The organism is Bacteroides sp. CAG:633 (genome assembly GCF_000435115.1).
GTDB lineage: Bacteria > Bacteroidota > Bacteroidia > Bacteroidales > Bacteroidaceae > Bacteroides > Bacteroides ndongoniae.
Genome location: NZ_FR883019.1, coordinates 1 through 43,263 on the forward strand (window position 1 = coordinate 1; position 43,263 = coordinate 43,263).

Annotated in this window: 18 protein-coding genes and 2 pseudogenes; 1 reads left to right on the plus strand and 19 read right to left on the minus strand. The window is 42.0% G+C overall.

Going from position 1 to position 43,263, the window contains the following annotated elements; genetic code table 11:
- Window positions 1-79: 79 nt before the first annotated feature.
- From QVP67_RS03590 to QVP67_RS03600, 3 genes are all read right to left on the minus strand, one after another.
- Window positions 80-1,225 (minus strand): acyltransferase family protein, encoded by a 1,146-nt coding sequence (locus QVP67_RS03590; RefSeq protein WP_022162185.1) that lies wholly within the window; start codon window positions 1,223-1,225, stop codon window positions 80-82.
- 203 nt (window positions 1,226-1,428) lie between these two features.
- On the minus strand, window positions 1,429-2,880 hold the full coding sequence (locus QVP67_RS03595; protein ID WP_022162186.1) for a glycosyl hydrolase family 28 protein: 1,452 nt from the start codon (window positions 2,878-2,880) through the stop codon (window positions 1,429-1,431).
- A 114-nt stretch (window positions 2,881-2,994) separates the two neighbouring features.
- Window positions 2,995-5,721: a heparinase II/III domain-containing protein gene (locus tag QVP67_RS03600; protein ID WP_441293829.1), complete on the minus strand. Its 2,727-nt coding sequence runs from the start codon at window positions 5,719-5,721 to the stop codon at window positions 2,995-2,997.
- 672 nt (window positions 5,722-6,393) lie between these two features.
- Here QVP67_RS03600 and QVP67_RS03605 point away from each other — a divergent pair.
- A complete protein-coding gene (locus QVP67_RS03605; RefSeq protein WP_022162188.1) occupies window positions 6,394-10,527 on the plus strand; it encodes a hybrid sensor histidine kinase/response regulator transcription factor in 4,134 nt (1,377 codons plus the stop codon).
- Window positions 10,528-10,636: 109 nt separating this feature from the next.
- Here QVP67_RS03605 and QVP67_RS03610 read toward each other — a convergent pair whose 3' ends face one another.
- From QVP67_RS03610 to QVP67_RS03685, 16 genes and pseudogenes are all read right to left on the minus strand, one after another.
- Window positions 10,637-13,873: a glycosyl hydrolase family 95 catalytic domain-containing protein gene (locus QVP67_RS03610; RefSeq protein ID WP_022162189.1), complete on the minus strand. Its 3,237-nt coding sequence runs from the start codon at window positions 13,871-13,873 to the stop codon at window positions 10,637-10,639.
- A 6-nt stretch (window positions 13,874-13,879) separates the two neighbouring features.
- Entirely contained in the window at window positions 13,880-16,495 is a 2,616-nt protein-coding gene (locus QVP67_RS03615; RefSeq protein ID WP_022162190.1) for a glycoside hydrolase family 31 protein, read from the minus strand.
- 28 nt (window positions 16,496-16,523) lie between these two features.
- Complete coding sequence (locus QVP67_RS03620) at window positions 16,524-17,399, minus strand: alpha/beta hydrolase (RefSeq protein ID WP_022162191.1); 876 nt, start codon at window positions 17,397-17,399, stop codon at window positions 16,524-16,526.
- A gap of 238 nt (window positions 17,400-17,637) precedes the next feature.
- A complete protein-coding gene (locus QVP67_RS03625) occupies window positions 17,638-18,750 on the minus strand; it encodes an esterase (protein ID WP_022162192.1) in 1,113 nt (370 codons plus the stop codon).
- 16 nt (window positions 18,751-18,766) lie between these two features.
- Window positions 18,767-20,713: a glycoside hydrolase family 97 protein gene (locus tag QVP67_RS03630; RefSeq protein WP_022162193.1), complete on the minus strand. Its 1,947-nt coding sequence runs from the start codon at window positions 20,711-20,713 to the stop codon at window positions 18,767-18,769.
- 16 nt (window positions 20,714-20,729) lie between these two features.
- Window positions 20,730-21,830, minus strand: a complete 1,101-nt coding sequence (locus QVP67_RS03635) for a glycoside hydrolase family 97 catalytic domain-containing protein (RefSeq protein ID WP_288179875.1) — start codon at window positions 21,828-21,830, stop codon at window positions 20,730-20,732.
- Window positions 21,831-23,513, minus strand: a pseudogene (locus QVP67_RS03640) (glycoside hydrolase family 97 N-terminal domain-containing protein); the annotation flags it as partial.
- A 69-nt stretch (window positions 23,514-23,582) separates the two neighbouring features.
- Window positions 23,583-26,096 carry a glycosyl hydrolase family 8 gene (locus tag QVP67_RS03645; RefSeq protein WP_022162195.1) on the minus strand — a complete coding sequence of 838 codons (2,514 nt, stop codon included), beginning with the start codon at window positions 26,094-26,096 and terminating at the stop codon, window positions 23,583-23,585.
- A 279-nt stretch (window positions 26,097-26,375) separates the two neighbouring features.
- Window positions 26,376-28,856 (minus strand): family 43 glycosylhydrolase, encoded by a 2,481-nt coding sequence (locus tag QVP67_RS03650; protein ID WP_288179869.1) that lies wholly within the window; start codon window positions 28,854-28,856, stop codon window positions 26,376-26,378.
- 300 nt (window positions 28,857-29,156) lie between these two features.
- Complete coding sequence (locus QVP67_RS03655) at window positions 29,157-31,319, minus strand: glycoside hydrolase family 43 protein (RefSeq protein ID WP_288179870.1); 2,163 nt, start codon at window positions 31,317-31,319, stop codon at window positions 29,157-29,159.
- 191 nt (window positions 31,320-31,510) lie between these two features.
- Window positions 31,511-33,931, minus strand: a complete 2,421-nt coding sequence (locus QVP67_RS03660) for a glycoside hydrolase family 127 protein (RefSeq protein ID WP_022162198.1) — start codon at window positions 33,929-33,931, stop codon at window positions 31,511-31,513.
- Window positions 33,932-34,025: 94 nt separating this feature from the next.
- Window positions 34,026-35,159: pseudogene (locus QVP67_RS03665) on the minus strand (endo-1,4-beta-xylanase).
- 18 nt (window positions 35,160-35,177) lie between these two features.
- Complete coding sequence (locus QVP67_RS03670) at window positions 35,178-37,130, minus strand: glycoside hydrolase family 5 protein (RefSeq protein WP_288179871.1); 1,953 nt, start codon at window positions 37,128-37,130, stop codon at window positions 35,178-35,180.
- 181 nt (window positions 37,131-37,311) lie between these two features.
- The gene (locus tag QVP67_RS03675) at window positions 37,312-39,180 is read right to left on the minus strand and encodes a sialate O-acetylesterase (protein ID WP_022162203.1); all 1,869 of its coding nucleotides are present in this window, start codon (window positions 39,178-39,180) and stop codon (window positions 37,312-37,314) included.
- A gap of 74 nt (window positions 39,181-39,254) precedes the next feature.
- Window positions 39,255-41,825 (minus strand): glycosyl hydrolase 115 family protein, encoded by a 2,571-nt coding sequence (locus QVP67_RS03680; RefSeq protein WP_022162204.1) that lies wholly within the window; start codon window positions 41,823-41,825, stop codon window positions 39,255-39,257.
- A gap of 38 nt (window positions 41,826-41,863) precedes the next feature.
- Window positions 41,864-43,263 (minus strand): discoidin domain-containing protein (locus QVP67_RS03685; RefSeq protein ID WP_288179872.1); only part of this gene is annotated, 1,400 nt, incomplete at its 5' end.

The following is a 43,263-nucleotide window of genomic DNA, read 5'->3' on the forward strand; positions in this document are numbered from 1 at the left end:
TGCCTATATAGCAAATAAGAATATGCAAAAATAGAAAAAAAGCCAAATTCCACCACATTTCTCCCCAAGATAAGTACGGTCAAGACTTACGTTCAAGGAACTTTCTGCTAAGCCACCGACGAACCGGTTCATCGTACAGCTTCAGACAAAGATAAGCCAGCAGAATACTGCCTAAAAATACAGCTGTCGCCACCGGCCACGCCTGAGAGAAAGAAAGTTCTTTGCGCCACACCCAAGCATAGAACAAATACATAAAGGGATAATGGATGATATAAAGCGGATAGGAAATATCGCCCAAAAACTTGCAAACACGTGTGGAGGCATGGTCTGTCGTTTGCCCCGAAGCACCAAGCCATACCAACAACGGAAAAGCAAAAAGGACACAAAGGGAATCGTAAAGTCCATTATGCCACCAGGCGCCACCAGTCCCCAAATGAGGCACACATAGCAATATGGCTACTCCCAAACTGCACCACCAGAAAGCCCCCCGAATGTGTACAGGCTTGAATAGACGCGACATCAGTAATCCTACCGAAAAGGAAAACATCATACGCAGCAAACCACCGGGCAAATTGTAGTCCAACAACGACCATCCCACGCCCAAATGCCCGAATCCTGATAAATTGAACAAAGCGAACGAAGCCAGTCCAGCCCCTGTCAGCACCACCCATACAGTCAGCCACCTTGTAGACAAACGGCGGAGGAACAAGGCATAAAGCACATTGCCGATGTACTCGAAAAAGAGTGACCAACTGGGACCATTGAGCGGAAACATCTCACCATTTCCACGTACCTCCGGTGCTGAACCGGGGAGAGCCGGAATCAGAAACAAACCCAGCAATGTGGCCAACATCACATCAGAAAGAGCAACCGGCGTTCCGTCCCATTTCACACTACCTTGCACCATAAAAGACAAAGCCCCCAACAGAACACCCATTACCAGCATGGGATGCAAACGGATAAGGCGTCGCTTGAAAAAGTCACCCAGCCTCATCCGTTTCCAGCGGTCATCGTAAGCATACCCCACCACAAAGCCAGAAAGAACAAAGAAAAAATCGACAGCCAGATAGCCGTGATTGAATCTCTGGTCGACAGGACTGGTTGCAAAACCTTCGAATACATGATACCAGATGACCAGCAATGCTGCTACGCCCCTCAATCCGTCAAGAATCTCATAATGAGGCTTGGAGTCAGCAAACGAAGCGGAAGAAGTGATGTTTCTCATAACAAATATCAGTTTTGTTAGCCGTCAGTTACAGAACTATACGTCCTCGCACCAACGAGCTTAATTAAACAATAATGAGCCGAAAGATAGACAGAAAGTTCGGATTGTGCAACCCCCAAAACATCTCTTTTTCTCTTCCTTTATTCTTCCACCTTTTAATTCACCAAATCAAAAGACTCATAAACTTCAGAACCGATCCATTCTTACTCAAACGTCACTCCCTCGGTATGTTCACCTACAAAGATACGTGCCATGTCACCTGTCTTGTACCAGGTCGGCTTACCGGGCATGTTATCTGCGATACGCACACCGTTAATGACCAGGTTCTCGAAACGGATGTTCTTCACACGACGTTCTTTGTCGTAGCCGATAATCTGCGAGACCTCCGCATTGCTGCCTGTATATACAATATCTTTGAAAAGTACATCTTCGATACCTCGGCCCGGTGCCTGGCAATACTTCTTGTTATAGAAAATACGCAGATTCAACAACTGGCCTTGACGGAAATTCTCAATACGGATATTCTCGAAACGGACATGACGAATCAGGTTGTTGTCGCCAGCATTGATAGCAAGGCAACCTTGATAGTCAAGTTGTTTCTCTTTATGATCCAGAATGTCGATGTTTACGTAATTCAGATTCTCCAACACCTCTGGATTTTCTACATTACCGTGAATACCAATAAAGATGGGATGAGCCACGTCGGCCCACAGCGTAGAGTTCTGCATCGTAATATTACGGCATCCGCCTACGAATCCCATACGTGTGCCATAAACGGTGGTACAGTCGTCCGAATTGCGGCAAAACACTCCGTCGAAAAGGACATTGTTGCTGGCAAATACGTTCAGTCCGTCACCCCAGCCATAGGAACTGATGACCTTCACGTTGCGTATCGTCACGCTGTCCGAACCGCCCGTAGGGCATTGGGTAGAAATCAAACCCTCGACCAGCACATTTTTCGAGTTGACAATGCTTAACCCGGCTCCTCTGCCGTCAGGGTGCACTTTTCCGCGTCCCAGTATCTTGACATCGCGCACATTCACTGCACGGATACATCCCTTGACTACAGCACCACCTGCTACATAGACCGTCTTTCCAGACGGTACATTCAACGTATCGCCCGGCAGACGATGTACACCGGGACCGAAATAAATCAGGTCACGACGCCGCTTCAGTTTCTTCAGCGTCGTTCCTTCCAGCGGATTGTTCACGTCAATCGGATTGGCAAACAAGTGAAGATTGTGAAAAATATCACCGTTGACCTCTACCGAAAGATTGCGTGGACGATCTAACCGGAAAGTCAGCACACTATCCGTTACAGTCGGTACAATGCCGTATGAAAGAGGACGCACACGGGCAGTCTCAATGTTGCCATGACAAAAACGGACTTTAACTTCCACCTCGCCCGAAAAGTCGAAATAGCCCAACGAAGCCTTTTCCACATGATGTTTGGTATCTCTTACTTCATCCACTTTGACAGCGTACGTATCCACTTGCTTCCACTCGCCTCCCGGTTCACGCACATCGACAACAAAGTCGTTTTTCATCTCCTCGCCTTCGGGAGCGGGATAAGTAATCAGTCGGTTCTGTGCCCAGGCATTGTAAATAATGCCTAACAAGGCACCTGCAACCAACAGGGTTCTTTTCAATCTCATTTCTATATTCATATTTTTTAGTTTGTACTGCAGGTTATACGAAGATTCCTCAACATACGCCTAATCATCTTCAGAAAAATAATAGAAAAAAGATAATCAAAGTAGACTTTCCCATTAATGCAACAGAGTTTTTATTTCAGTTGCACGGGTGATGATATATTGTTTTCCATCTAAAGAAATTCGGCAGGGGCCAGATGCTGTATAATACCATTCTCCATCCAGATTTTCCAAAAGAACATTTATATTCTTATCAGCCTTTATTGTCAGACGAGGAGTTTCCGCATAAGTACCGTTACCCATAAAAAATATGTGATCTGTTTCACCTTGTTTCCCCCACAAAGCATACGTAGCAGCCGCTTTCATTTGCCCCATGCTACATACATGTGCAGCAGTGTCCGACGAAAGAATATAATCGGTACGTCCTTTCTTCTGTTTCACACAAATGCCCACATGACTGCCCTCTGCATTAGAAGTCACCTCAGGGAACGTGACAGATTCTATCAGACTGGGCTCCATGGCAGACGAAGGTTCGTAAATTGCCACAAAAGGACGATCCCAAGCTTCTCCCTCCTGGCGTGCTACGAAGGTAAGCGTAGGCTGTTCCTTTATATTATAAGGCATGCCCGGAGTACGGCTCAGTCCTTCGGTCATGGGGCTAAGCGCCTTGAAAACTGTACGCTGTGGCTGACCTTTCATCCACATATTCATATAAATATCGTCTTTATCCGGCATCTGTACGGTAAAGGTAGCCTTGATATCCTTATCGGTAAGGGTACACGACTTATCATACAAATAAGAATAGGCATATAAATGAGCTCCGGCAAAGGCAAGTTTATCGGTAGACTGTAAAAGCAGATCGGTACCGTCCGAAGCGGTCAGACTCATCGTCTGGCCCAGATTATGATAGAAATAATCGTGCATCTTGTCTCCTCCCAATTCCTTACGGCTACGGAAGATATCGACATAATATCCTGATTCGGCCCCCGTAGTTACAATGCCGGTCAGTCGGGTCTGGTCAGCACGGCTTTCCGGCTCACGGAAATATACTTCGCTATAAGTGACAGCCGGAAATTTGTCTTCACCAGCAGGTGAAGCAAGTGCGGGAGCCGGATAACAGGATTGAAGCTTGAAAGCATGATTACTCTTCATGACCGGATAACTTGATATACCGTCCACACACACTGTATTATGGCTGGGAAACTGGGAATAATATTCCAAATAATCCAAACCACTGTATGAGTACTGTCCGATACCGGCATCAGGTCCCAGCACATATCCTTTACCATATAGTTCCATCGAAATACCATTGGCATGCATGTGATTGCCTTCGCTGCTATTTAGAGAAACCATCAGGCTATGGCGACGGTTCATTCCGTTGCGCTGTACCAACCACGACACGTTCGGAGCATAAAATAAAGGAGATACATAATCTTCAATCTTGCCGGAGGCTGTCTTTTCGTCAAGAGTAAGTGGCTTCTCTCCAAAAAAAGAATGAATGGAAACGGGCACTTTACCGGCAGTCTCCGCCTGGGTAGCCGACTCAGGATCGAAGCACTTCAGCATGGCTGTGAAAAAGTTCTCCTGCTCTTTCTTACCGTTGGCACGAGCGTTCCGTATCATACGGACAATAGGAGTCGTGTTCAGATATCCCGGATGCGTATCACCAAAGCCACATATCATACGATTTGGGAACAGATATTGAGGTAAAGCCGAAACAGCTTTCGGAATAACCGGTAATTCGGAAATAAGATCGACATGCAAATTGCGGTCGAAAAGAGTGGTAAAACTGGTATAATCGTTCAGTACCACATTACTATAACCGGGACATTCGGCCCAAATACCGGTTTGAGGGTCATAGCCATAATCGGCCAGACGTTTCAAACTCCATTGACGGATACTGGAACGGTTGAGTACATAGTCTATATAATATCCACGCCCTTTACGGTCCTCATAGGCGTCATCATCCTCCAGCACAAGGCCGATATCCATCACATAACGGGCCTGCATCAGATTCCAATTGTTGTGGGGAACCCCGTTGGCAATGATATTGTCCGCCCATTTTTTGAAAGCGCCGGCATAGATTTCCATACTGGCGGCATAATGTTCCTTCAGATAATTATACAGAAAGTCGTACAACGGAACGAGGTCGTAAAGAATGTCTTCGTGAATCACCTCAAACGAACTCATGCCCACCAACGTTTGCTGATGTCCATGATTCAGATCGACCGGAACATTACGATAATAAATGCCTTGCATATAAGTATCGAATACGCCAGCTGCCAGTCGCGCGTATTTTTCGTCATCGGTCATCCAATAAAGGAAAGCAGCATCGCGCGCAATCCCAACAATCTCACGGTTCAGGCTCTCAATATTACGTCCGGTTTTAGAAGGATGCACTTTCTCTAAAGGGCGTCCGGGCAAGGTATTATTGTGAAAGGTAACATTACCCGCTTCGTCATCATCATACGGTTTCACATCTTCCAACCGGGGGCGTCCATAAGTAGCAACTGTTCCACGGGTTCCCGTATAACGTACAGTAGGGACAGGCGCTTTCGGCCCACCTGCATGGTCAAATACTTCCCCCTTGATATAAACATCGGTTGCATGTGAAGTCCAGTACATAGCCAATCGCGACAGCAACCAATCCGGTTGACTTTCTGTCCGTTCAGTGTATTTATCCGTACGTTGCTTCAGTTTTTCAAATACGTCCTTTGCCCAACTCTCATTTTCTATCAACTTCCATGTTTCATCCTTACCCTGTGGAGTAGTAAGATAACGTGGATGTTCCTGAGGCAATTGTGACAGATTTACACCGTTTTGCGACCATAACACAACCACCATGCATAGAAAAACCAATACCGTTTCAAGTCTTTTCATATCTTTAATTTTGATTTCTGTTTTATAAAGATACGAATTAAATCGTATTTCTACTCAACACGCTTATGCCATTTCGATTGTTTTACTGCATTTTTACATTATCATGACTGCAAGAAAATGGCTCGATTTGGAAAGTGAAATATATTCCAATATGAGAATAATAGTTAAGAAAGACTTTAACATTTACAACTTCCGCCACCTATCCACATATAAATATCTATATTTCAATATATTATCCAACAATATATCGTATATTACCAAAACCTTTGGGGATAGTAGGCAACATTCAAATCGAAGGTAGGCAACATTCGATGCAATAGTAGGCAACATTCGATACGAAGATAGCCTGATTTTATATTGAATACAAATTTATCTTGTCAAGCACATATAAAATTCATCGATCTTAAAATTATCGTTCTAATAGCAAAATACATATCCTCAAATTGTACAAAAAACATTTTCAACAGTCAATTCGCATAAATAGCCTATTTAAAGGAGAAAGCTACTTCACATACAAAGATTGAAAGACAATCGGATAAAAATAAAAAATAGCCTGTAGAAACAACACTGAAAACTTGTTTTTCCTTTGTCTCAACACCCACCTTTTTTTATCTTTGCAAAGTTAATATTGGGAAAATGATAAAGAGAGTACATATTCTATTACTTTATTTTTGTATAGCAATCGTTTGCTACGGACAAGAAGGCAAAATATTTACCGCAGACAAAGAATTGTCGAGCAGCATGATAAATAGTGTCTATCAAGACAAAGAAGGAGTTGTATGGATAGCAACCGAAGACGGACTGAACCGCTACGACGCAGCAAAATTCACAGTCTACAAAAATGATCCTCAAAACGAAAACACACTAAAGAATAACTATGCCCGCATTATGTTCGAAGACAGCAAAGACAATTTTTATGTGGGTACCTTGACAGGACTTCAGCTGTATGACCGTGCACGCGAATCGTTTACAACAATTCCCATGAAATTCACGACAGGCGACTACTATGGAAATGCCAATATTTCTTCTATCATCGAGCGTAAAAATGGTGACATTGTCATAGGAACTTCAGGACACGGCATATTTATTATTAATCCAGCTCAGGAAAAAAAAGAAGCCCTACAGCAATTGGATTTAGTACCTAGCTACTTAGTAGACTATGTATACGAAGACCATGACGAGACATTATGGATAGTCACACCTGATAAAGGTATATTCCACATAAACAAAAATAAAAAAATATCCAACTACAATAGTTCTGATGGAATTATTTGGCCATCAAGCATTTGTGAAGACAATAAAGGGGACTTATATATAGGCTGCCTGAAAAATGGCCTGTTCAGATACGACCGCAAGCAAAAAAGGCTCATACATATTTCATATAACAAAACTCCACTTCCTATCAAAACCCTTTATCCGATAGAGAATAAAATCTATATCGGTACAGACGGAAATGGACTTAGAATCTACAATACCGAAAAACAAACCATTGAAGAAGGCAATATCAATGCAGCCAGCTTCGATTTCAAAAAATCTAAAGTACATTCTATTCTGAAAGATAAACAGGGAAATATCTGGCTGGGATTATTCCAAAAAGGAGTTATGATAGTGCCCACTATCATCAACAATTTCAACTACATTGGTTACAAATCATCGACCCAAAATATCATCGGGTCCAGCTGTGTCATGTCGGTATGCCAGTCGCATGACGGAACGCTATGGGTAGGAACCGATAACGACGGTATTTATGGCATTAGCCCTAATGCTTCGAGCTGCCGGCACTTCACCCCCTCAAGCGATTCTCATTCCGTTTCTCCAACCTTAATGAGCATTTATGAAGATTCCCAGCATGACTTATGGCTAGGATCTTATCGCGATGGACTGGCAAAAATGAATCCACACAACGGACATTGCGACTACGTAAAATTGAAACTGCCCAATGGCGAGAAAGTACAAAGTGTATACAGCATCGTTGAAGACAGCCACCAACAGTTATGGATAGGAACGATGGGCACCGGCCTTTACCGTATCAGCCTCAAAACAGGTGAAATATACACCTGCCCCAGTCCACAAAACGGATTGGAATATCGCTCGGACGGCAATATGCTGCACAACAGATGGATAAACTGTCTGCTCCATACCCGTAATGATAAACTATACATAGGTACTTATGACGGTTTGGGCTGTCTCGACATACCTACCATGAATTTTGCTACAACGTACAAAGTAAACCGACTTCTGACAGGCGAAGTCATTTACGCACTTTACGAAGATGCAGAAGGACTAATTTGGATAGGAACGGCACAAGGATTGCGCTGTCTGACTCCCGAAACTGGAGAAATCAAAGAATATGGTATGAAGGACGGACTACCAAGTAACTCCATTTCAGCGATAAAAGGAGACTCAGAAGATCATCTATGGATCAGTACAAACTTCGGAATATCCCATTTCGATAAAAAAGCAAACAATTTCGTAAATTTCTACGCTAGCGATGGATTACAAGGTAATGAATTTACCAAAGGAACCGCCTTTGCCACAGAAAACAAACTGATATTCGGCGGAACAGGAGGAGTAACCATCTTTGACCCTCTAAAAATCATCAATCACAATAAAAAGCCAGAAATCCGCATTGCAGATTTCTATATCCACGACCGACAAGTAAGATTGGGGATGAAATCAGGCAGATATGATATTGTAAAAGCATCTGTTCCCGATGCAACAACTTTCCATCTGTCTCATAAAGACAATTCTTTCAGTATTGAGTTCTCGGCCATGGAATTCTACAGCCCCGAACGAATCAGTTATGCATATAGCTTCAACAATAGCCATTGGGTCAATCTACAACAAGGAAGTAATCGAGTTTCGTTCAGCGATTTGGCTCCCGGCAAATATAAATTTCAAGTAAAATCGAAAGATTATAATTCATATTCGGATATCAAAGCAATAACTATCATCATTTCCCCACCCTGGTATTCATCCTGGTGGGCACAAATTATTTATGTGATCATAGTCTGTGCAGTTATCGGTACTATTGCATATCAAGTACGACAACGCTACATCGCACGTCAAAAGATGCTTGAACATATCCATAACGAACAGCTACACGAAGCCAAACTGCAATTCTTTATCAACATCTCGCATGAGATACGGACGCCGATGTCACTTATCATTAGTCCGTTACAAAAACTGATAACCAACGATGCAGACGAAACACGGCAACAGACATATAAAATGATCTATCGTAATGCCGAACGAATTCTGCATCTGGTAAACCAGCTTATGGACATCCGGAAAATCGATAAAGGACAAATGCAGCTAAAATTCCATGAAACAGATATTGTTTCCTTTATACGCGATCAATACCAGACTTTTGAATATCAGGCTAATGCTAAACATATCGAATTTATATTCCAACCTGATTTCGAAATGCTGAACGCTTGGATAGATCCCAAGAACTTTGATAAAATCATACTGAATGTACTGTCAAATGCATTCAAATTTACTCCTGAAAATGGGAAAATATCTATCTACCTACATACAGGCGAAGATCCAGAAAGCGCCCAACCTGCTTTGCGGCATTATTTTGAAATTATCATAGAAGATACAGGCATTGGCATCAAACAAGAGGATATTGAACGTATATTTGACCGTTTTTACCAAATACGAAACAGTCAGACCAAGTCGACTATAGGCAGTGGAATAGGACTTCACCTGACGCGCTCACTGGTGGAACTACACCACGGTATTATCATGGCAGAAAATAATGTCAAAGGACCTGGCTGCCACTTCATTATCCGCCTTCCCATGGGCAGAAAACACTTGAAAGCTGAAGAAATAGATGATACGCCATCGGAAGATATTATCATATCGGAATCAACTTCCAACACTCTGCCTGCAGGCTTTGAATATGAAGAAGAAAACGATAAGAACAAACCCAGAACTAAAACCAAATATCAGGTTCTTATTGTAGAAGACGACAAGGAGATCAGACAATACATCGCTCAGGAATTAAGTACAGAATTTCATGTAAAAGAGTGCCCCAACGGGAAAGAGGCCATGAATCTGATTTTTGCAAAAACACCTCCAGATCTTGTCATCAGCGACATCATGATGCCGGAAATGGATGGACTTACTTTATGCCGAAAAATAAAACAGAATATCAATATCAACCACATACCAGTGATACTGCTGACAGCCAAAACACGCGAAGAAGACAATTTGGAAGGCTTGGAAATGGGAGCAGATGCCTATATCATGAAACCTTTTAGTATCGAAATTCTCAAAAGAACTGTCACCAACCTCATTAGGAGCCGTGAGATTCTGAAAAATAACTTCACTGGCAATCAAGAGCAGGAAGAACGCCTGCAAAAGATTGATGCAGATTCGCCCGATGAGAGACTACTTGACCGTGTAATGAAAATGATAAATGATAACATCGGTAACCCAGATCTGAATGTTGAAATGATAGCGCAAGAAGTTGGAATCAGCCGTGTACATCTGCATCGGAAATTAAAGGAACTGACTAACCAAGCTCCACGTGAACTTATAAAAAATTTGCGTCTGAAACAAGCTGCTGCTTTGTTGGCTGATAAACACCGTAACATCACAGAAGTAGCGATAATGACCGGATTTACCAGTACCACTTATTTTTCAACCTCATTCAAAGAGCTTTTCGGCATATCACCGTCAGCATATATGGAACGTTATCAAAAAGAAGAGAATATAGAAGAAAAGGCAGATAGCGACAAAGAGGAAAAAGCTGAAAAATAAAACCATAGTTGTTACGGCATAATACAAAAAGAACCATATTTTACTCACATTGAGCTTAATATGGTTCTTTTTATATTTTATCTTTTTCTAAAATAAAGGATCAGATCTCTCATTCACGTTCTACAATATACTCTTCACCAGGTTGTGTTTCGATATCATACTCATAAATTTGATATAATATTGGTTGTTCTGGCGATTTCAGTTCTTTAGAAACCAAAGGCTTGGTCAAAAGTGTAGCAGGAGCATTCAATGGATTAGGACATGCCCCTTCTGCAACTTTCAGGCCTTTTCCTTTCAATGGTACATATGAACGCAGGCGTAACACTCCTCCAATGCGGGAATGAATCTTTGCTTGAAGCAGCTGTCCGCCTTCCCAATCCATATCAACTTCAAAACCTCCACGAGCAACTAAACCTTTTACAGCACCCTCACTCCACTCTTCAGGTACAGCCGGCAACAAATGAACTGCTCCATCGTGACTCTGCAAAAGCATCTCGGCAACTCCCGCCGTATAACCGAAATTACCATCAATCTGGAAAGGTGGATGAGCATCGAAAAGGTTGGGATAAGTACGTCCCTCAGGGTATTCCCTTTGTTTATCATCACCAGGCAACAGGCAAAGCATATTCCGTATGATACGGTATGCATGATTACCATCGAGCATACGTGCCCAGAAATTAATCTTCCAACCAATACTCCAGCCAGTAGCCATATCACCACGCTGAAGCAACGTATTACGTGCAGCCTGAAACAGCAAAGGACTTTGAGAAGGAGTAATCTGATTGCTCGGATAAAGTCCATACAAATGAGAAATATGACGATGCTGGTCTTTCGGATCATCTGCATCGACAAGCCATTCCTGCAACTGATTGTAACGGCCTATCTGCATAGGCGGCAAACGCCGCAATGTCTGCTCCAAAGAATCGGCATAAGTTTTATCTCCACCCAACGTACGGGTAGCCAATAAAGTATTATATAAAGCATCGTATGCTATCTGATTGTCCATAGTACATCCAGCTGTGATGCTACTCGGACCGGCATAACCATGTTCGGGCGACATAGATGGAGCGGTCACTAACCAGCCATATTTCGGATGCTCTACAAGATGGCTCATATAAAAATCTGCAGTACCTTTTAATATCGGATAGTATTGTTTCAGAAAAGCCTGATCACCGGTAAACAGATAATGCTGCCACAGATGTTGAGCCAGCCAAGCCCCGCCATTAGGCCACATGCCAAAATAAGCTCCATCTACAGGCCCACACGCCCTCCATATGTCTGTGTTGTGATGAGCAACCCATCCTTTAGCCCCATAAAGTTCACGGGCGGTTTCTCCTCCTTTCACAGCCAATTCTGTCAGCATCTTAAACAAAGGTTCGTGGGTCTCAGAAAGATTGGTTACCTCAGCAGGCCAATAATTCATTTCTGTATTGATGTTAATAGTATATTTACTATCCCATGGAGCATACATGCTTTGATTCCATAATCCTTGCAGATTGGCCGGTTGTCCTCCTGGCTGTGAAGAAGAAATCAACAGATAACGCCCGTACTGGAAAAGCAATGTTGTCAGATTCTGATCATCAGTCTTATTAAAGTCACGTACACGTATATCGGTTTCTTTTTTTGAAGCATCGGTAGACGGAAGTGTAAACGATACCCGCCCGAACTGTTTCTGATAAGCAGCTGTATGGGAAGCCAAAGCATCTGCATATGATACTTTAAGGGCTTTCTTCATTTTATCAGCAACACGTTTGGACGCATTACCGCTGACATCGTTATAATTTATAAAATTGGTGGCAGCCGATATGTACAATGTTGCTGTAGTAGCACCGGAAACTGATAATTTCTCACCATCCCCTTTCACCTTACCATTGGTTTTCACCTGTATCTGGCATTCGGCATTTAAAGCTGCTGGAATACCTTCTTGCTCGCAGCCTTTGCATTGCATAGTAAGTTTATTACCCTTGGCCGATATAACTGATTCTAACGGACATTTATAAGCTACCGAAAAGTTCAAAGCTTTTTCCTTGTCTGCTTCAATACGGACAATAATCACATCGTCTGTAAAAGAAGAAAAGGCTGTACGTTTATATACCACTCCATCAACCTCGTACCGAACCGTGGCAACCGCTTTCTCTATATCCAGATCGCGATAATAATTCAACGGATTTTCATGCCCCGGAAAGTTGAGGAACAAACTGCCTAACGTCAGATAACGCATACCGTTTTGAGGAGTATTGAAGTTATCATCGATCATCTTTTGGGCTTCGCCAAACTTATTCTGAAAGATCAATTCACGTATTTTGGGTAAAGCTTCGCGCCCTTTCGGATTGTTATTACTATAAGGACCTCCTGCCCAGAACGTTTCTTCATTCAACTGTAGTTCTTCACTGCCAACACCTCCAAAGATCATTGCTCCAAGACGGGAATTACCTAAAGGAAGCGCCTCAGTCCAATTACGTGCCGGATGCGTATACCACAATTTCATCCGTGGGCCCATAGTTTCATCGCGTAAAGCATCATATCCCAATAAAGACAACATGGTAGATGCATAGCGAGTACCCAATATACGATAACCTTCTGCCGTAAAATGTAAATGGTCCTTTGCAACCGGACATCCAGCCGAGGGAATAACATGAGCAGTAGGAATCACTCGCGACAATGTATCTATAATTGCATTCATACTGGCGCAAGCTCCCTTCTGATCAGCATGTACCACCTCTCCAGCCAACAAAGGAACATCTTCAGCCTTCAGATTGAGATCACTCAACAGACTTTCATATACTTTCTTCACTTTCCGAGGCCACTCCTTATCACCCGTATTCGATTCTCCCTGATGTAACAAAATGCCTTTAATGACACCTTGCTTCTGCGCCTGACGAGCCAAATCGACTAAACGGCCATAAGGATTACCTCCATATTCTTTCACCATGTTTTTCATCCAGTCGGGCTGCGAAACAATATATTCATTATAATGATCTTTATCAAACAGCTCAATCTTACAACCACCTACAGCCACATTGATGACTCCGACCTTGATTCTCGTTGGAAGATTGGCTACCATCGTACGACCGAAATAATCGGCAGGAGTCAACCCTGTATAGCAACGAGCTAAAGGAGGAACAGCCGTATACCATTCACCCTGTTGCCGTCCCAAGTCAGGACAGTCGACTGCAGCCATTACCTTAAACCGCTCGTCAACGCCACAAGTATCTTGTGCCTCAATTTTTGCATTGCCTTCCATATTCGATTGTCCCAGACAAAGATAAACATGGAAGTCCTTATCCTGTGCAACCATTGCCACACTCAACAATGACATGCATAGCAAAGCTTTTAACTTCTTCATAATATCTTATAATTTTATAATTTGCTTTTCACCGTTATAAACTATCTCCTTTACAATCTTTCCATCTTTAGACGTAGGATCCATTTTCACAATCTTCAGATTACGCTGAACGGGCATTCCTGAATAATTTCCCTTACGCGGATGCAAAATCACTTTATTTTGCTTGTCTTTCCATTCGATTGTAAACGTAGCATATTTTCCTTTTTCATACTCATAATTGATACCTTCGTCCTCGTATACTTCAAACTTACCGTCTGCTCCCGGATAAATATTGATTTCCCAAGGCTTATTAGCCACTTCACCCGAATATTGACAAGCTTCGGACAAGGGTAATACAGAACCTGCTTTTACAAAAACTGGAATATGCTCCATCACGACAGGTACACGAACATTTCCAGAGGTCTTTTCCATTTTCTGTCCCGTATAGAAATCATACCAGCCACCTTTGTTTTCAGGCAAATACACCTCCTGTTCCTTTATATTCTCATCCACAACAGGAACTACCAGCAGAGCAGGCCCAAACATATACTGATACTTTTGTTTCAGCGCTTCCGGATCTGTTCGAAAATCCATCACTAACGGACGCATCAGTGTTCCACCCCGTAAAGCAATATTTGCATTTCCCGAATAGATATATGGCAAAAGTCGATAACGCAGATTCAAAGAATAACTTGCCAGACGCACAACCTCCTCACCGTAATTCCAAAACTCGGTATCAGTCATATATCCATGAACACGCATCAAAGGCAAGAAAGTTGATATTTGCAGCCAACGGATAAAACGCTCATGGAACCGAGGATCGTTATATTGGTTATACGGACGGAAAAAACCACCAGCATCATAAGTCCACCAAGGTATTCCGGAAGTCATAAGGCTAAGTCCGCCAGTGATTTGTCTTCGTAATGTTTCCCAATCATTTCCAACATCCCCTGACCATAAGGCAGCTCCGTAACGCTGTATTCCGGAAAAGCCACTTCTGGTCAATATCATTGTACGATGTTCAGGAGCATCTTTCCGACTACCTTCATACACCGTCTTGTTGACCATCAACGGATAAATATTACGTACAAACTCGCCCAGCAAGGTATTATCCATCACCTTTCTTCCTTCCAAATCGTCATTTTCCGGCTCGGTAGCATCCTGCCACCAGGCATCTATGCCATAAGGTTTCAGTAGACGGTTACTGAAATTACTCCAATAACCAGCCGCAGCATTCGGATTAAAAAAGTCAATCCAAGATGTCTGATCGATATAATATCCTTTCTGCATCATTTCCTTACCGACCTCACTTTGCGGATCGATTTTAGACCATACAGAAAGCATCAAACGAGTATTCATCGCATGCAATTCGTCTACCAGTTTTTTAGGATCCGGGTAGAAACTTTCATCAAAACGCATGGCATTCCATCCGTAACGTCCCCAATACTGCCAATCCTGAACAATGAGGTCCAGCGGCAGTTTGTTTTCACGGAATTTCTTTGTTGTAGCCAATATTTCATCCTGCGAATGGAAACGTTCCCGACAATGAATATATCCCAATGCCCACTGAGGCATCAGAGGAGCGTTACCTGTCAAGTTCCGATAAGAAGCAATAACATCGTCTGCCTCACCTATAAATATGGTATAGTCGACACATGCTGCTACGGGCGAACGAAGCACAGTTTCGTTATCTACTTTTTTATAATATAAAACAGGCTTATCATCCTTTTCCAGACGAGCTTGCAACTGATGAGTACCAGCTTCCAACTCGACAATGGTAGAGGCTGTAGGCGGAAGCCAGAGATTCTTCATCTCTAACACTTTCTTTCCATCAATTTCCAGATGATGGCTTCTGGCCATTTTCTGTCCGACATCCAGCAACAATGCATATTTACCTTTTTCCGGCACAGTCAATGTAGAAACAAAGACATTGCTTTCGCGTACTTCTGCTTTTCCACCTTCTGTTGAAGTGACATTTACAGTAACCTTATCCCCCACCGCACCTTTTTTCTGAAACTCGACTTTCTGATCGGCTGGATTAAATTCGGTCATACCATAATTGTTCCACAACAGTCCGAAACCACGACTTGAATAGAAAAAAGGAATAGAAATCTGGGTGTTAACTTGTGTCAATCTTCTTGAAAGTCCACGCACGTCCAAATATCCATCTTGAAATTGCCCTAACCCGAACAAAGCTTCGTCTTCCGGGGAGTCTATATGCAATTCTGCACAATAGGTATTTTCTCCCTGTATAACAGCAGGACTCAGCTTCGTATCAATTTCTGAAACAATCTTCTGACCTTTTTTATTCAGGAAAGTCAGTCGTCCACTCAGCTTTTCGCAAATTACCGACATCTGTTCCAATTGTACTTCAACTGTTTCCTTGTTCTCTTTCACTTTATACTGAGGACATGACGTACCTACATATACCCATTCAGGCAACTTGCGCGATTCGCCCTTCTTATATTGCACCCTGACGGCATTATCGGCTAAAGGAAGCAAACGAAGTGTATCGCCTTGTATAAGTACATCTATACTCTTTGTTTCAGATTGCTTTTCCTTTTCAGCACATTCCCCCTTTACTGGAAAAAGGAATGTGAAGAAAAGGATAGCAATCAATCCATACAAACTTTTATTTTTCATATCTGTCGACTTATCAAATTTGTAACACTCATCTTAAGAACATTCGGCTTACAAACGGCAAGCACTGATACAATGCCGAATGCCAATATTCCCAATCATGACCGCCATCACGTACTCTGAACTGACAGGGTATACCTGCATTTCGCATCGCCTGATAAAACTCAATATTACGATCGAGCAAGAAATCATCATCACCGCAATCTACATACCAAGCTACTGAACGCAAGTTGGCTTTACGACTTTCATCAGCCTTGAGTACATAATCCACACTGCTGTTTTCGATGACCGAACGTGTCAGAATGGCCAATTTACCATCGGGATTATCATAACGGGCTGCTCCCTGTTCAGGAATGCTCATCAGAGCACTCATGGCATACACTGCGCAAAACATATCTGTATGATGCTGACCATAAACCGTGGCACCACCGCCACCCATCGAAAGACCTGCGATAGCACGATGCTGTTTATCGCCTATCACACGATATTTTTTCTCAATGAAAGGCAGGAATTCCGTATAAAAGGATGTTTCGTACTTCCAGCCCGGCATATCAAAATAGCCATTCTGAAAAACTTCCGGATTGCCACCACCCGCATCAGGAGTTACGATGATCATTTCGCAAGCTTCGCCACTGGCGGTCAATCTGTCCATAACATCTTTTACATGACCGCGATTAGCCCATACGGAGTTGTTTTCCCACATGCCATGCAACAGGTACAGAACAGGGTACTGCTTTTGAGTATCCATATCGAAACTCAACGGTAAAAACACAGTATATGCCCGTTTAGCCTGTAATACTTCACTATAAATTGTATCGGTCACAATGCGACTTTGAGGAAATCCCTGTGCATGAAGCAATGCACATCCTCCTAAACAAACGAATAAAGCTATCAATATCTTTTTCATATTCAAAAAACTATTTTCCATTCAACTAAAGTTTCATCTGTCTGCCATTCTGCCAGCTGATCCGGACTAAATACCTGATTCATAAAAGCATAACGGTTTATTTTGTTTTATCAGTTGTAAACTGTCAGTTTATCAGTAATAAATCGCCAGTTTATTAGTAATAAACTCACAGTTTATCAGTAGTAAACTTTCAGTCTGATTAGGGTAAATCCAAATAAACCAAGTGGTCAGACATAAATCACTTAAAAAACTGCTGCACCGTCTCAGCCAAATACGTACGGGCATTCATCCATGTATGTCCACCTTCAGTAATCAGACTTTTATAACGAATACCTTTATTGTCAAAATAATCCAGATTCTTTATCACGTCCTGATATAAGAAGTCAGACTTTCCTACACCGAACCATAATAAATTCAACTTCGACTCAGATAAAGAAGGAACCATCAGTTCCTTGAAATAATGGTCCATCACTTGCGGAGTAAGATAAGCACTGTATGATGCCAGCCAGGCAAATTTATCCAAATGAGAAAAAGCGGTAAACAAAGACTGACCTCCTCCTCGGGAGAAACCGGCAATGGCACGTCCTTCCCTATCGGTACGTACACGGAAAGAAGACTCTACAAAAGGAATGACACACTTAACCATCTCCTCCGAAAATACAGTATACATTTCTGCAGCCTCCATCGACGATGGCATAGGAGTGCCGTTCATCATATAGCCATAAGGCATGACTACAATCATCGGTTCGGCCTTTCCCTGCGCTATCAGATTATCCAATATCGTATTTACACGTCCTACTTTAAACCAGGTTTCCTCCGTATCGGTCGTTCCGCTGACTAAATATAATACCGGATATTGTTTTTTTCCAGCTTCATAACCCGCTGGTGTATAAACCAGCAACGGACGGTTCATGCCCAATACATTAGATGAATAAATGCAATATGACACTTTGCCATGAGGCACATCGTTCACCGTATATAATGCTGACGAATCGGGCATTTCGAGCAGACTTGCCTTGAAACGCTCATTCGGAAACAAAAGCATATTGCTTGGGTCGCCCACTTGCACACCATCCACAATAAATGAATACGGATAAATGTCCGGCTTATCAATCTTTACTGTAACGCTCCAAACATCATTCTCACCTTTTGTCAGCGAACGGAGTCCGTCCATAAACTGACCGCTCAACTCGACTCGCTTGGCATGAGCATCCTGAATAGCAAATGTAACTTCACCATTCGGACCAACTTTAGGAGATACCACAGGATTATTCCAAGGGTTGCCCTGTGCCTGCAAAAGCAGGCACCATAGCAAAGCAACACAACTTGTCAATATACATTTATTCATCATTGCTTTTCTCACTTAGTTATTTGGTTATGACCAATCCTCCATTTTCAGGTATTGTGATTTCGACTTCTTGTTTCTTGTTCAACTTAAAGGATTTCACACTACCCTCCAATTTCTTGTCATCACTGTAGCATTGAAGTTCTTCCCCTGCTGTAAACATGGGTAATTTGATTTTCAACTTCAATGTTTCTTTTTGTGCACTGATACCTGCAATATACCACTTATCGGCATGACGACGAGCCAAAACAACATATTTACCAGGATAACCGTCAATGAAACGGACTTCATCCCAGGTAGAAGGCACTTGTTTCATGAAATCAATAGCCCACGCAGGCGCATCGGTCAGATTATTTGGAGCCAAAGCGAAATGCTGTACGGCACTTTGGAACAGAACTGCTGTTGCTAAAGCAAATACATCTGATGTTACACGACGGCTTCCTCTTGGTTCGTTCTTCGCATTATAATATTTGTTCAAAGCACTTCCGCCAAAATCCATGCTACCTACCGTATTGCGGATAAAAGGATGCAAACAGGCATTAAACGCTTCAGCATCGCAACTTCCTTGAGAAAAATGCAAGTTTTCACTCGCCAATACAGCCTCGCTTGCTGCATAATTAGGATACATACGTTCCCAACCACGAGGCAAAGTACAGCCATGGAAAATGACTAACAGACCATAATCGTTTGCATCAGCCAATATATCTTCATAAAGTTGCATCGTGGCTTGTTTATCACCACCAAAGAAATCGACTTTTATACCTCTGATGCCAACTTTCTTCATCCAAGCCATTTCGCGACGACGGGCAATAGCATTATCCATAATGCCACGTGGACTTTGCGGAGCATCGTTCCAATAACCATTTGAATTATACCACAGGTAAAGAGCAACTCCCTTCTTGGCACCATATTTGGCTAATTCTTCAATTCTATCATATCCTATCTGCTTATCCCACAGAGCATCAATCAAAACTGACTGATAACCCATTGCTGCCGAAAAATCGATGTAACGAAGCTGTTCTTCATAGTTGGTGCTTACATCCATACCAATTATCCAACTCCACGAGCCTTTACCATACTCATATTTTTTAGAAGCTTCGTACTTAGGCTTTACCACATCAAAAGCTACAGTAGTCTCTACAATCGGAGCCAACGTCTCTCCTAACGTAATCGTACGCCAGGGAGTTTCGTCTGGTAATGCCATACCCGGATAGACAGAAGCATTTCCATTCATCTCGCCTTCTTGCGGGAAACCTATCGTATAAAGTCCATTCTCCTGACCCAGCAAACGGCAGCCGCAATAGCCACCATCCGTTCCAGTCTCGGAAATCAACACCCAACCGTTTTCATTCAGTCGGAACAGACAAGGGAAGGTATATCCTTCTCCCCAGCCGTTCTTGCCTATCGCATCATCGGGAGTATAACCTGTTTCATAACTTGGAGAAGTCCGTGCAAAACCTCCCATCGGCTTACTCTGCGGACACATAAATGTAGTCGTTCCCTGCGGCATTGTAAAGCCAGTAGCTTCCTTTAATACCACACAACACAAAGTCTGCTTTTGCGGATAGAGTTTATACCTGAAAGCAACATCCCGATTGCTTACCTGAAATATGACATCATAAATTTTCTTTCCATCTTTTGAGAATGTAAAGACTTGACGATTGGCCTGATATTCTACATGACTCTGCTTAATATTCGGCAACTGGTATGTTTCATTCAGAGCCTGATTTTCTGATGCTGAAGACAACTCCATCTGAGACGTATAATTCCCCAGATTTGTCTCTATTCCCAAAGGAGACTTCAGCAAAAAAGGTATGCCATTGTATGTTACACTATAGGATGGAACTCCGCCCTCATCGGACACTGCTACAACTACTTTTCCATCAGGACTGGAAACATTTTTCTCTATGGCAAAGGCCGAGGCCGTCCACAAAAGACAAGAACATAATAAAATTGTACTTTTATTCATTTTTCGTATTTTATATTTAATTGGTTGGTTTAATTACTGCCACAAAACCTCCACGTGCCAAACAGTTCATCTGGTTGGGAAGCTGAGATAAATCTTTCATTTCAGACGATACTTTCCACTGCTGTTCCTTATTACCACTGTCTTGAAACAGAGTAACCTGATACTTACCATTCTTAAGGAATTTCCAATCGAGGTCCAACATTTTTTCCTGATCAGTACCATTCAGCCCTGCAATATACCAAGCATCACCCTTTTGACGAGCCATCACAACATATTCACCGGGATAACCTGAAATCAAATGTGTATCATCCCACACTGTAGGCAGTTGCCCCATAAAATTCTTCACCGATTCAGGTTGTATCAGATAGCTTTCCGGACGATCAGCCCAATGTTGTAAGGCCGATTCGAACACAACCATCAATGCCAGCTCGTGTGCATGTGTCGTAATATGCGGATGCTGTGAATCAGAGAAAGTGCAAGGAGTATAATCCATAGGACCTACCACATTGCGCGTAAACGGTAAAGTAGTGTTATGAGAAGCAGCTTTATTGGTAAGTACAGGAGCATTATTGTACCATTCTGCACCGTAAACAGCTTCTACCGACATTAGGTTAGGATATGTACGCTGCCACCCACGCGGAATTGTTGCACCGTGAAAATTCACAAGCAAATGATGTTTGGCAGCTGCCTCTAACAGATCCAGGCAATAGGCCATTGTTTCTTCCGTATCACCCGCAAAAAAATCGATTTTTACTCCTGCCACCTTATTTTCTTCCAGCCAAGCAAATTCTTTTTCACGATTTTCCGGAGAATTCAACTTAAACAGTGGACCGGCTGCACCGTTGTTTATCCAAGCCGTAGAAGAATTATACCACAAAAGAGTACGCACACCACGTTGCTCTGCATACTTCAATGCATCTTGAATTGTGCCACCATTTTCCATCACATCCCATTCCCAGTCAATCAATACATAAGGCCATTTTAACTCAGCAGCCATATCAATGTATTTTTTCACTATCTGAAAATCCTTGGATCCGTGATTATAGGCCCAATATATCCATGAGACATTCCCTGGATGAATCCAGTCAGTATCTTCCAAAGTACAAGGAGCACTCACGTCAGTGACCAGAGTAGATTCAACAACATCAGCCAGCGATCCGATGATCATCACACGCCATGGTGAAATCCAATTTCCAGTAATTGGCTTTGTATTCTCAGCAGGACATACCTTATAATCAGTAAAAAGTTGTTCATTTTTCAAAGAAGAGGCGCTATTTTGTCGGCCAATACCAGCCTCTGAAATCAAGGTCCAAACATCATCGGCCGTTTGAATCAATGCCGGATATCCCCAATGATGATTGGAATTCTCGCCTGTTGTAGTCATTGGAAAAAAATCCTCATACCCAGAGTTATATTTTTGCATCCAACGTTTTGTTCCCTCAGTAATACGATAGGTAGTAAGTTCCTCGGAAAGAACCGCCTGATTAAGTTTGGGTAACTCATACCTGAAAGCAATACCATCATTATAAAGACGGAAGTTCAATCTCAGTTCACGGCGAAGAGAATCAGTAAACAAATATACATATTCAAATCCTTCATTGAAACAGTGCTTGCGCTTTCCTGTTAGCATTGTATAATTTTCCTTTACAAGGCGGGGTTGACTAACACTTTTCAGTATCAACCCACGTCCTCCTCCATCCTGCGTATACATGCCGATAACAGGTATAGACAATATTTCATGTTGCCCCTTCGCATCCATGTAATTCACATCAAAAGAAAGATGGTTTTCTGCACTTGTTGTATACTTTAATTGTATCTTTCCATTAGGAGAAGAGATGGAACGGGTTTGCTCAACATACTTCATTGTACCGTCTTCATTGTAAAAGAGCTCATCCACACAAACTGAACGGCGTCCGATAGCTCCTTTATGACCATCAATAGTAAGCACAGCATTATGATAAAACAAATACCACTTGTCTTTAAACTCAGCAATACCCGGGTGAATAGTAAAACTGTTTTCTGCCATACCTGTAAGTTCACCTTGATACTCCCACGGTCCCTCCATACTTTTCGATGTAGCATAAGATATATTTTCACGCCCTTTCCCCATGGAAGCATAAGTCAGATAATAGATACCATTACGTTCGTGAAGCCAAGGACCTTCTACATACTTGGGCAAATCAATAACTTTAATCTCGCCATCCAGTTCAATCATATTCGGCTTCAGTTTAGCCATAAAACATGTACCATTTCCCCAGCACAACCAAGCCTGTCCGTTCTTTTCAATCAGCACGGTCGGATCAATATCATTCCACCAGCCACGTGCTCCGTTGGACGTCATATCATCACTTACCAATGGCTTTCCTATAGCATCTACAAACGGACCAACAGGCGTATCAGCAACAGCCACGCCAACCGCTTTTCCTGTATATTTTCCTCCTCCTTGAACTGTCGTATAATAATAAAATTTGCCATCTTTTTCAACAACCTGTGAAGCCCAGGCCTCACCCACTGCCCACTTAAAGTCGGTCGGACGCAATACAGAACCATGATCGGTCCACGTCTTCATATCCTCCGTAGAATAACAAAGCCATTCCGTTATATTAAACTCCTTTCCGCCCGATGCCGTATCCTGACCATCATAGTACTCATCATGACCGACATATAAATATAATTTGCCATCATGCACCAACGGAGCTGGATCGGCTGTAAACTTATCTGTTATTAACGGATTTCCTTCATAAACAAATGTGCGTTGGGCATAAGCTGAAAAAACAGCACACATACCAACCAAACACATTAATAATATTTTCTTCGCATTCATAACTTAAATATTAATGTTTTTCTCATATTAACTATAAGATTACTATCATTCTTGGGGAAAAATAATCTGATACTTGCCACTTAAATGCATAAATGCAAACAAACGTAATAACCCATCGTAATAAGCATCGAAGTATCCATCATCATAGGGTACATGTTCTGCATTCCACAGCCGATCAATAAAATCACAGATTTTACTATGAGTACAAACTAATGAAACTGCCGCCGATGTAGCAACCAAACCTAACGAATGACGGAGCTTCTTATATCCTCCTGCACCAAGAATCTCATTTACCTGGGTACCATCAACATTATACTGGTCAACAAAAGTATCAATCCCTTCGGCATACAAGAAGTTCTGAATTCTATTCCCATAGGATTGTTGCCATTCCTTATCGGCACATACCCATGAATAGTCCAAAGCAATATTCATAGGAACACGCCATGAATCAAAACGGAAAGCATCACCTATGATTCTGTTACTGCCAAGTAAAGTTCCATCATAATTGCAATAATCCGGATTCAAGCCTGTAATAGGATGGATGCACTTCCGTAAATATGCACGGCTCTTTTCGGCACATTCACGCCAGAAACTGCTCCGTCCATCTTCTGCCCAACGCGCCCAGACCTCATAAAAAGCCGGAACATGATAAGATGGGTCGGTAAAGCTCCCACCCCATGGATCAGGTGTAAAAGTTATCAGCTGATGTTGCAAATTAATCAAGGGCGATACCCGATCCATCCCAGCTTTTTGCATGGAACAGTCTAATATATTCTGAGCCTCGGCCAAGTAATTTATCCCGGTATCATTCCCCCAACGATTGGATGCAAAAATAAGCGAAGTTACATAATATAATTCTCCATCAGAAGCTGGCCCTTGCGCATTGCGTTTCCCGTCAGTCTGACAGCTCCAAGCAAAATAGCCTTTCAACGGGCCATCCTGATGTTGCATGTATTTTTTGCTCCAACGCCACAATCGATCAAAGATGTCTTGTCGGTCAAACTGTACGGCAATCATCATACCATACGACATTCCTTCTGTCCGGACATCATGATTCTTCAGGTCAGATATATAAGCTAATGAATCACCTACCTCAAAATAAATTTTATTCGGACCTGAGAATAAATCATTAAAAACAGAAGTTATCTTTGCATTGATATCTGTTTCCTTATATCCTAATTCAGCAAACAAATTCCGATATTTCCGTGTTGCAAAAGCCCCTTTATCCCAAGGCAAAGCATCAAATCCAAGCCAATCAACTTCCACTTGTCCTCCTTTAAAAAGGCTGCATTGCAAATCGCAAATGCCAGTAGGAGCATTCTTGACTGTTGTCGTAACCTCCATCCAATCAGAGCTTTTAGGTATAGATATTTGTCCTATTCTACTTCCTTCGGATGTACTAAGCAATAAAGTAGCCCCTTTTTCAGATTTAGCACGCACACGTATCGTCGCAACAGGTTCTTTTCCAAAATCTACCCGATTATAACGTATCCAAGCCTTTTTCCGGGTAAAAACACTTTTCCATCCTTCAAACTTATTACTATTATTGATAAATGAAATGGAAACACCCGTAGGACTTATCTGGCTATATCTGTCTATCTGAATTCTCGATCGGGCTTTTGTAATGCCTACACCACGCAAGGTCGGTATTACTTTCTGAATTGTCCCATCAGCATTGAAGGACAAAGAATCAATTCTGACCGAACGATTTTTGTCAAACTCAGGAGAATAATCGTTATGATGATAAAAAAGATACCATTGATCTTTATACTCCACAATAGAATGATGGTTGGTCCAACAGCCTGAAGGAGATTCATCCATAATAATACCTTTGAATTCAAATGGCCCCATAGGGCTGTCTCCCATGGCATAAGCCAGCGTCTCTGTCTTATCCTTCACCCATGGAAAAGTAAAATAATACTTTCCATTTCGTTCAAAAGCAAAAGGACCTTCTTTAAAACCGTCAGGCATTCCCTCTATTTGCATCGGATCCGAAGCCAGTTCTACCATATTTTCTTTCAACTTTGCAACCTGTAATCCTCGTCCTGCCCAATAGATATAACTTTGTCCATCACGATCGACCAAGACGCAAGGATCTATACCATTCACTCCTTCTATCGCACGGCGTTGTGGAACAAACGGTCCATAAGGTTTGTCTGCAATGGCTACCCCTACTGCAAAACCACGTTTTCCTTCTCCTCGCGGAGTAGAAGGAAAATAAAAGTAGTATTTTCCTGCTTTATAAACACAATCGGGAGCCCACATAGAATAGGAATCTGGCTGAACCCACGGAATACGATTTTGAGTCACAATCACTCCATGATCTGTCCAATCGACTAAATCGTCGGACGAATACACATGATAATCGGCCATACAGAACCACTCCTTCAGCCGTTCAATAGGGCTGGGAATATCATGAGAAGGATAAAGATACATTTTACCTTCGAATACCCGTGCTGTAGGATCGGCCGAAAAATGATCTCTGATAATTGGATTTTGTGCCATCATACTACCTGCATAAACAAACAGTAAGAAAACTATTTGATGGATGCCTTTCATATTTATATATTGATGTTTGTGTAAAATATTCATAGTTCTTTCAACACCTGACAGGGCTCTTTCATTCACATAAAAACTGTCAACATTTGCTTCACCTCTATCCAAGCATTATTTTATTCTTGCAAAAGGATTGACTTTTCCTCGTTAAAACATTGACTAAGCCTCTATAATTTTCCGCTTCTCAAGTGACAAGAATACTATCATTGATAATGTAATACTTTAGTATAGAGAATGAAGCAAAATTAAACAAATAACCGGTAATCTACTCTTCAGAGACTATCATTTTTTAAACAAATGAGGCAAAAACTCTTTCAGGCAACGTCTCCAAGTCAACCATTCATGATGAGTGCCTGGTGATTCATAAAAATCTACCTCAATGCCCATTCCTTTCAGTTCGTTAACCATTTTTTCTGTGCCAAAATTCTCTTCCGATCCGCATCCCATAAACATATAATTTACCTGTTTATTGAACTTCTTGGCATCAGCAAATACTCCATTGAAACAAGTTTTCAGATCAACGCCGAAAAGGGCTCCACTAAAAGTACCCAAGTAAGAGAACATATCCAAGTTAGGCAATACGGTATTAAAAGTCTGATGTCCTCCCCAAGACAATCCTGCCATAGCACGATTCTGACGGTCAGATTTAGTACGGAACGTTTTGTCAACCATCGGTATTAAGTCTTTCAGAATCACATCATAGAACGAAGCTCCATAAAGGTTACGTTCATTATTCACATTTTTACCTCGCCGAGGTACAAAAGGAGCCTTAACATCACCACTCTCCATCACTACAATCATAGGTACACATTTACCACTGGCTATCAGATTGTCCATAATGAATTGCATACGGCCTTGTGTACTCCATCCTGTTTCATCTTCACCCATTCCATGTTGCAAATAAAGAACAGGATAACGTTTCTTTCCTGAAGTCTCATATTCGGCTGGCGTATAGACCATGGCACGACGGAAGGATTTCTGACTTTCTGCATAATAAGAAACCGAACGAACCTGCCCCTGAGGTACTCCTTGTTGCGGACGATAATAATTGCCTTCTTCACCTTCGGGCACTTCGATACCGCTTGATTCACGACAACAACCAAAGAATGTTTCACTTGACGGATCGCAAACCTGCACGCCATCTACAATAAGGAAATAATAATGAAAACCTACTACCAACGGATCGGTAGTCGCCGTCCAGAAGCCTTTGGCATCTTTTTGCATATCATATTTCTTACCACAGATATCGACCTGCATCCTACTACAGGCTGGAGCATAAAAGCGGAAATGGGCACGACGTTCATTATCAAGACGAGGATACTCATAACCTGGCACATTGGTAACAGCCGCTTGCGTATCTTTCATTATATCTTGTGCCTCTTCATCCGAGAATTGCCACCAATCAAAATTGAAGAGCTTGCAACCTTTCCGGCCTTTAAACACAAAATATACATCATGTAAGCCTGTTGCCTGTTTTTGCAAAGAAGCCTCAACTGTCATCCAACGCTCCCAACCTCCCGTATGAGGTACTTTTATTTCTGTGATCTGTTCCCCACGAATACTATCCAAATGAACCTCCAATGTTCCACCACGCAACGCACTGCTAATAGAAGCAATAAACCGACGAGGTGATTGATTGCCGAAATCGACCTCACGCACTTTTATATAATCACCGTTATGAATTTCCGAAACATATACCCCATTATCACCATTCGGCTCTGTTTTCAACCCTTCACTGAAAGCAATCGTTTCCGCCTCAACACGTTGACGAGGATTCAAAGTTCCAACAGGCTTCACTCCTTCTTTTGTGGCGTTAATAATAGGGAATGTTCCATCGTCGTTAAATGTAAATTGTTCTACCGCAGCACTTCGACCAAAGCCTCCCCCACCTGGCAATTTACCTGTATGATAGAAGAAGTACGAATTGCCTTTATAATCAATAATACCGCAATGGTTCGTAAAAGAGCCTGTATCCTGTAAAGGCATTATCTCACCCATATATTTCCAAGGCCCCAACGGTGCATCTGCCATAGAATATGCAATATGTTCTGGTACCCCACCTGCCGCATAAAGCAGATAATATTTTCCGTTGCGCTTATGCAACCAAGGACCTTCGGTATAGATATCTTTATATTTCTGTCCTTTTACCCTTTTTTCAGGATTAGGAGCACCAAAACTTTCAACAGTTTGTTCTATTTTACCGACTTCACCCTTTATGGAGATCATGTCATCATTCAACTTTGCGTAGTAAACATTAGGATTTCCCCAATAAAGATAAGCCTGTCCATCATCATCAATCCAAACAGTAGGATCTATGTAATCCCAACTGCCATCACAAAGCGGTTTCCCAATTGCATCTTTAAAAGGACCAGTAGGACTATCACCAACAGCCACCCCAATAGCCATCGCATTGGTCAACTTGGAATGAAGGCAAACATACCAATAGAACTTTCCATTACGTTCTATACATTGCGCAGCCCAAGCCCGATCATCTGCCCATTCAAACGATTCAATCGCAAGAAGGGATCCGTGGTCAGTCCAATTCACCATATCGGTAGTAGAATAAACCCGCCATTCCTGCATCCAGAAAAAGTCGGCACGATCTTCATCATGTCCGGTATAAACATAAAGAGTACCATCATGTACCATAGGAGCCGGATCGGTCGTATAGCACGTCTGTACTATCGGGTTTTGTGCTGCAAGAGGACACAAGACTGCCGCACACGCACAAGCAACAGCCGTAAATAATAATTTCTTTTTCATGGTATTCACTTCAATATTTATTATATATTTTTTTCCTATAAAACAGTTCTTCCGACTTTCAACCTTTTCGTCTTGAAGGCAATTACAAAGTAAAGCAACTTCGAGCAATTAACCCAAGAAGAATGTTACAAATACATTCGTTCATGTTACATCATGGGCAAAAAATGCATTTTTTTCGTATTAAAAGGGACTCTTCTTCTTCAAAAACATAAAATTGGACTTCAGAACTCAAAATAAACATTGATGAAGTAAAAAAGAAAAAGCTCGGCAAGATTCTATTTTTTTCCTGCCGAGCTATTATTAATAAGTTGCACTTTCTTCCGTCTTTTTCACACTTCCATCACTATCTATAACAGTCCAAGTGAACACGGTTCCATCTTTTCTGTCCGGGCAACAGCCTGTCCAATCAGCGCCATAAGGTTCACCAGTTACAGGATCAATGCCAATATAACGGTTCGTGCTCAAGGATAAGAGCATACATTGTCCACGAAGCATATCTTGCCATAAAAAGAGACTTGCATCACTCTCCTTTTCCATCATACGCACATCCGCTGACAATCCTGCCCCTACAACAGTCAGGAATCCTGTTCCATTCATTGCTTCTAAAGCAATACGACCTTTACCGCGATCATGCACCTTGAAAAAACATCCTCCATTCTGGTATTCACGGCTACCTTTACCTGCAGAATGAAGCATCCCATGCGGATTAGCCCAAGCATAAGTACCATTAGACAAATTGCACAAACTTATAACTTTCCCTATTGGCAAGTTAGAAGTTCGATTTGCCATTGGTTCGTCAACTACAAAATTATCAAAACAAGCATATCCTCCCTCTCTTTCCTTCTCATTGTATGCAAAAAGAGAATAACGCGATCCTTGGAACGTCTTTAATTGATAAGGGAGCAACACTTCTTCACCAGCCTTTTCATACTCACTTCCATTCAAACTATAATAGAATTGGGCTAAATCAGCATCTAAGTCCACCGTAATTCTCAGATAAACAATTCCTTTGTACACAGGATCCTTCATCCCCATCTGCTTCTGTAATGAAATTGTCTTATTTCCTTGTTGTACCTTCATTACAAGATCCTTTGCTTTTCCTGTACATACAACTCCTAACCACGCATAAGGCATATTTAGCAATCCTAGACCTGCCACATCACCATCTCTCAAACGGGAAGCGTCCAATTCCACTGTAGCGGTAGATATAGGACCGATACAACGTTGTGTCAACGTATTCTTGGCCCAAAGGAAATTTCGTGCAGGCATAATCTGCAAACGTAACTTACCATTTTTCAATGCCCATTTCTTATCTACAGGTTCATGATTCCATTGCCAAATGGGTAAAAGTTCATCATTATCAAAGCTATCACTACGAATATAAGGAGCGTGAGGAAGCGATACAGATTCCACATTCGGTTTAAACCAAGTACGCGGAGTACGTCCTAAATTACCCGGCAATCCAAAATATGGCCAACCATCTGCCCATGTCACGGGCGACAAACAGACCGTTCGCCCCACAGCACGAAAGTCGGTCATAGAAATTCCCCACCATTCACCATTAGGTAAATCAACAATTCCTCCTTGATGCAAAGGCACAGCACTAAAATAATTGCCATCATCACCCGAAACATTAAAATCAAAACCATCTTCCGGCACAGGACTACCTAATCCGACATTATTCACTGAATGCACACGCCGTGTTCCCATTGTTTCTTTAGCACTGATAGTAACCGTTTCGTAGGGTCCCTCAGGCCGATCGGCACGCGCACATTGCATACGTCCAACAGGAGCATAATTTGCACTGATAATATAATACTTACCGTTTATCTTATAAAAATGATGTCCTTCTCCCATGGCATTCCCTGCAGGAATAATCACACGCTCACTACCTTCCACAAAGCCTGTAAGGTCTGGTTTCATTTCAATTAAATGCACTTCATTATACTTATATACAGCATATATTTTTCCATCATCATCAAACAAAACAGAAAGATCATAAATGCGACCGCCTATATTAATATGTTTCCAAGGCCCAGCTGGATTCTCAGCTATAAACACTTGTAGTCCATGCCCATTTATATTACTGAAAACATAAAATTTACCATCATGATAACGGATACAAGGTGCCCATATACCCTGTCCATATGCTTCTTTCCCGTTTTCCAGCTTAAATTCATCCCCCATATTGAAACGGTCAAAACAATAACTCATGAATTTCCAATTAACCAGATCTTTTGAATGCAGAATTACTAAACCTGGAGTAGCGTGCATTGTTGTTCCCGCTAAATAAAAATCATCTCCAACCCTAATTATATCCGGATCAGAGAATTCATCATAAAATAATGGATTCGTATAGGTACCATTTCCATTATCTGCAGTCCACGAAATATTCCCCTCAGTTTCTTGTGCAAAAACAGAAGTAGTCATTACAAACAGACAGATTAAGAATAATGCTTTCATAATATTTATTACGTCCAAATATTGTATTAACCTCAAATTCTTTATCAAATCTCAAAAGACTAGTCTTCTTAATTAAAAAGGTCGAAGCACCTCACACTTTGTGTAAGCCCTCCGACCTTCACTAGTTTAAAAAAGTCTGCTATTCACTTTTCCGTAAGCACACTTTATACTTCATTTCCAAATAGCAAAGTCTATTCGTTTTCGATATTCTTTTTCAGCAGTCTGATATAAAATACTCCACCAGCAACCTGTCCTGGTTTACTACGGAAAGTAACCGTGATCGAAGATTTACCTTCTAACATATTTACCGGTATCGGATATTCTACATTGACCAATTCTTCCCTATTCCATTTACCAACCAAGTTCTCCTCAACCAATAATTCGCCATCAATCAGAATATCAAACGAACGGTTAGAAGTTTCATTTCCCCAATAACGAACCATCAACGAAAGATCTGTCTTACCATCTGTTGCCAGGTTATATTGGAAGTATCCACCATCACGAGCATCACGCCACGGTTCACCTTGGAAGTGACCAGTTTGTGAATTTTCATATTTCATCTTATGATCTACTTCAGGCTGCTGCTCTGCAGTAGCTACGGCATCCACTGTACGTTGGTCAAGCAACAATTTACGTTGTTCTGCTTCACGCTCTGCTTTCTGAAATTCCGCATATTCTGCATCATTCATCGAAAGCCAGTACATCATATAACGGCAATCATGTATACGGAAGAAAGGTTCCAATACCAAATCTGAAAGTTTTTCTCCCTTCAAAGTAAACAAATCGGGAACAGTATAACACATTTTTTTACCTGCTACCGGTTGCATATTTTCCAATTTAGAAAGTACTGTCTTACGATCACCTATGATAAACGGAGTATCAAACACAGAAACCAGCGGACCATGAGCGATGTGCCCCCAGCGATCATCATCTGCAATTAAGCCATCCAAATGTTCAGTGCCCATACGCGCTCCCAACAAAATAGGACCACGCATAATCGCAATATAATTAGACACATTCGGCAACTCTTCTACAGTAACTTTCATCGGAGTGGTTATTTCAATCACATCCCCATCCTTCCATTTTCGGTCTATCTCAATATAACTTGAGGGCTTAGAATCTACCGCATAGTCTTTTCCCCGACAAACGACCTTCATTGCGCCTGCTTCACACCACCAAGGATGCCGAATAAGCAACTTTGCTTTTACTGCTTTCTTCACATGCAATACCAGCCGACTGCTTTCTTCATCTGGGAAAGATGTTTCTTGAGTTAAGGTAATCCCTTTCTCTTTCCAGTTCAATTCAGAAGCAACAAATAGATTCACATACAAATCATCACCATGATGAGTATAAATGAACTCACCATATTTCCCATGATTTTCCATACCCGTACCTACACAACACCACATAGCACTGTTCGGTGCAGAGTAAACACGATAGTGAGCCGGACGTGCAGATGTAAAATACACGTATCCTCCATGTTCAGGATGCTGAGTAGAAAGAATATGATTGAACATTGCTCGCTCGTAGAAATCGGCATAACGAGCTTCCGGATGCATACGGAAAAGACCTTCCGTCAATTTCAGCATATTATTGGTATTACAAGACTCAGGGCCTTCACGATCCTCTACGTAACTTTTACAATCAGTAGCAGCAGGAAAATGTTCACGACGACTATTACCACCCAAAGCTAAAGAACGATTATTCACCACTGTATTCCAAAAGAAGCATGCCGCAGAATCGTAAGTAGATTTATCCTGTTCTCTACCAGCCATATCGCTCAATTCTGCAATACGTTGATATCCTACAACTTTAGGAACTTGGGTATTGGCGTGTTTGTTATCCAGATTGTCCACTCCAGCAACCATACTATCCAACAACCAATGATGAGAGAAACGTTTAGCGGCATCCAAATATTTCAAATCACCGGTCATCTGATAAGCATCAGCATATACTTCATCCATGCCACCAAACTCATTACCCAACATCTGCTCCATTTGTTCTTCATTAAGAGGAGCGATGATCGTCAATCCCCAATCGCAAAGATCTAAAAACATTTGACGTGCTTCTTCGCTTCCTCCATACGACCATGCATCTCTCAAACCAGCATAAATCTTATGCATATTATACCAAGGCACCCAGTACTTCCAAACAATTCCAACGTTGCCTTTCTTTATCTCATTCCAAGCCACCATACCATTAGGCACACCACCAACGTAGCCGTTACCATGTTTTTGTTGACAACGCTTCAGTTCGGCAAGCATATAATCCATACGCTGTTTACATGCTTCATTTCCTGTAGCCGCATAATGAATAGCCAACGCTGACAGGTAATGACCTCCAACATGCCCGTCCAAATCTTTCCAATTCGGAAAACTTTCTCCTTTAGGAGGCAAACCCGCTTCTTTCAAAAAAGGAGCCAGCAAACGGTCTACGTCATACTTCAACAGCACATCTACATTCAAGTCACATGCATGTTTAAACGGGCCGTCCAACAACTTTACCTCTCCTAATGAAAAGGTATTGGAATATAATTTATCCTGAGCAACACTATTCGGCATAATGCCAACAAGACAAAAGGCTGCAATAAAAATCTTATTTTTATTAATCATAATTGAACAAATATAAAAATAACACAACGATGCAAATGTACAAAGAATCGCCTAATATTCATTACATTGCATCATATTCAAAACCTAATAACTTTTACTTCGTAATTGATTTTTCCAACAAATCTTTCACAAAAGGTTTCGGTTGATAGTCACGATCAAAAAGCAACGCATAATCTTTACGTCCACGTACGGGAAATCCATTCTTCCACGAATCTCCGTCACTTACTCCCCATGCTGTAACTCTGCTAATCACATCAGAATGTTTAACAAAAAGATTCATAAACTCAGCCATTCGTTTATTCCACTTTTCAGAAACACTATCAGGCAAAGAAACCGGATAAGGATTTAATGCTTTGCGAAAAGCAACCGTATCAGCAATATTTGCCGTACGATTCACTTCTGGAAGTGCGCTCATATCCCATTCTGTAATCATGACTTTGGCTCCTGTTGAAGCAAAAGCCACGATACTCTGTTCAAAATCAGACAAATCTGGATAGTTCATTCCAACATGTCCTTGCATTCCAATAGCATCTACCCGCAATCCTCTAGCCTTCATATCATTAACCAGCTTAACAACAGCATCGCGTTTCCCTTTAAAATGCATATTATAATCGTTGTAATACAATTCTGCATCTGGATCTGCCTCATGGGCATATTGGAAAGCTAAAGGAATAAATTCTTCTCCCAAAATCTGATAAAATTTACTGTTTCTATAAGAGCCATTCTCCATGATGGCCTCATTCACAACATCCCAACCTTTAATCCGTCCTTTATAACGACCAACAACAGTCATAATATGATCTTTCATACGCTACTTCAAAACTTCTGGAGACACATTATTTCCATCTTTATCTACACAGAACCAAGGTGCCAATTGTGAATGCCATATCAGACAATGACCAGTAACTGTCAATCCATTATCCTCGCCAAATTTAACAAATTCATCAGCCTGACGAAAATTATATCTGTCTTCCTGAGGATGAATGGTCTGGCATTTCATACAATTTTCCGCCACAATAGCATTAAAATGTTTTTTCACTATATTTACTCCATTTGTATCTCGCCCAGAAGACTGAAACGTATTCATGGCTACGCCTATCAGAAATTTATCACCTAAAACAGATTTCAACGTAGGTTCTTCCTTTACAATAGCACGAGATGTGCGGGTAGCACAAGCACATAATGCTGCCCCAGCCATCATAATAAGCAACAAACTCTTTCCTTTCATAAAATTCATCCAATATTATTATTCTTCCAAAGTCACACTATTAATTACTATCGGGCCTTTACCACTCGACCAAAAACCAATGATATACAAATGCGAAGGCTCCAACTTATCTCCGTTACCATCTTTCATATTGTGCAAATCAACCGTAATTTTCCGAGTATTGACAAAATCATAAGCAGCAGGCGAAGCCCAATAAGTATTTTCATCAAACAAACGAAATGACACAGCAAAATTTGGATCTGCATAATCATTTCCCAATTCTACATGTATGCTTTTATATCCCGACAAATCAAGGCCGCTTTTATATTCCCAGCCACCAAATCCCCACTGACCGGTTATCAATACATGTGTATCTTCATCAAATGAGCCAGTACCAAAAATCGACGGATTAAACATCTCCATAGTCAACAAAAATGGATTCAAAACACGGACTTTAAAACTTATCTCCTTAGTTACATCCTTCTGCGAAGTATAAGATGCTATTACCGTAGCCTCACCTTGTTTAAGAGCTGAAATCTTACCTAACTCCCCTACAGTTACTATATCCGGATTATCACAAGTGAATTTTACTTTTTCGGTCACCATCTGGCTACTTCCATCTGCATACACAGCCTTTATGGCTGCATAACAAGCATCTCCCATTCTGATTTCATTCTCTGTATTCACATTAACCAATTCCAGACTTTCCAGATCGCCTTCAGGAATTTCTTCACCAGCATATTCCTTAAACCAATGATATACAGGCCAAGGACATGCTTCCGGATCGTTCAGGAAAGTATAGGCCCCTTCTTCGCCCGGCACATCTTTAAAATCAATCAATAAATGAGAGCCCGCAAAAAGTAACCAACTCACATTTCCACACTTATCAACAATATATTTAAAGTTAGCACCAAACCCATAGCCACCAGCTACACCTGTATAACTTTTACCCCAGGTTGAATCATATTTAGCCGGAGCCCAATCCATTTCAGTCACCATAATAGGTGCTATATTGGCTGCAGGCTGTATTGAATTGTCCCAACCCTGCTGGAACGATTCATAACCACCTCCCCAGGAGCCACCCTGTTCTGCACTTTCCTTTTCGGCATCACTGCCATACCAACCAGGATATACATGAATGGCATAACCTATATTATCCCCTTCAATAGGATTGATGGCATAACCACTATATTGTGACTGATAGCCCAATCCTGGTACCCAAATTATATTCCGAGCCCCATTATCCCGTATCTTGTCGACAATAGCCTGACAGAAAATCTTCATCTGATCATAAAAAATTTGTTCTCCACTTCCACAACGGCTACCATCCGCAGTCATAATATTGATTGGCTCATTAGCCAATTCAAACATGACACCTTTATTATTCTTCAATTTAGGATGCTGAGAAACGATATCCCATACTTTTATCAGGAAGTCATTATAGTCATCTCCTACAGCTATTGTATCCGGAGAAACTCCAGGCGGACGCATTACTACGTATATTCCTCTTTCATTGGCGTATTCAGCCATAGGAACAAACAGTTCATCCAGATACTTACGAAAGCGCGATTCCGAAAAACGTTCATGACCTTCATAACGAACAGACGGCAGTGCAGGATCATCACTCCAATACGGGTCCAAATGCATACGCACAAAGTTCACCCTCCATCCTGCACTCAACATTCCGTCTATCTGTTTTTTATTATGACGCATACATCCGTCTACATCATAATCTCCCCATGTGTTCTGATTAAAGAATGGGCTAAAAGTCATTGCAAATCCATGCAGATTAACAATATCACCCTCTTCATTTCTCAAATAACGTCCAACGACCGAAAGTTTAGGCATATTACCTATATCCGGAGTATCTCCCGGCTTTTCTTCTGGTGTTTCAACGTCTGACTCTCCCGATTCTTCTGGCATTTTGTCATCCGAACATGATGACACAACAAACAATGCCAAAAACAGAAATAAATTCCATAGTGTTTTCATATGCAAAAATGTGTGTGTTTAATGATATTAGTGATGAAGCAAAAATAGCCTCTCTATTCCAAATACACCTTATGTTTATGTTACATAAACTTTCGCTTACGTAACATCACGCGTTTAATTTTGTTAATTACACATGAAAAACAAGCCCGAATTGGAATTTTATCCTCAAAATCTTAAATTCCTACCAAATATCCGTCCGAAATGGTGATGCCAACAAACCATCCTTATTACACAAATTCGCATCCGACGGATTGTCACTCCATGCATAACGAACAGCTACGGGATGTTCTATTTCCGAGCTACTAACAACTACTTTATTTCCTTTTATCACAGCATCAGCCCAAACAAATTTCCGATCTTCACCAGCTATCGCAAAATGTTTCAAAGCACCACCACGAGACTTCAGGCCACGTCCTTGCGTGTCGAAAGTAAGTATTATACGGTTGCCCTCTATCTTCATATCTTTATAAACAGGGCCTTGACAAACCAATTTTTCCCCATAAGCCAACTTTTTCGCTCCCAAGAATAATCTTTTTGCCACACTTTTTTTATCCAAAGGATGAATGTCATTCCACTCACCGACATCATAAGTTACAGCCAATGATGTATTAGGAATTGTCAATGCAGCCTTCAGTTGCGCTTCACGCAATCGAGCCCATCCGCTATCCGTCGGTTTATCATGTTTCTTCATATAATTAGGAAGCTGAACCAAAAAGAATGGCATATCAGGCATATTCCACAATTCACGCCAATTCTCTACCAACCCTTTCAACATCGGATAATACTCATCAGGACGTCCCGTATTGCTTTCACCTTGATACCATACTGCTCCACGAACTTTCCAATGACGAATCGGATAAATCATTCCATTATAAAGTCCAGAACCGGCTTGACGCAGATTTTTCAATCGGTCAGCATATTTATCCGCTTCACGTTTATCATAACCGACTGCATATTTCCACTCACCTTCCAGATTTACTTCATCTGCATCTCCTTTCAACAAATAGGGTTTGTCCGGTACAATCTCACCGTATCCGTTTACTGCTTCCAGTCTTAAAGTTATATTATTCACCCCCTCAACCAACACACCGGCAGGAACATCATATTTACGAGGAGGACCAAAGTAGGTTGTATGGCCAACCAGGCATCCATTCACATATACCCTGTCGTCATCCGCCATGCGTCCCATATACAGTTTAGCATGACGCCCTACCATGGAAGCCGGACATACAAAACTTTTCCTGTACCAGATAGCCCCTTTCGTCTGAATACCTTTTTCAGCCCATGTACTCGGTACATCTATCGTCTGCCAATCCGAATCATTCCAATCTTTCTTGTACCACAAGCCTTCACCTTTATCCTGACGAGCCTGTTTTACAGCTTCAAAAGCCTCTTGATCAACGACATAACGAGGCACTTCTTTCAGATGTTCCTGACTGACCCACGACTGTATGGACGATCCTCCAAGGCTTGAAACTATCACTCCAACGGGAAGACCTGTATAGTTATACGTTTCTACTGCAAAAAAATAGGCCAACGAAGTCCAATTCATCACTTCCGACGAAGTAGCCGAATGCCATACGGCATCACCAGCAATCTCTTCCTTCAACTCTTCTTTTGAATCTTGTGTAGGAACCTTATAATGACGAATCATGTGATTATTGGACACTGGTATCTCCGGGAATTTTTCAACCAGCCGATGAATAGGCGTTTCCTGATTGGATTGTCCAGACATCAGCCACACATCACCGACCAATACATCACGTATCGTCAACTCATTTACTTCCATAATGAAAGGACCGCCAGCCGTCTGAGCCGGCAACATCACCTGCCAGTTGCCTTTATCATCAGCTTCCGTATTATAAAAACTACCTCTAAAGCGTACTGTTACTTTTTCAGCAGGATCAGCCCATCCCCAGATTTTCAGTTCCGTATCACGCTGAAGCACCATCCGGTCACTGACAAGTTTTGGCAAACGTATTTTAGCCGCCAAAGGTTGTGCCGACAAAAGCACCAATAAACTATATATAATGTATGATAATCGTTTCATTTTAATTCTATTATATGAATCTGGAAAATAATTCTAAAACTCAAAAAACTTTCATTACCCAGCTCAACCGGATATTATTTTCCATAACTTCTTGGACCAACATAGGTCTTCTTCAGACCTCCCCAGTCAACAACAACCCGTTGCACAATCATACCGGGATCTCCACATATCAAAGCCAATGTATGCTTTTCTTTCATCGGATCTATCGGGAAGAGTGCTTTAAAAACAGCACCGTTTTGCAAAACTTGTGTCTTCCACTCCGGCGAATATTCTTTTGGAAGATTTTCACCAATAGCTACTTCCGACTGATCTACGGAAACACCGAAACGCGTACTACGCCCTTCGTATATCGGGAAAAATGGCAATGTATATACCGTTACCTCCACACTGTCTGCATCTATTTTGCCTAATTCATATTCAAAACGGGGTGCATCCTTGGCTCTCGGATCAACAACCGGTTGTGTAGCCTCACCCAGCTGAATGCAACGCCAATCATAGCCCAATCCCTCAAGCAATTGTAAGGAATGAATAGCAGATTCTGTTTTACTTGTATAATCAGCCAAATCGAGCACCGCACAACCTTGCAATACATCCTCATTGGGTAATGGATTAATATCAACCTCTTGTGCAACCACTCCTTCGGTAAAAGTAACATCAGGCATATTCTGATATTTGGCACACCATCCCGGAGCCAGTTCCATCATATAATTCCATTTACCATCCAACAAACTATTATAGCAATCGTTCAATGCCTGGATACTGTCAAAAGCTAATTCTGATTCACGGGCAGCCCAATTAGCGCCAGCCACATCATTCTGTTTCAGCAATTCATGATTCAGTTGCGCCATCAGGAATTTACGGTTCATCTGATACGAAGCCATAGCCGGATAAGCCACCATCTCGTAAAAAGCCGGACGATATGCCTTGGGCATCACGTCAAGCAATCTTTTTGCTTTATCCGATAACAGCCGATAATCAGCCAGACGTCCTCGTGCATCATTATAATTGGCAAACGAATATTCCGTATCGCTCAGTTTTTCTAAATGAGGCGCATCCCACTCTCTCTCCCATCCCATAAACTCAGGCTTACGACTCCAAGCCAAACGGTAATAATCATCAAGCAAAGTCTGGAACTCGCCTCGGAAAGTCAGTCCAAATACACCAGCCAGATAATCAGCCTGATGACGGTTCACATTCTGATAATCAAAACGATCAAAATCCCAAGCCATATCAAAGAATGTCGTTACAGCCAACTCCATCGGCTTGATGTCTCCTACATTAAGCAACCAATATCGGTCGGCCCCCGTATCGTAAGCCTTCTTCAACTCTTCGTACATCAACACGGGAGGAGTTGTATTAAGCCACAAATAATCATGAGGAGCTCCCAGATAAGATGTGTGATAATATACCCCTGCACGTCCTGTACGCTTTTGTTCATCCGGATTGCTTAAGCGCTTTAAATAACCATAGTTATCATCCACCCAAACCAAAGTAACTTCGTCCGGAACTTTCAGACCCGCTTCGTACAACTCCAATGCCTCTTTGTAAGGTACAAATATCTGTGGAACCTCTTCAAGTGGTTTATCAATGTATTTCTTTAAAATCTTGCGCTGGTCTGTGATGGCTTGCGACAACATTTCGACTTTTTCTTCTTCACTCATGTCGCCACGCATTCCCTCGTCGTGCAATCCGCGCATGGCTAACGTATATACGTTTTCATAAGGGGCAGCCTCTTTTACACGGTTATCCAGCTTTTTCAATATAGTCTTCCGGTTGGTCTTATAATTCCATTCACCATCACGTCCCTTATTCCACTCCCATGTCGAAGCATTATTGAACAGCAAAGGTTCGCAATGCGACGTAGTAATAAGAATGCCGTATTCATCAGCCACCTTCTTACTGTCCGGATGAGAATAAAAAGCCCCTGTACAGGTATGCATAGCCGGAGCTAACATATTTCCTTTCAGACGAAGAATCAGTTCGCATACCTTCGCATATGTCTTAGGACCTATATCGTTCAGTTCCTTTTCGAAGTTCTTGGAAGCCCAAGGTTTCATGCCCCAATCTTCATCATTGATAAAAATGCCACGATACTTTATCGATGGTGTGTCAGATACATAGTTTGCCTCTACAAAAACGGCGTCCCTATGTACTACTGGCACATCGGCCCACCAATACCAGGGCGAAACACCAATAGCCTCGCTGATAGAGAAAACACCATAAGCAGTTCCACGACGATCGCTACCAGCCACTACTATAGCACGTTTCACTCCGTCAAACGGATGCTCAATAGTACGAACGATAAAACGTTCCCAACCTCCCTGAATAGTTGAGATATCCAGTTTCCCTTCTTCTACCAACCAGTCTATCCAACGACTATGTCCAATAGTACCTACAATTACAGCTTCTCCATTCTGCAATGCTGTAGTTTGCGCCACAATCGAATTTCCTGTCACCCGTTCAATATCTGCCGCAAGCAGACAGGCAGCTTTTTTAGCAACCTCCCAATCATCGGCATCATATAAGATTGCAGCTTTAGTCAGTTCTACTTTATTAATGCCACCCTCGTAACTCACCGTCACAACATCAGTAGCATAAAGCGACGTCGTTAGCAGCAACAATAAAGACATTAAAATTTGTTTCATATTCATTCTATTCATTTTATTATCCTATATTCAAATACTTAATCAGCTACACGGCCTTGTACCCTGACTTCTGCCAATCGAGGCCAAATACTTCCTTCATCCATACTGAAAGAAAAACGTACAAAACGCATCTTCAATGGCTGTTCAAAAGAAAGCCTTACATCTTGTTTCTCACCTGTAGTTGTACTATAATCACCCACAAGCTGCCACGTTTCTTTATCGGCAGAAATTTCTATTTTAAAACGGCAGTTTACTTTTTCTGCAAACCGGGCCGTTATAGTATGCAGCCAAAGTCCTCTTTCTGTATCCAATATCCAATAAGCCGAGTTTTCCTCTGCCGCTGGTTGCCAATAACTTTCTTCATCACCATCAGCAGCCAGTCCCGGTGAATGCCCTTTCTGCGAACTTGAAGCAAACGTCGGATTATTCAGACCATAAGTTTGCATTTCGCCACCTTCAATACCTTTTATATAACGTATGTAAGGACGGTCCACAACCTCTGGACTAACCCCTTCCTGATATGCCTGTTCACCCTCAAAGCGTAATGTCAAGCGAGCAGAAGACAGTCCGGGCGATGAAGCTTCCACCACTGTATTTCCGGCATAATAAGACCGAAAAGCAATGGCGGCCTTACCATCCTGAATGCGAATATCACTGTCCGGGCGGAAAGTAATAGACTTTCCGGTAGGAAACTCACCAGGTCCGGACACTACTCGCAATGTCACTGTCGGTGTATTGCTCAATTCCCGGCCATCGGCATCTGTTACCACTACAATCAGTTGTGTGTCGTCTGTTCCATCTGTTGCAATATCGTCCGTTTTCGAAGCTTTCAGCAGCAAGCGGGCGGCCTCCCCTTCGGCAGGCCACTCAGGTGGAGCCACCTTGGTATAAGCAGTCCGATACCAGTACCAGGAACGTTTCGGTAAACGGAAATAATCTACAATACCCATCTTAGCCATATCGCTACCAAATATGCTGCCATGATCGAAACCACACCAGATTGCCTGACCGCTTCTCCAAGTACGTCCTTTCCAACTATCATCACGTGCCAGATCTCCCCAACCGGGTATATATTGTCCCGGACGGTCTGCTGTCGTGCTACCATATTCAGTAACTACCGAAGGCACAGGCGGCTGCTGGAAATCAGGGATATTAGCTCCATCGCCGTTATAGCCAGCTACGTCACCAATCAAATCGATACGTTCCTCTCCCAACGGACGTTGTACTCCACCAACCGCAGCCTTACGGGTATCATCCAGCATGTGAGTTTTTTCAACCATCCGCTTTAACAATCTTTTCACCCCCGGCATGGTCTGTCCATCGGTAAAGAAAGGTTCGTTACACATACTCCAGACAAACACCGACGGATGGTTGCGATGAATGCGTATCATTTCTTCCAGCTGACGCAATACATCAGCCTCGAACGCCGCCGTATCGG

Coding starts and splice junctions, on each gene's coding strand:
- QVP67_RS03590 (WP_022162185.1), bottom strand. CDS start 1,225: ATGAGAAACATCACTTCTTCCGCTTCGTTTGCTGACTCCAAGCCTCAT.
- QVP67_RS03595 (WP_022162186.1), bottom strand. CDS start 2,880: ATGAGATTGAAAAGAACCCTGTTGGTTGCAGGTGCCTTGTTAGGCATT.
- QVP67_RS03600 (WP_441293829.1), bottom strand. CDS start 5,721: ATGGTGGTTGTGTTATGGTCGCAAAACGGTGTAAATCTGTCACAATTG.
- QVP67_RS03605 (WP_022162188.1), top strand. CDS start 6,394: ATGATAAAGAGAGTACATATTCTATTACTTTATTTTTGTATAGCAATC.
- QVP67_RS03610 (WP_022162189.1), bottom strand. CDS start 13,873: ATGAAGAAGTTAAAAGCTTTGCTATGCATGTCATTGTTGAGTGTGGCA.
- QVP67_RS03615 (WP_022162190.1), bottom strand. CDS start 16,495: ATGAAAAATAAAAGTTTGTATGGATTGATTGCTATCCTTTTCTTCACA.
- QVP67_RS03620 (WP_022162191.1), bottom strand. CDS start 17,399: ATGAAAAAGATATTGATAGCTTTATTCGTTTGTTTAGGAGGATGTGCA.
- QVP67_RS03625 (WP_022162192.1), bottom strand. CDS start 18,750: ATGATGAATAAATGTATATTGACAAGTTGTGTTGCTTTGCTATGGTGC.
- QVP67_RS03630 (WP_022162193.1), bottom strand. CDS start 20,713: ATGAATAAAAGTACAATTTTATTATGTTCTTGTCTTTTGTGGACGGCC.
- QVP67_RS03645 (WP_022162195.1), bottom strand. CDS start 26,096: ATGAAAGGCATCCATCAAATAGTTTTCTTACTGTTTGTTTATGCAGGT.
- QVP67_RS03650 (WP_288179869.1), bottom strand. CDS start 28,856: ATGAAAAAGAAATTATTATTTACGGCTGTTGCTTGTGCGTGTGCGGCA.
- QVP67_RS03655 (WP_288179870.1), bottom strand. CDS start 31,319: ATGAAAGCATTATTCTTAATCTGTCTGTTTGTAATGACTACTTCTGTT.
- QVP67_RS03660 (WP_022162198.1), bottom strand. CDS start 33,931: ATGATTAATAAAAATAAGATTTTTATTGCAGCCTTTTGTCTTGTTGGC.
- QVP67_RS03670 (WP_288179871.1), bottom strand. CDS start 37,130: ATGAAAACACTATGGAATTTATTTCTGTTTTTGGCATTGTTTGTTGTG.
- QVP67_RS03675 (WP_022162203.1), bottom strand. CDS start 39,180: ATGAAACGATTATCATACATTATATATAGTTTATTGGTGCTTTTGTCG.
- QVP67_RS03680 (WP_022162204.1), bottom strand. CDS start 41,825: ATGAAACAAATTTTAATGTCTTTATTGTTGCTGCTAACGACGTCGCTT.